General features: G+C 71.4%; 52 protein-coding genes (2 of these 52 running past the window's edge). 35 read left to right on the top strand and 17 right to left on the bottom strand.

Translation table 11 applies throughout. From position 1 onward, the window contains the following. Together pflB and pflA are read left to right on the top strand one after the other, a co-directional pair. Positions 1–1,206 carry the 3' portion of a formate C-acetyltransferase gene (gene pflB, locus ABD747_RS13565; RefSeq protein ID WP_344805337.1) on the top strand. 1,092 nt of this gene lie to the left of the window's left edge, so the window shows 1,206 of its 2,298 coding nt (coding positions 1,093–2,298); the start codon falls outside the window, past its left edge; the stop codon is at positions 1,204–1,206. Between the two features lie 14 nt (positions 1,207–1,220). Continuing rightward, positions 1,221–2,072, top strand: a complete 852-nt coding sequence (gene pflA, locus ABD747_RS13560; protein WP_344805335.1) for a pyruvate formate-lyase-activating protein — start codon at positions 1,221–1,223, stop codon at positions 2,070–2,072. Between the two features lie 359 nt (positions 2,073–2,431). Here pflA and ABD747_RS13555 read toward each other — a convergent pair whose 3' ends face one another. Both ABD747_RS13555 and ABD747_RS13550 read right to left on the bottom strand, forming a co-directional pair. Then, positions 2,432–3,406, bottom strand: a complete 975-nt coding sequence (locus ABD747_RS13555) for a PLL family lectin (protein WP_344805333.1) — start codon at positions 3,404–3,406, stop codon at positions 2,432–2,434. Positions 3,407–3,896: 490 nt separating this feature from the next. Next, positions 3,897–4,820 carry a hydroxymethylglutaryl-CoA lyase gene (locus ABD747_RS13550; protein WP_344805331.1) on the bottom strand — a complete coding sequence of 308 codons (924 nt, stop codon included), beginning with the start codon at positions 4,818–4,820 and terminating at the stop codon, positions 3,897–3,899. A 91-nt stretch (positions 4,821–4,911) separates the two neighbouring features. Here ABD747_RS13550 and ABD747_RS13545 point away from each other — a divergent pair, with 91 nt between their 5' ends. The 5 genes from ABD747_RS13545 (at position 4,912) to ABD747_RS13525 (ending at position 8,451) form a co-directional block, all read left to right on the top strand. Beyond that, positions 4,912–5,475 (top strand): dihydrofolate reductase family protein, encoded by a 564-nt coding sequence (locus ABD747_RS13545; protein WP_344805329.1) that lies wholly within the window; start codon positions 4,912–4,914, stop codon positions 5,473–5,475. A 183-nt stretch (positions 5,476–5,658) separates the two neighbouring features. Further along, positions 5,659–5,883 carry a CbtB domain-containing protein gene (locus tag ABD747_RS13540; protein WP_344805327.1) on the top strand — a complete coding sequence of 75 codons (225 nt, stop codon included), beginning with the start codon at positions 5,659–5,661 and terminating at the stop codon, positions 5,881–5,883. A gap of 10 nt (positions 5,884–5,893) precedes the next feature. Continuing rightward, on the top strand, positions 5,894–6,688 hold the full coding sequence (locus ABD747_RS13535) for a CbtA family protein (RefSeq protein WP_344805325.1): 795 nt from the start codon (positions 5,894–5,896) through the stop codon (positions 6,686–6,688). Further along, entirely contained in the window at positions 6,685–7,704 is a 1,020-nt protein-coding gene (gene cobT, locus ABD747_RS13530) for a nicotinate-nucleotide--dimethylbenzimidazole phosphoribosyltransferase (protein ID WP_344805323.1), read from the top strand. Before ABD747_RS13535 ends, cobT begins: the two co-directional genes overlap by 4 nt. A 9-nt stretch (positions 7,705–7,713) precedes the next feature. Continuing rightward, complete coding sequence (locus ABD747_RS13525; protein ID WP_344805321.1) at positions 7,714–8,451, top strand: adenosylcobinamide-GDP ribazoletransferase; 738 nt, start codon at positions 7,714–7,716, stop codon at positions 8,449–8,451. Positions 8,452–8,519: 68 nt separating this feature from the next. On the opposite strand, the gene cobU is transcribed toward ABD747_RS13525, so the two are convergent. Next, a complete protein-coding gene (cobU, locus tag ABD747_RS13520) occupies positions 8,520–9,059 on the bottom strand; it encodes a bifunctional adenosylcobinamide kinase/adenosylcobinamide-phosphate guanylyltransferase (RefSeq protein WP_344805319.1) in 540 nt (179 codons plus the stop codon). Here cobU and ABD747_RS13515 point away from each other — a divergent pair. Further along, complete coding sequence (locus tag ABD747_RS13515; RefSeq protein ID WP_344805317.1) at positions 9,050–10,051, top strand: cobalamin biosynthesis protein; 1,002 nt, start codon at positions 9,050–9,052, stop codon at positions 10,049–10,051. The genes cobU and ABD747_RS13515 overlap by 10 nt on opposite strands. Next, a complete protein-coding gene (locus ABD747_RS13510; RefSeq protein ID WP_344805315.1) occupies positions 10,048–10,764 on the top strand; it encodes a cobalt-precorrin-6A reductase in 717 nt (238 codons plus the stop codon). The genes ABD747_RS13515 and ABD747_RS13510 overlap by 4 nt, the downstream gene beginning before the upstream one ends. 249 nt (positions 10,765–11,013) lie before the next feature. Here the strand turns inward: ABD747_RS13510 and ABD747_RS13505 are convergent, their stop codons facing one another. From ABD747_RS13505 to ABD747_RS13495, 3 genes are all read right to left on the bottom strand, one after another. Next, positions 11,014–11,943 (bottom strand): type IV toxin-antitoxin system AbiEi family antitoxin domain-containing protein, encoded by a 930-nt coding sequence (locus ABD747_RS13505; protein WP_344805313.1) that lies wholly within the window; start codon positions 11,941–11,943, stop codon positions 11,014–11,016. Between the two features lie 416 nt (positions 11,944–12,359). Further along, positions 12,360–14,243, bottom strand: a complete 1,884-nt coding sequence (locus ABD747_RS13500) for an ABC transporter ATP-binding protein (protein ID WP_344805311.1) — start codon at positions 14,241–14,243, stop codon at positions 12,360–12,362. 93 nt (positions 14,244–14,336) lie between these two features. Next, positions 14,337–16,202, bottom strand: a complete 1,866-nt coding sequence (locus tag ABD747_RS13495) for an ABC transporter ATP-binding protein (RefSeq protein WP_344805308.1) — start codon at positions 16,200–16,202, stop codon at positions 14,337–14,339. A gap of 549 nt (positions 16,203–16,751) precedes the next feature. On the opposite strand from ABD747_RS13495, the gene ABD747_RS13490 reads away from it, so the two are divergent. The 6 genes from ABD747_RS13490 (at position 16,752) to ABD747_RS13465 (ending at position 21,007) form a co-directional block, all read left to right on the top strand. Next, positions 16,752–17,810: an MBL fold metallo-hydrolase gene (locus ABD747_RS13490; RefSeq protein WP_344805306.1), complete on the top strand. Its 1,059-nt coding sequence runs from the start codon at positions 16,752–16,754 to the stop codon at positions 17,808–17,810. A 91-nt stretch (positions 17,811–17,901) separates the two neighbouring features. Continuing rightward, positions 17,902–18,987 carry an S-(hydroxymethyl)mycothiol dehydrogenase gene (locus ABD747_RS13485; protein WP_344805304.1) on the top strand — a complete coding sequence of 362 codons (1,086 nt, stop codon included), beginning with the start codon at positions 17,902–17,904 and terminating at the stop codon, positions 18,985–18,987. Further along, positions 18,984–19,607: an MBL fold metallo-hydrolase gene (locus ABD747_RS13480; protein WP_344805302.1), complete on the top strand. Its 624-nt coding sequence runs from the start codon at positions 18,984–18,986 to the stop codon at positions 19,605–19,607. The genes ABD747_RS13485 and ABD747_RS13480 overlap by 4 nt, the downstream gene beginning before the upstream one ends. 69 nt (positions 19,608–19,676) lie before the next feature. Beyond that, a complete protein-coding gene (locus ABD747_RS13475; RefSeq protein WP_344805300.1) occupies positions 19,677–20,060 on the top strand; it encodes a phage holin family protein in 384 nt (127 codons plus the stop codon). 42 nt (positions 20,061–20,102) lie between these two features. Continuing rightward, positions 20,103–20,600 (top strand): low molecular weight protein-tyrosine-phosphatase, encoded by a 498-nt coding sequence (locus ABD747_RS13470; protein ID WP_344805298.1) that lies wholly within the window; start codon positions 20,103–20,105, stop codon positions 20,598–20,600. Next, positions 20,597–21,007: an META domain-containing protein gene (locus ABD747_RS13465; RefSeq protein WP_344805296.1), complete on the top strand. Its 411-nt coding sequence runs from the start codon at positions 20,597–20,599 to the stop codon at positions 21,005–21,007. The genes ABD747_RS13470 and ABD747_RS13465 overlap by 4 nt, the downstream gene beginning before the upstream one ends. A gap of 42 nt (positions 21,008–21,049) precedes the next feature. Here ABD747_RS13465 and ABD747_RS13460 read toward each other — a convergent pair whose 3' ends face one another. Genes ABD747_RS13460 through ABD747_RS13450 form a run of 3 tightly spaced genes read right to left on the bottom strand, consistent with a single transcriptional unit; the run spans position 21,050 to position 27,753 of the window. Next, the gene (locus ABD747_RS13460; RefSeq protein WP_344805294.1) at positions 21,050–22,531 is read right to left on the bottom strand and encodes a hypothetical protein; all 1,482 of its coding nucleotides are present in this window, start codon (positions 22,529–22,531) and stop codon (positions 21,050–21,052) included. Positions 22,532–22,589: 58 nt separating this feature from the next. Next, positions 22,590–24,869, bottom strand: a complete 2,280-nt coding sequence (locus tag ABD747_RS13455) for a YhgE/Pip domain-containing protein (RefSeq protein ID WP_344805292.1) — start codon at positions 24,867–24,869, stop codon at positions 22,590–22,592. A 28-nt stretch (positions 24,870–24,897) separates the two neighbouring features. Next, the gene (locus ABD747_RS13450) at positions 24,898–27,753 is read right to left on the bottom strand and encodes an MMPL family transporter (protein ID WP_344805290.1); all 2,856 of its coding nucleotides are present in this window, start codon (positions 27,751–27,753) and stop codon (positions 24,898–24,900) included. A gap of 105 nt (positions 27,754–27,858) precedes the next feature. Here ABD747_RS13450 and ABD747_RS13445 point away from each other — a divergent pair, with 105 nt between their 5' ends. Then, positions 27,859–28,491 (top strand): helix-turn-helix domain-containing protein, encoded by a 633-nt coding sequence (locus tag ABD747_RS13445; protein WP_344805288.1) that lies wholly within the window; start codon positions 27,859–27,861, stop codon positions 28,489–28,491. Positions 28,492–28,600: 109 nt separating this feature from the next. Next, complete coding sequence (locus ABD747_RS13440; protein WP_344805287.1) at positions 28,601–29,536, top strand: hypothetical protein; 936 nt, start codon at positions 28,601–28,603, stop codon at positions 29,534–29,536. A gap of 86 nt (positions 29,537–29,622) precedes the next feature. On the opposite strand, the gene ABD747_RS13435 is transcribed toward ABD747_RS13440, so the two are convergent. Beyond that, complete coding sequence (locus tag ABD747_RS13435) at positions 29,623–30,159, bottom strand: SRPBCC domain-containing protein (RefSeq protein WP_344805285.1); 537 nt, start codon at positions 30,157–30,159, stop codon at positions 29,623–29,625. Beyond that, complete coding sequence (locus ABD747_RS13430; RefSeq protein WP_344805283.1) at positions 30,156–30,485, bottom strand: ArsR/SmtB family transcription factor; 330 nt, start codon at positions 30,483–30,485, stop codon at positions 30,156–30,158. The genes ABD747_RS13435 and ABD747_RS13430 overlap by 4 nt, the downstream gene beginning before the upstream one ends. Positions 30,486–30,604: 119 nt before the next feature. Here ABD747_RS13430 and ABD747_RS13425 point away from each other — a divergent pair, with 119 nt between their 5' ends. Together ABD747_RS13425 and ABD747_RS13420 are read left to right on the top strand one after the other, a co-directional pair. Beyond that, positions 30,605–31,300: a response regulator transcription factor gene (locus tag ABD747_RS13425; RefSeq protein WP_344805281.1), complete on the top strand. Its 696-nt coding sequence runs from the start codon at positions 30,605–30,607 to the stop codon at positions 31,298–31,300. Between the two features lie 146 nt (positions 31,301–31,446). Next, positions 31,447–32,856: a HAMP domain-containing sensor histidine kinase gene (locus ABD747_RS13420; protein WP_344805395.1), complete on the top strand. Its 1,410-nt coding sequence runs from the start codon at positions 31,447–31,449 to the stop codon at positions 32,854–32,856. A gap of 125 nt (positions 32,857–32,981) precedes the next feature. Here ABD747_RS13420 and ABD747_RS13415 read toward each other — a convergent pair whose 3' ends face one another. The 3 genes from ABD747_RS13415 to ABD747_RS13405 are packed head-to-tail and all read right to left on the bottom strand — an operon-like array spanning position 32,982 to position 35,217. Next, on the bottom strand, positions 32,982–33,950 hold the full coding sequence (locus tag ABD747_RS13415) for a DNA-3-methyladenine glycosylase family protein (protein WP_344805279.1): 969 nt from the start codon (positions 33,948–33,950) through the stop codon (positions 32,982–32,984). Next, a complete protein-coding gene (locus ABD747_RS13410) occupies positions 33,947–34,468 on the bottom strand; it encodes a GNAT family N-acetyltransferase (protein WP_344805277.1) in 522 nt (173 codons plus the stop codon). Before ABD747_RS13410 ends, ABD747_RS13415 begins: the two co-directional genes overlap by 4 nt. Beyond that, positions 34,465–35,217 (bottom strand): DUF3152 domain-containing protein, encoded by a 753-nt coding sequence (locus ABD747_RS13405; RefSeq protein ID WP_344805275.1) that lies wholly within the window; start codon positions 35,215–35,217, stop codon positions 34,465–34,467. Before ABD747_RS13405 ends, ABD747_RS13410 begins: the two co-directional genes overlap by 4 nt. Before the next feature lie 214 nt (positions 35,218–35,431). Between ABD747_RS13405 and ABD747_RS13400 the strand changes: the two genes are divergently transcribed. The 6 genes from ABD747_RS13400 (at position 35,432) to ABD747_RS13375 (ending at position 42,849) form a co-directional block, all read left to right on the top strand. Next, positions 35,432–37,123 carry a YibE/F family protein gene (locus ABD747_RS13400; RefSeq protein ID WP_344805273.1) on the top strand — a complete coding sequence of 564 codons (1,692 nt, stop codon included), beginning with the start codon at positions 35,432–35,434 and terminating at the stop codon, positions 37,121–37,123. A 1-nt stretch (position 37,124) separates the two neighbouring features. Beyond that, positions 37,125–38,195, top strand: a complete 1,071-nt coding sequence (locus ABD747_RS13395) for a zinc-dependent alcohol dehydrogenase family protein (RefSeq protein WP_344805271.1) — start codon at positions 37,125–37,127, stop codon at positions 38,193–38,195. A gap of 120 nt (positions 38,196–38,315) precedes the next feature. After that, positions 38,316–40,334, top strand: coding sequence for an aldo/keto reductase (locus tag ABD747_RS13390; protein ID WP_344805269.1), 2,019 nt, complete (start codon positions 38,316–38,318; stop codon positions 40,332–40,334). Between the two features lie 83 nt (positions 40,335–40,417). Beyond that, entirely contained in the window at positions 40,418–41,137 is a 720-nt protein-coding gene (locus ABD747_RS13385; protein WP_344805267.1) for an SDR family oxidoreductase, read from the top strand. Beyond that, on the top strand, positions 41,134–42,198 hold the full coding sequence (locus ABD747_RS13380; RefSeq protein WP_344805265.1) for an S-adenosylmethionine:tRNA ribosyltransferase-isomerase: 1,065 nt from the start codon (positions 41,134–41,136) through the stop codon (positions 42,196–42,198). The genes ABD747_RS13385 and ABD747_RS13380 overlap by 4 nt, the downstream gene beginning before the upstream one ends. Before the next feature lie 87 nt (positions 42,199–42,285). After that, complete coding sequence (locus tag ABD747_RS13375) at positions 42,286–42,849, top strand: DUF4395 domain-containing protein (protein WP_344805263.1); 564 nt, start codon at positions 42,286–42,288, stop codon at positions 42,847–42,849. A 53-nt stretch (positions 42,850–42,902) separates the two neighbouring features. Here the strand turns inward: ABD747_RS13375 and lysS are convergent, their stop codons facing one another. Continuing rightward, complete coding sequence (gene lysS / locus ABD747_RS13370; protein WP_344805393.1) at positions 42,903–44,369, bottom strand: lysine--tRNA ligase; 1,467 nt, start codon at positions 44,367–44,369, stop codon at positions 42,903–42,905. Between the two features lie 152 nt (positions 44,370–44,521). On the opposite strand from lysS, the gene ABD747_RS13365 reads away from it, so the two are divergent. From ABD747_RS13365 to ABD747_RS13340, 6 genes are all read left to right on the top strand, one after another. After that, positions 44,522–45,148 (top strand): AAA family ATPase, encoded by a 627-nt coding sequence (locus ABD747_RS13365; protein WP_344805261.1) that lies wholly within the window; start codon positions 44,522–44,524, stop codon positions 45,146–45,148. A gap of 67 nt (positions 45,149–45,215) precedes the next feature. Next, positions 45,216–46,919: a circularly permuted type 2 ATP-grasp protein gene (locus tag ABD747_RS13360; protein ID WP_425562525.1), complete on the top strand. Its 1,704-nt coding sequence runs from the start codon at positions 45,216–45,218 to the stop codon at positions 46,917–46,919. After that, the gene (locus ABD747_RS13355) at positions 46,913–47,839 is read left to right on the top strand and encodes an alpha-E domain-containing protein (protein WP_344805259.1); all 927 of its coding nucleotides are present in this window, start codon (positions 46,913–46,915) and stop codon (positions 47,837–47,839) included. Before ABD747_RS13360 ends, ABD747_RS13355 begins: the two co-directional genes overlap by 7 nt. Position 47,840: 1 nt before the next feature. Beyond that, a complete protein-coding gene (locus ABD747_RS13350) occupies positions 47,841–48,692 on the top strand; it encodes a transglutaminase family protein (protein ID WP_344805257.1) in 852 nt (283 codons plus the stop codon). A gap of 36 nt (positions 48,693–48,728) precedes the next feature. Beyond that, the gene (locus ABD747_RS13345) at positions 48,729–49,664 is read left to right on the top strand and encodes a YbjQ family protein (RefSeq protein WP_344805255.1); all 936 of its coding nucleotides are present in this window, start codon (positions 48,729–48,731) and stop codon (positions 49,662–49,664) included. Between the two features lie 100 nt (positions 49,665–49,764). Beyond that, complete coding sequence (locus ABD747_RS13340) at positions 49,765–49,947, top strand: DUF5302 domain-containing protein (RefSeq protein ID WP_344805253.1); 183 nt, start codon at positions 49,765–49,767, stop codon at positions 49,945–49,947. A gap of 12 nt (positions 49,948–49,959) precedes the next feature. On the opposite strand, the gene ABD747_RS13335 is transcribed toward ABD747_RS13340, so the two are convergent. Further along, positions 49,960–50,949: a LacI family DNA-binding transcriptional regulator gene (locus ABD747_RS13335; RefSeq protein WP_344805251.1), complete on the bottom strand. Its 990-nt coding sequence runs from the start codon at positions 50,947–50,949 to the stop codon at positions 49,960–49,962. 151 nt (positions 50,950–51,100) lie between these two features. Here ABD747_RS13335 and ABD747_RS13330 point away from each other — a divergent pair, with 151 nt between their 5' ends. Continuing rightward, positions 51,101–53,038: a glycoside hydrolase family 127 protein gene (locus ABD747_RS13330; protein ID WP_344805248.1), complete on the top strand. Its 1,938-nt coding sequence runs from the start codon at positions 51,101–51,103 to the stop codon at positions 53,036–53,038. 80 nt (positions 53,039–53,118) lie between these two features. On the opposite strand, the gene ABD747_RS13325 is transcribed toward ABD747_RS13330, so the two are convergent. After that, complete coding sequence (locus ABD747_RS13325) at positions 53,119–53,784, bottom strand: HAD-IA family hydrolase (protein WP_344805246.1); 666 nt, start codon at positions 53,782–53,784, stop codon at positions 53,119–53,121. Between the two features lie 135 nt (positions 53,785–53,919). On the opposite strand from ABD747_RS13325, the gene ABD747_RS13320 reads away from it, so the two are divergent. The 3 genes in view from ABD747_RS13320 to ABD747_RS13310 are tightly spaced (each overlapping or abutting the next) and all read left to right on the top strand, a layout consistent with a single transcriptional unit that may run on beyond the window. Then, on the top strand, positions 53,920–54,600 hold the full coding sequence (locus ABD747_RS13320) for a TetR/AcrR family transcriptional regulator (protein ID WP_344805244.1): 681 nt from the start codon (positions 53,920–53,922) through the stop codon (positions 54,598–54,600). Next, complete coding sequence (locus ABD747_RS13315) at positions 54,600–56,339, top strand: ABC transporter ATP-binding protein (RefSeq protein ID WP_344805242.1); 1,740 nt, start codon at positions 54,600–54,602, stop codon at positions 56,337–56,339. The genes ABD747_RS13320 and ABD747_RS13315 overlap by 1 nt, the downstream gene beginning before the upstream one ends. Continuing rightward, a protein-coding gene (locus ABD747_RS13310) for an ABC transporter ATP-binding protein (protein WP_344805240.1) crosses the window boundary here: on the top strand, positions 56,336–57,671 show its 5' portion. Its footprint extends 704 nt past the window's final position; 1,336 of the gene's 2,040 nt are visible here — the first part of the coding sequence; it begins with the start codon at positions 56,336–56,338; its stop codon lies beyond the right edge, outside the window. Before ABD747_RS13315 ends, ABD747_RS13310 begins: the two co-directional genes overlap by 4 nt.

The following is a 57,671-nucleotide window of genomic DNA, read 5'->3' as shown; positions in this document are numbered from 1 at the left end:
TCGATGCGGATGCTGCAGACGCTCTACAACCTCGGCCCGGCGCCGGAACCGAACCTGACCGTGCTGTGGAGCGACCGGCTGCCCGAGGGCTTCAAGGAGTTCTGCGCCCGGGTCTCGATCGACACCAGCGCGATCCAGTACGAGTCCGACGACCTGATCCGCTCCCAGTGCGGTGACGACGCGGCGATCGCCTGCTGCGTCTCGGCCATGACGGTGGGCAAGCAGATGCAGTTCTTCGGCGCCCGGGTGAACCTCGCCAAGACGCTGCTGTATGCGATCAACGGCGGCCGCGACGAGATCACCGGTGTCCAGGTGGCACCGCCGAGCGCGCCGGTCACCGGCGACGTGTTGGCCTACGACGACGTCGACGAGAAGTTCGACGCGCTGATGGACTGGCTGGCCCAGACGTACGTGGACGCGTTGAACTGCGTGCACTACATGCACGACAAGTACGCGTACGAACGGCTCGAGATGGCCCTGCACGACAAGGAGATCCTGCGCACCATGGCCTGCGGGATCGCCGGCCTCAGCGTGGTGACGGATTCGCTGTCGGCGATCAAGTACGCGCACGTCGAGCCGATCCGCGACGAGACCGGGCTGGTGGTCGACTACGTCGTGGACGGCGAGTTCCCGACCTACGGCAACGACGACGACCGGGCCGACGAGATCGCCGCCGACATCGTGCACCGGTTCATGGAAAAGGTCCGCCGGCAACCGACGTACCGCAACTCCAAGGCCACCCAGTCGGTGCTGACGATCACCTCGAACGTGGTCTACGGCAAGGCCACCGGCAACACGCCCGACGGCCGCCGGCAGGGCGAGCCGTTCGCGCCGGGCGCGAATCCGATGAACGGCCGCGACCGGCACGGCATGCTCGCCAGCGCGCTGAGCGTGGCCAAGCTGCCGTACGACCAGGCCCAGGACGGCATCTCGCTGACCGCGACGGTGGTACCGAGCGGGCTGGGCCGGACCACCGACGAGCAGGTCGGCAACCTGGTCGGCCTGCTGGACGCGTACGTCGTGAGCGAGGGCTTCCACATCAATGTGAACGTGTTGAACCGGGAGACCCTGGTGGACGCGATGGAGCATCCGGAGAGGTACCCGCAGCTGACCATCCGGGTCTCCGGGTATGCCGTCAACTTCGTCCGGCTGACCCGCGAGCAACAGCTGGACGTGTTGTCGCGTACGTTCCACGGCGCCGTCTGAGACCGATGACCACCATGACGACATCGCTCGGGATGCCGTCCTTCACCCGGCCGTCTCCCCTGTCGGCGGAGGAGGCGGCCGAGCGGACGGAACGGCTCGCGGCCATTCGCGAGGGCCGGATCGGGACCGTCCACTCCTGGGAGCTGGTGACCGCGGTGGACGGCCCCGGCACCCGGCTGACGGTGTTCCTGTCGGGTTGCGCGCTGCGCTGCCTGTACTGCCAGAACCCGGACACCTGGAACATCCGGCACGGCACGGAACGCGCCGTCGAGTACGTGCTGAAGCGGATCAAGCGCTACAAGAAGGTGTTCCGCGCGACCGGCGGCGGGGTGACGGTGTCCGGCGGCGAGCCGCTGCTGCAGCCGCGGTTCGTGCAGCGGATCTTCGCCTACTGCGCCGAGCGCGGCATCCACACCGCGCTGGACACGTCCGGCTTCCTGGGCGCGCGCGCGTCCGACGATCTGCTCGATCACACCAGCCTGGTGCTGCTGGACGTGAAGTCCGGGCTGCCGGACGTTTATCGGGAGACCACCGGGCGCGAGCTCCGGCCGACCCTGGACTTCGGCCGCCGGCTGGCTTCGCGCGGCAACCGGATGTGGGTTCGGTTCGTCCTGGTTCCGGGTCTGACCGATGGGGTCGAAAACGTCGAGGCGGTCGCCGACTACGCCGCCTCGCTGCAGACGCTGGGCGCCGGTGGTGCGGTGGAGCGGGTCGAGATCCTTCCCTTCCACCAGCTCGGCCGGGACAAGTGGGCCGAGCTCGGCGAGGAATACACCCTGGCCGACACCCAGCCGCCCACCGAGCAGCTGGTCGAACGGGTCCGGGCCCAGTTCCTCGCCCGCGGCCTCCCGGTCCTCCGCGCCTGACCTCCCACCGCCCGGCGCCCGCCCAACGACGAACCCGGATCCCGCACAGCAACTCGGATCCCCTGCGACGGTTCGGATCCCCTACACCGGATCCGGCGGCGCACAGGGGATCCGAGGATCTGAAGTGCGGCCCGGGACAGCGAGGCGAACCCGGATCCCGCACAGCAACTCGGATCCCCTATGACAGTTCGGATCCCCTACACCGGATCCGGCGGCACACAGGGGATCCGAGGATCTGAAGTGCGGCCGGCACCCCGAGGCGAACCCGGATCCCGCACAGCAACTCGGATCCCCTGCGACGGTTCGGATCCCCTACACCGAATCCGGCGGCACACAGGGGATCCGACGATCCGGGCGGGTCAGCGCAGCTTTCCCCCGACCTTGAACCACGTGCCGTCGCCGGTGACGGCGAGGTTGCACCACAGCGAGTTGTCGATGCTCCGGGCGCAGACGGCGTCCGCGAAGGTCCCGGAGACGGTCCATTTGGTCGGCACCGACGTGATGCTGATGGTGGAGCGAACGAACTTCCAGGGCGCCTGGTAGGAGAGCTTTCCGTTCCCTCCGCGTCCCCAGTACACGTCCGTCCCACGGTCGTCCCCTGCGTACGTCGACCCGAACCCGCTGGCCGTCCGCTGCTGGTAGCCCTGGACTGCGACCGGAATCGCTGTCAGGTCGATCGGCGCAGCCCACCGCTGCGCCCCGCTGAACAAGCCCAGAGTGATATTGGTCCCGCCGTTCGCGCTGATGTCCGGGGTGGCCTGAATCGACAGTCCCACCTGGTTGCCGCCGACCGGTACCGTCCGCCACGGGGCCCTCCCCGCGCCGGTCAGCGTGGTCAGCACGACCTCGTTGTCCGGCGACCGTCCCGCGATCACGATCCCGCCGATCGACGGCAGATAGACCGCGCGCGGGGCACCCACGATCTCGCCGCCCAGGGACCGCCACCGGCTCCACGACCCGGGCACGATCTCCTTGGCATAGCCGACCGTGCCGTCGGGCCGGCGGGCGAACAGCACGATCAGACCGTCCCAATCGAGTACCGCGCTGGGTCCGCTGCTCAGCCGCGGCCCCGGCACGGTGGTCCACGTCGCTCCCGGCTCGGGCCGGGCATAGCGGATCCGATGGTCGGGCCCGCGGCCGAAGACGAGCACCCGATTGTGCCCGTAGCCGACGTCTTGGATCGCTGACACCGTCGCCGGCGTCGGATCGCTGAGCGGCTCGGCGGCTGCGACCCGAGCGGTCGGCAGCGCCAGGGCCACCGCGGTGAGCAGCACCCCGGCAACCCGTCCGGCGGTGATCTTCGTACGGCGTCGTGGCAGGACATAGTTCGTCACAAGAACCCCCCTGGTTCGGCGCAATCCCGTCATGGGAGCGCTCTCACAGTTATGGGACCTCATCCGGGCTTCGTGTGGACAACGCCGGCGTGAAGATCTCGCTACGACTTCCTCACCGCCTGCGGGCGGTCGCCCGCCAGCTCCGCGCGCTCAGCCGCGCGCCTGGCGCAAGGCGGGCTCAAGGCGCCTCGGTCAGCTCCAGCAGCAGGCTGTCCTCGTCTCCGCTGACCTCGAGCCGTACGTCGGCGTAGCTATCCGAGCCCGCCGTCCGCCGTCCCGCGCTCCACCTCGCCTGGGCGACAACCGGTCACGACCGCCGTGGCATCACTGCGAGCCGGCGCGGCTTAGCCGTCAGCGCAGACTCGGTCGGCGAGGTGCCCGGCTGACCAGACCATCTCTGCCGACTCGGATCCCCTGGATCGCCTCGGATCCCCTACACGGGATCCGGCGGCGCACAGGGGATCCGAGATCCGGCGGCTGGAGGCGCCGGTCAGCCCCGCGGCCGGTTGCGGCCGCCGGCGCGGAACAGATCGCTCTCCAACGGGTGGCCGACCAGGTCCCGGGCCAACGCGGCGGCATGCAGCACCGCCTCGAGATCCACGCCGGTCTCGACCCCGGCGTCGTCCAGCAGATAGACGAGCTCCTCGGTCGCGATGTTGCCGCTGGCGCCGGGCGCGAACGGGCAGCCGCCGAGACCGCCGACCGAGGCGTCCAGCTGGGTCACCCCGGCCTGCACGGCCGCCAGCGCGTTCGCGATGCCCATACCGCGGGTGTTGTGGAAGTGCGCGCCGAGCGGCCGGCCGTCGGCCACCGCGCCGACCGCATCCAGCAGGGCCACCACCCGGGCCGGGCTGGTGGTGCCGATGGTGTCGCCCAGGCAGAGTTGGTCCGCGCCGAGCTCGATCGCTCGACGGGCCACACCGACCGTCCGAGCGGGCTCCGTCGGGCCGTCGAACGGGCAGTCCCAAGCGGTGGCGATGATCACCTCGAGCCGGCCGCCGACGCCGTGCACCACCTCGGCGACCTCGGCCACCGCCTCGGTGGCCTGCTCGGTACCGCGTCGCGCGTTGGCCCGGCTGTGGCCCTCGGCCGCGGAGACGACGTACTCGATCGTGCGGAAGCCCGCCTCCGTCGCCCGGCGCGCGCCGTTCGGGCTGGCCACCAGCGCTGACCACTCCGGTCCACCCGGCCCGAGCCCGCCGATGTAGCCGGCGATCTCGGCCGCGTCGGCCATCGCCGGCACCGCGCGCGGCGAGACGAAGGCCGTCGCCTCGATCCGCCCGACTCCGGTGGCGATCAGCGCGTCCAGCAGCCGGCTCTTCGCCTCGGTACTGATCGGCGTCTCGATCTGCAGCCCGTCACGCGGACCGACCTCGCGGATGTCGACGGCTCGGGGCCAGCTCAGAGCGCTCATCGGCTACCGTTCCCCTCGTTGCGACACAACTCCCTGCCATTCTCGCCGAGCCGGCAACCGCACCGGGATGCACGACGGAAGGACCAGCACCATGCGCACCCTGATCGTCACCGCCTTCGTCTCGCTCGACGGCGTGATGGAGGCGCCGGGCGGTGAGGCCGGCTACCGCAACGCCGGCTGGACCTTCAAGGACGTGCCGTTCGACGAGGCCGCCTACGAGCTCAAGGGCCGCGAGCAGGAGGAGGCCGGCGCGCTGCTGGTGGGCCGGACCAGCTACGCGGCGTTCGCACCGGTGTGGGGACAGATGGCCGAGTTCGCTCGCTACAACACGCTGCCGCGCTACGTCGTGTCCACCACGCTGACCACCGACGACGAGCGCTGGCCGGCGACCATCCTCCGCTCGCTCGACGAGGTCGGCGAGCTCAAGCAGACCGACGGCGGGCCCCTGCTGGTTCACGGCAGCGCCACCCTCGGCGCGAGTCTGGCCGACGCCGGGCTGGTCGACCGCTATCACCTGCTGGTCTTCCCGCTGCTGCTCGGCGCGGGCAAGCGACTCTTCAGCGACTCCGACCACGACACCACCAAGCTCGCCCTGGTCGAGCACGAGGCGTACGCCAACGGCATCCAGAAGCAGGTCTTCGACGTCGTGCGCTGATCCGCGACCCCGGACCTTTCCGCGGGCCCGGCGGTGGGGATAGGGTTCGAAGCGTTCGTTCGAGGGGCCGGAAGTCGGTGGGAATCCGACGCGGTCGCGCCACTGTGTGAGTTCTGCTCGAGTCAGACCCGCCCTCGTCGAGCTCCGCAACGAGAGGGTCGCTGAAACCCGAAGGAGAACCCGATGTCCAACCCCAAGGTCCAGGCGGTCGCCGCCCCGGCTCCCGTAGCCGTCCCGACGATCTCGGTCGCGTCGCTGCTGCCCTGGCTGCTGTTCGCCGCGCTGCTGGCGCTGGTCGCCCTCTACTTCGTCTCCGCGGAACAGGGCGCGACGTCGGTGTTCTCCGGCACCGGCGTGCACGAGTGGGTGCACGACGCCCGCCACCTGCTCGGCTTCCCCTGCCACTGAGCGGGATCCCGTGCTGAACGCCCGTACGTTCCTGGTACGCGGCCTGCTCGCCGGACTCGTTGCTGGAATCGTCGCCTTCGGTGTGGCGTACGTCGTCGGTGAGCCGAGCGTGAACGCCGCCATTGCGATTGAGGGGTCCGGCAGCGACGCCGGGCACACCCACGCCGACGAGCCGGCCGCCGGCCACCAGGCCGAACACACCCACGGCGACGAGGCCGAGGTGCCGCGATCGCTGCAGTCGACCCTCGGCCTGCTGACCGGCACGGTGGTCGCCGGCACCGTGCTGGGCGGCCTGATGGGTGTGCTCGGCGCGCTCGCGCTGGGCCGCCTCGGCGGCCTGACCCCGCGGCAGAGCACCCTCGCGGTGACCGCCCTGGCGTTCGTCGGCATCTATCTGGTGCCCTCGCTGGCCTACCCGCCGAATCCGCCAGCGGTCGGGCACCCGGACACCATCGGCTACCGGACGGCGCTCTACTTCACCCTGATGGCGATCTCGCTGATCGCAATGGTCACCGCGGTCCTGGTCGGCCGCCGGCTCGCCTCCCGGATCGGCGGCTGGCACGCCTTCCTGGTCTGCGGGCTGGGGTACGTCGTCGTCTGCGCGGTGGCGATCGGGGTGATGCCGACGTACGACGAGGTCCCCGAGTCCTTCCCCGCGACCGTGCTGTTCGAGTTCCGCCGGGCCAGCCTGATCACCCAGATCGCGCTGTGGGGGACGCTGGGCGTCGTGCTGGCCGAGTTCGTCGGCCGGCTGACCCGGACCGCGATTCCCGGCCGCGACCGGATCCCGGCACCCGTCTCGTGATCGCCCCGCCCAGCCGCGCCGCCGAGCAGGCCGCGCGAACCAGACTCGCCGCCCTGGCCAAGCCGCTCGGCGCCCTCGGCCGGGTCGAGGACCTGGCCGCCTGGCTGGCCGGCTGCCAAGACAGCTGTCCGCCGCGACCGCCGGAGCGGGTCCGGTTGACGGTGCTCGCCGGCGACCACGGCATCGCGGCCAAGGGCGTCTCGGCCTATCCACCGCAGGTGACCGCGGCGATGGTGCACGCGTTCGCGTCGGGTACCGCCGCCGCGGGGGTGCTGGCCCGCCAGCACGGCGTCGCGCTACGGGTGCTGGACATTGCGGTGGACGCCGACCTCGACACTCCGGCCGGTGTCGGCGCGCACAAGATCCGCCGGTCGTCCGGCTCGATCGACGTCGAGGACGCGCTCACCGCGGCCGAGCTGGACGCCGCGCTGTTGGCCGGCCGCGCCATCGCCCGGGAAGAGATCGAGGCCGGCGCCGACCTGCTGATCCTCGGCGACATGGGGATCGGCAACACCACCCCAGAGGCCGCGCTGATCGCCGCCACGTTCGGGCTGACCGCCGACGAGGTGGTCGGGCGCGGGACCGGCGTCGACGACGCCGGGCTGGCCCGGAAGACCGCCGCCGTGGCGGCCGCGCTCGCCCGGGCCGGCGACCGCGCGAGCGATCCGCGTGCCCGGCTACAGGCGCTCGGCTCGGCCGACCTGGCCGCCGGGGTCGGGTTCCTGATCGCGGCCGCAACCGCGGGCGTACCCGTGCTGTTGGACGGCCTCGCCACCCTCGCCGAGTTGTCGGTCGCCGACGAGCTGGCGCCCGGCACCGCCGCCTGGTGCGCGGCCGGTCACCGGTCCACCGAGCCGGCCCAACGGCTGGCGCTGGAGAAGCTCGGCCTGCTCCCGGTGCTCGACCTGGACCTGCGCCTCGGCGAGGGCTCCGGTGCGCTGCTGGCGCTGCCGGTGCTCCGGTCCGCCGCCCTGCTGGCCGGGGAGATGGCCCTGCTCTCCGACCTCGCCGGCTAGTCCCCGCTCGTGCTCGACTCGGTGCGGCTGGCGGTCGGCACACTCACCATCGTGCCGACCGGTCCGGTGGACGTCACGCCGCCGGTGGCCCGCGGCGCCATGCTGATCGCTCCCCTGGCGGTGGTGCCGCTCGCCGCGGTAGCGGTCGGCGCGGGCTCGCTCGCCGGTCTGGCGGGCTGGCCGCCGCTGATCGCGGGCCTGCTGGTCGTCGCCGCGCTCGCGCTGGGCACCCGAGCGCTGCACCTGGACGGCCTCGCGGACACCGTCGACGGGCTCGGCATCGGACGGCCGCCGGATCGGGCGCTGGAGATCATGCGCCGCGGCGACGTCGGTCCGATGGGCGTGGTCGCGCTGGTGCTGGTGCTCGGGCTGCAGGCCGTCGCGGTCGGCACGCTGGTCGGCGGCGGAGAGTGGTTGGCGGCCGGGCTGCTGATCGCCGGCTCGCGGCTCGCGCTGGCCGTGTCGTGTGCGACCGGCATCCCGGCGGCTCGTCTGGACGGGCTCGGCGCGGCGGTCGCCGGCACGGTTCCCCGCTCGCTGGCCGTCTCGGCGTGGGTCTTGTTCGGGGCGGTGCTCGCGCTTGTCATCGCGCCGTGGTGGCGCGGCCCGATCGTCGCGGGTTTCGGCCTGCTGACAGCCGTCGTCCTCACCGCGTACGTCCGTCGCCGGCTCGGCGGGATCACTGGCGACACCCTGGGCGCTGCGGTCGAGCTGACCCTGACGGCCCTGCTGCTGGCGGCCCTGTGACGCCCCTGCTCCGCTCGCGGCGCCACCTCCCGCGCCGGGCCCTGCCCCACTCCGGCGGGCAGCGGTGTTCAGAGGTGCAGCGCTCGGCCCGAGACCAGCAGCACCACGTCGTCGGCAGCCGCGGCGACCGCCTGGTTGAGCCGGCCGAGCAGATCGGCGAACAGCCGGCCGGAGGCGTACGCCGGAACCACGCCCCAGCCGACCTCGTTGGTCACCGCGACGGTGAGCGGCTCACGATCGCGCCAGGCCGCGACCAGGTCGTCCGTCGCTGTCCGCCAGGCCGCCTCCCAGTCCGCCCGCGGCCGGTTCCAGCCGTCCAGCTCGTCGATGGTGCGGGTCAGCCAGGTGCCGAGGCAGTCGATCAGGACCGGTTGGGCGGCGGCCCGGAGCGCGGCCGCGACGTCGCCGGTCTCCACCGTGGTCCAGTGCGCCGGCCGGCGAACCCGATGCGCGTCGATCCGCGCGGCCCACTCCGGGTCGGCGGCCGAATCCGGCACCGGCCCCGGGGCCACGTACGTCACGGCCGGCTGGTCGGCGAACAGCCGTTCGGCGTACGCGGACTTCCCCGACCGTACGCCCCCGGTGACGAGGACCCGACGTGCTGACATCGCGCACGACCCTAATCGCGCCGGCCCTGCCGCGAGCGGCGGGCCTGCTGATCGGGTACGGCCTGGACCGGCTGCTCGGCGACCCGCGCCGGGGCCATCCGGTGGCCGCGTTCGGCCGGCTAGCCGGAGCGCTCGAGAGCCGACTGCATCGCGACCAGCGCACCCGCGGGGCGGCCTACGTCGCCGTGCTCGTCGGCGCGACCGCCGGCTCGGGCGTCCTGGTCGAGCGGGCGACCCGAAACCACCCGCTGGTCGCGACCGTCGCCACCGCGGCGGCAACCTGGGCGGTGCTCGGTGGCCGCTCGCTGGAGTGGGAGGCGTCGACGGTCGCGGCTCAGCTGCTCGGCGACGACCTGCCCGCCGCGCGGGATCAGATCACCCACCTGGTCGGGCGGGATCCCAGCGGCCTGGACGCCGCCGAGCTGGCCCGGGCCTGCGTTGAGTCCGTCGCCGAGAACACCTCCGACGCCGTCGTCGCGCCGCTGTTCTGGGGCGCCGTCGCCGGCGTGCCGGGCCTGTTGGGCTATCGCGCGGCGAACACCCTCGATGCGATGGTCGGGCACCGCTCGGCACGCTACCGCCGGTTCGGCTGGGCGGCCGCCCGGCTCGACGACGTGCTCAACTGGATACCGGCCCGGCTCGCCGGGCTGCTGGTCGCCGGGTTGGGCGCGGACCCCAAGGCTGCGGCGATCGCCGTCCGGCGCGACGCGGGGGCGCATCCGAGCCCCAACGCCGGGGTGGTGGAGGCGGCATTCGCCGGGGCGCTCGGGTTGCGGCTGGGCGGTGTGAACCGCTACGGCGACGTGGTCGAGGACCGCGCGCGGCTGGGGTCCGGCCGGCCGCCCGAACCGGCCGACATCGCCCGGACCACCGAGCTGGCCTCCCGAGTCGGGGTGGCCGCGGCGGTGCTCGCCGCCGCCGCGGCGCTCGCCACCGCCGCGGCGCTGGGGTGGAGCGCGTCGACGGTTGGTGGTACGAGGCGCGGGTCGTGATCCTGATCCTCGGCGGTACGTCGGAGGCGCGCGCGCTGGCCGCCGCCCTGGTCGATCGTGGGGACGACGTGCTGAGCTCGCTCGCCGGTCGGGTGGGCGATCCCGCGCTGCCGGCCGGCCGGGTCCGGGTCGGTGGCTTCGGCGGCATTGCCGGTCTGACGTCCTTCCTCATCGAGAACCGGGTCGAGGCCGTGATCGACGCGACCCATCCGTTCGCGGCCGAGATCTCCGCGAACGCGGCTGCGGCGACCGCCGCCACCGGTAGTCCCCTGATCCGGCTGGTCCGACCCAGCTGGCGCGGTCGTCCGGAGTCCGGCGCCTGGACGTGGGTGGACTCCGTGGGGGCGGTGCTCGACGTCGCGCCGGATGCTGCCCGGCCGTTCCTCACCACCGGGCGACAGTCGCTCGCAGTGTTTCTTCCCTGGGCCGATCGCGGCGTGGTCGCGCGGGTGGTCGACCCGCCCGAGCTCGACGTACCGCCGGCCTGGACGATCCTCCGCTCTCGCGGGCCGTACGCTCTCGCCGGCGAGCGTGACCTGATGCGCCGTCACGCCGTGGACCTGCTGGTCACGAAGGACTCGGGCGGCACCCTGACCGAGGCGAAGCTGGCCGCCGCAGCCGACCTCGGCATCCCGATCGTTGTCGTCGCCCGGCCGCCGTCCGCCGCCGGCCTCGCCACCGTCGCCGACGTTCTCGCCGCCCTGCACCCCTGACCCGGCCGCCCCAGCAACTCCGATCCCCTGGAACCCGCCGGATCCCCTGTGGCAAATCGGATCCCCTGGAACCCGCCGGATCCCCTGTGGCATCTCGGATCCCCTGGAACGCGCCGGATCCCGTACTACGGATCCGAACGGCTCTAAGGGATCCGAAATCCGCCGGACCGCGCCTGACCCGCCGGACCCCCTGTGGCAACTCGGATCCCCTAGCACCCGCCGGATCCCGTACAACGGATCCGAACAGGTCTACCGGATCCGAAGATGCGGGGCAGCGGTGCGGCCACGACGGAAGGCCGCCTCCAACCGGTCGACGAGTTCGGTGCCATGTGCGAGATCCGACCAGGTCCAGCGGACCACCTGCCAGCCGAGCTCGCGCATCCGTTCCTCGCGCCGCTTCTCCTCCAGCACCGCCATCTGAACCGTTTGTCCGGGCTTGAGCAGTACGCCGTACTTGGAGTCGCCGTCGAACTCGCCGATCGTTCCGAGTTCGGGCCAGCCGAAGTCACCGCGCGCCACGAAGCGGCCGGCCGCGTCGACCACGACGTATTGCGGCGTCGGCGTCGGCAGTCCCCACCTCCAGAACCGAACGCGGCTGAACGACTCGCCCGGACTCTCGCTGCGGCGATCCGCGATCTCGCCCACGCATCGCGCCCGGACGACACCGCGGCGGCCAACGGCAGCCTCGATCGTGTTCAGCAACTCCCCAGCAGGCAGCCCGGCCCGCAGCGCGGCATCGGCGGCAGCGACGGATCGCTCCAGGGACCACGCACAGGCCAGGTCGAGTACGGTCCGCGCGAGGTTCGTCACCCGGATGCCGTCTAGGGTCGTGACCTCGGACTCGGCGAGCGGCACGCCATGCACCTGGAGGTTGTGCAAGTGCTTGCCGCCACCGGACCGATCCCTAGTGACGTGCGCGCGGTCCAGCTGGTCGGTCCAGGTCGGCAGTCCGTGCAGCACCGCGGCAGACACGTGACTCGCGACCGCTTCATCGCAGAGCTGACGCATCGTCGCCGCCACCAGTCGGCGGTGTGCAGCGCCGTCGTCGGCGCCCGGCGGCGACAGTGCGTACGCGCCGCGGCGCGGCCGGGTCAGCTCTCCGGAGCGGACCAAACGGGCGAGCTCGGAGGGGGCGAAGCCCTGCGCGGCGAGCTCATGATGCAAGCGGATCTCATACATGCCGACACTCTGTGTCGCGCCGCCGGCGAGGTGGCGATCGTCAGGAAGATCTGTGGACAACTTTTTCCAGGGCCCATCCGACCCCTGTGGACAGAGCCTCCGAGACATCTTCGGATCCCTTCTGCCGGCTCGGATCCCGTGCACGGGATCCGAGGAGCAACAGAGGATCCGAGGAGCAGCAGAGGATCCGAGGAGCTCCAGGGGATCCGAGGAGCACCAGGAGATCCGAGAGCGCCGGTTCCTAGACTTCGGATCCCTCCGGTCGATTCGGATCCCCTGCACGGGATCCGGGGCGTTACAGGGGATCCGAGGATCGGCGCCGGGGCGAGTCCGGCGCCGGGGCGAGTCCGGTACGAGGCGAGTTCGGCGCGAGGCGAGTTCGGCGCCGAGGCGAGTTAGGCGGATGCCCGGGGAGGTCAGGCCAGGGAGTCGATCCAGGCACGGTGTAGTGCGGCGTAGTGACCACCGTCGGCGTCCGTCAGCTCGCCGGGCGAGCCGTCCTCGATCACCCGGCCGTGCTCCAGCACGAGCACCCGGTCGGCGATCTCGACGGTGCTCAGCCGGTGCGCGATGATCACCGCCGTCCGCTCGGCGAGGATGGTCTGCAGGGCTCGCTGGACCAGCCGCTCGCTCGGGATGTCGAGGCTGGAGGTCGCCTCGTCCAGGATCAGCACCGCCGGGTCGGCCAGGAACGCGCGGGCGAACGCCACCAGCTGGCGCTGGCCGGCGGAGAGCCGGGACCCACGCTTGCCGACGTCGGTGTCGAACCCGAGCGGGAGCGCGCGGATGAACGTGTCGGCCCCGACGGCGGCAGCTGCCGACTCGATCTCGGTTCGTCCCGCGTCCGGCCGGCCGAAGGCGATGTTCTCCGCGACGGTGCCGTCGAACATGAAGTTCTCCTGGGTCACCATCACCACCGACCGGCGCAGGTCGGCGTCGCTCAGCTCACGCAGATCGACCCCGTCGATCCGCACCGCCCCGGACGTCGGGTCGTAGAAGCGCGACAGCAGCTTCGCGATGGTCGTCTTGCCGGCGCCGGTGGTTCCCACCAGGGCGACCGTCTGACCGCGGGGGATCGTCAGATCGAGATCGTCGATCACCACCCGCTCGGCCACGTAGGAGAAGTCGACGTGGTCGAGCACCAGTCCCCCGCGAACCGCTGGGATCGTCGCCGGCTCGGGCGACGGACGGACGTCCGGCTCCTCCTCCAGCACCCCCGACAGCTTCTCCAGCGCCGCCGACGCCGACTGGAACGTGTTGTAGAACTGGCTGATCTCCTGCATCGGCTCGAAGAACATCCGCAGATAGAGCAGGAAGGCCGCCAGCGCGCCGACGGTCATACCGCCCTGGATGGCGCGGAACCCGCCGTACAGCAAGACGACGCCGATCGTCAGGTTCCCGATCAACCGCACCCCCGGCATGAAGATCGCCACCAGCCGGAACGAGTCCACGTTGGCGTCTTGGTAGCGCTCCGACAGCGAGGTGAAGATCTCCTGATTGCGGGGCTCGCGGCGATAGGCCTGGACGGCCTTGATCCCGGTCATGGTCTCCACGAAATGGACGATCACCAGGGCCGACGCCTCCCGCACCCGCCAGTACGTCCGCGCCGAGTTCCGCGAGAACCAGCGCACCAGCGCCATCACCACCGGGAAGCAGATCAGGCAGACCGCACCCAGCTTCAGGTCCAGCGTGAGCAGCAGGATGCCGACGCCGACCATGGTCAAGACCGCGGTGACAAGGCCGTCGAAGCCTCCGACCAGCAGCTCGGCGATCGCGTCGATGTCGCTGGTCAGCCGGGACACCACCCGGCCGGAGGTGTAGCGGTCGTGGAACGCCACGTCCAGCTTCTGGAAGTGGGTGAACACCCGCCGCCGCAGCTCCAGCAACACGTCCTGGCCGACCTTGCCGGACGTACGCAGGAACGCCCGCCGGCAGACCGCCTGGATGCAGATGGCGGCGATCATCAGACCGACGATCTCGTACAGCACCCGCGCGCTGCCGGAGTCCACCAGCGGTGGGATACCCAGGTCGATGCCCTGCTTGACCAGATACGGCACGCTCAGCCGAGCCGCGCTGCCGAGCACGATGATCACGCCGAGCAGCCAGACCGTCCGCAGGTACGGCCGGAGCAGGTCGGCGAGCAGCGCCCGGCTCCGCTTGCGGAGCAGGACGTTGGCCCGCTCCGACAGGTCGGTGTTGTGCTCGGCGGCGACCCCCCGCCACTCCTCGATCGCGTCGCGCTCTGCCGTTCGCTCGCGCCCGGCGCTTGGAAGCCGCTCGTCCGACGCCACCTCAGCCACGACCCGCTCCCCTCGCGAATCGGTGCAAACGCCGTGTTGCGTCGAGGCGACTTCGGCGACCTCGGAAGAGCGGCGCGCCTACCCGACGCTCGCTCACCGAGCCACCTCCTCGATGTCGGCCGAGAGCAGGTCGCGGTATTCCGGGACGGTGGCCAGCAGTTCGGCGTGGGTGCCGACGTGGGCGATGGTGCCGGCGACCAGCACCGCGACCCGGTCCGCGAGCAACACCGTCGACGCCCGGTGGGCCACCACGATTCCGGTCACCCCGACCAGCACCCGCCGCAGCGCGTCCTCCACCAGCGCCTCGGTATGGATGTCCAACGCCGAGAGAGTGTCGTCCAGCACCAGGATGGCCGGCCGCGCCAGCACCGCCCGGGCCAGCGCGAGCCGCTGCCGCTGACCGCCGGACAGGCTCATCCCCTGCTCACCGATCCGGGTCGCCAGCCCCCACGGCAGGTCGTACACGAACTGCGCCTGGGCCACCTCGATCGCCTCGGCGATCTCCTCGTCGCTCGCTCCGGGCCGGCCGAGGGTGATGTTCTCCCGGGCCGACATCGAGAACAGGGTCGGGTCCTCGAACGCGGCCGCGACGATCGTCCGCAGCCGAGACAGCCGCAGATCGCGCACGTCGACCCCGTCGATGCTGATCGATCCGGCCGTCACGTCGTAGAGCCGCGGCACCAGCGCGGTGAACACACTCTTGCCGGCACCCGTCGCGCCGACCAGCGCCACCGTCTCGCCCGGGGCGAGCTCCAGATCGATGTCGTGCAGCACGTCGGTATCGCCGTCGGGGAAGCGGAAGCCGACGCGACTGAACCGCAGCCGCCCGGATACCTCGGCCAGCTCGGCGTCACCGTCGGTGATCACGTTCTCCGCGTCGAAGATCTCCGCGATCCGGTCCGCGGCGGTCATCGCCTCCTGGGCCATCGCCAGCAGGAATCCGAGCGCGGCGACCGGCCAGACCAGCGACAGCATCAGCGTGATGAACGCGACCAGCGTGCCGAGAGTGACCCTTCCCTGACCGGCGGCGACCGCGCCGAAGCCGAGCACGATGATCAGGGTGACGCTGGGGATGATCTCCAGGAACGTCCAGAACCGGGCGCTCAGCCGGACCCGCGCCATCGACGTCTCGTACAGCCGGAGGCTGCGCGCGTCGAACTTGTCGAAGATCCAGCGGGCCCGGCCGAACGCCTTGATCACCCGGAGGCCGTGGGCGCCCTCCTCGACGGCCGAGGCGACGTCGCCGGTCTGGTCCTGGATCTGCCGGGAAAGCCGGGTGTACTCCTTCTCGTTGCGCAGGCAGGACCAGGTGATCGGCACGATCGAGGCGACCACCACCAGGCCCAGCGGCCAGTACATGTGCAGCAGCAGCGCGGTGACCAGCCCGATCTGGACGACGTTCATCACGATGAACAGCAGCCCGAAGCCGAGAAACCGGCGCGTCGTCGACAGGTCGCTCATCATCCGCGACAGCAGCTGACCGGACTGCCAGCGGGCATGGAAGGCCATCGGCAACCGCTGGAGCTTGGCATACATGTCCAGCCGGATGCCGGTCTCCGTGCCGACCGTGCCCACCGCCACGATCCACCGGCGCAGGAACGTGAGCAGGGCCTCCAACACGCCGAGCCCAGCGGCAAGTAGGCCCAGCGCCCAGAGCCCGACCTGGTCGGACTGGGCAACCGGGCCGTCGATCACCGCCCGGGTCACCAGCGGGATGACGACCGTCGCGCCGACCCCGAGGAAGGCGAAGAACACCATCAGCACGAACCGGCCGAGATAGGGCCGCATGTACGTCCGCAGTCGCCACATCGACGCGCTGTGCCGCGGCTTGCGCGGGTTTCCGGCGCGGTCGTAGCGCACCCTGGGCGGCGGCGCGATCGCGGCAGGGCGATCGAGCGCGCTGAGCGGGGCGGGCTCCCCGGGCAGCGTGCGCGGGCGGGCCGACACGTCGGCGGACATGCAGATAGATCCTCTGGTCGATGAGGTCGCATTGACGGGCTAAGCAGTGAAACGCATCAACCTCACTATGCAACTTCACGTGCGGTTCAGGTCAAATGACTTTAGAAGCGGGCACCGACAGTTCCGTCGCGCTCGGCCCGCTCGGCTCCGCGACCCGCCGCCCCCACCAGCCGACGCAGCCACGCGTACCGCGACGCCGCGGACCGTGCGGCCGCGTCTTCGCGCGTGTTCGACCTTGTTCGCGCGTCTAGCTTCACGCGCGAACTGGGTGGAAGGCGCGCGAAGTTGGGGCGGGACCGGCGCGCCGGGGCGGGCGCGCGAGGCGGGACGGACGCGCGGGGGCCGGGTCGGACACGCCAGGGCGGGACCGGCGGGCGGGAAGGGTGGCTTGGCGGGACCCGGGGTCATCGAAAGCATGCCGGCGATGTCGCGGATCGACCCCGCCCTGGCGGGGAAGCGTTATCCCGCGCCCGTTTCGACCGGGCGCGGTCGATCGGCGACGCCAGCGACCGGGAAGCGGGATCCCGTCCGCGGGCGTACCGTGGTGCTGTGTGTGATGACGGTCACATTCCGTCGGCTGTAGCGGTCGTTCCGGTCGACCCGGAAGCATTCCTCGGCGAGCAGGTGCCGCTGCGACCGGTACGCCGGGTGCAGATCACCACGCTGGTCGACAACTCGCTGGACGTCTTCGCCGCGGATGCCGGACCCGCCGGCCGACACCCGGTCGACCGCTGGCCGCGTCTCCCGGCCGCGGCGCATCAGGACGACGCGGTCTTCGACGGCCCGGTCGCCGAGCACGGCTTCTCCGCTCTGGTCGAGGTGCAGACCGGCGAGGGCCGGGTGCACCGCCTCCTGTTCGACACCGGCGTCAGCCCGGACGGGATGGTGAGCAACATGCGCCGGCTCGGTCTGGCGCCGGACTCGGTGGCGGCGGTGGTGTGCTCTCACGGCCACTTCGACCACACCACCGGCCTGGACGGGCTCGCCCGAGCGCTCGGCGGGCCGGCGAAGCTGCCGGTGGTGCTCCACCCGGAGTTCTGGTCGCGGCGGCGGCTGATGCTGCCCGGTCGCGATCCGTGGGAGCTACCCTCGACCAGCCGCGCCGGTCTGGAGGGGCTCGGCTTCGAGATCATCGAACGGCCGGAACCGTCGTTCCTGTTCGACGGCAGCGTGCTGATCACCGGCGAGGTGCCACGGACGACCGACTTCGAGCGCGGCTTCGCGATCCATCAGGCCCTGCGCAACGGAGTCTGGGAGCCGGATCCGTGGATCCTCGACGAGCAGGCGCTGATCGTGCACGTCGAGGGCCGCGGGCTGCTCGTGCTCACCGGCTGCGGGCACGCCGGGGTGGTGAACATCGTGCGCTACGCCCGCGCGCTGACCGGCGTCGAGCACGTCCACGCCGTGGTCGGCGGCTTCCACCTCACCGGCGCCCTGTTCGAGCCGGTGATCGCGCCCACCGTCGAGGCGCTCGGCGCGCTCGCACCCGACCTGGTCGTACCCGCCCATTGCACCGGTTGGGGCGCGATGCACCAGCTGGCCAACCGGTTGCCCTCGGCGTTCGTGCCGAACACCGTCGGCACCCGCCTGGACCTGGTGGCGGCCTGATCCCGCGCCGCCCACTCTGCTCCGCTCGCGCCCGCGAGCTCCCACCCCGCTGGTTACGATGCGATTCCCACCATCGGAGCAGGGAGTACGGATGCCACAGCAGGTGCAGGGAGTCATCTCGCGGAGCAAGGACGCCCCCGTCGAGCTGGTCACGGTGACCGTACCCGATCCGGGTCCCGGCGAGGCGGTGGTCACGATCCAGGCCTGCGGCGTGTGCCACACCGATCTGCACTACAAGCAGGGCGGGATCGGCGATGACTACCCCTACCTGCTCGGTCACGAGGCCGCCGGCATCGTCGAGTCCGTCGGCGAGGGCGTCCGCGACCTCGAGCCGGGCGATTATGTGATCTTGAACTGGCGCGCCGTCTGCGGCACCTGCCGCGCGTGCAAGCGCGGCCGCCCCTGGTACTGCTTCGCCACCTTCAACGCGACGCAGAAGATGACCCTCGAGGACGGCACCGAGCTCTCCCCGGCGCTGGGCATCGGTGCCTTCATCGAGAAGACCCTCGTCGCCGCCGGCCAGTGCACCAAGGTCGATCCGGCGGCGCCGCCGGAGGTCGCCGGCCTGCTCGGCTGCGGCGTGATGGCCGGCATCGGCGCGGCGATCAACACCGGCGAGGTGGGCCGCGGCGACAGTGTCGCCGTGATCGGCTGCGGCGGAGTCGGTACGGCGGCGGTCACCGCGTCCTTCCTGGCCGGTGCGGCGAAGATCATCGCGGTCGACGTCGACGAGCGCAAGCTCGCCACCGCCACGTCTCTCGGCGCGACCCACACGATCAACTCCAAGCAGGTCGACCCGGTCGAGCGGATCCGCGAGCTGACCGACGGCAACGGCGCGGACGTGGTGATCGACGCCGTCGGCCGGCCGGAGACGTACGAGCAGGCGTTCTACGCGCGGGACCTGGCCGGCACCGTCGTCCTGGTCGGCGTACCGACGCCGGAGATGACGCTCGAGCTGCCGCTGCTGGATGTGTTCGGCCGCGGCGGCCGGCTCAAGTCCAGCTGGTACGGCGACTGCCTGCCCAGCCGCGACTTCCCGATGCTGATCGACCTGTTCCTGCAGGGCCGGCTGCCGCTGGACGCGTTCGTCTCCGAGACCATCGGCATCGGCGACATCGAGGCGGCCTTCGAGAAGATGCACCGGGGCGAGGTCCTGCGCTCCGTGGTGGTGCTGTGAGCTCCCAGCCGGAGCGGAGGACTCGGATCGACCACGCGGTCACCTCCGGCACGTTCTCCCTCGACGGCGAGACCTTCGAGGTGGACAACAACGTCTGGGTGGTCGGCGACGACGCCGAGTGCATCGTGATGGATGCGCCGCACGACGTGGCGGCGATCCTCGAGGTGGTCGGCGATCGCCGGGTGCTGGCGGTGGTCTGTACGCACGCCCACGACGATCACGTCCGCGTAGCGCCCGCGTTGGCCGAGGCCGTCGAGGCCCCGATCTTGCTGCACCCCGACGACCGGCCGGTCTGGGACCTGACCCACGACGTCGCGCCCGACGGCCCGCTCACCGACGGCCAGCGGATCGTCGTCGGCGACGTCGCGTGGGAGGTGATCCACACCCCGGGCCACTCCCCCGGAGCGGTCTGCCTCTATTCCCCCGACTTCGGCGTCGTCTTCACCGGCGACACCTTGTTCAACGGCGGACCCGGCGCGACCGGTCGCAGCTTCAGCGATCACGACCTGATCGTGGCGAGCATCACCGAGCGGCTGCTCGTGCTGCCGGACGACACGGTGGTCAAGACGGGGCACGGCGAGGACACCACCATCGGAGCGGAGCGCGGCCGCATCGCCTGATCCGGACTCAGGGTCGAGCCAGGGGAGCGCCTCATGGGGTCGCCGTGGTCACCGTGGAAGCATCGACCCATGCGCTTTCTGCTTCGCGTGCTCGTCAACGCCGCGGCCCTCGGCATCGCCACCTGGCTCTTCAGCGGCATCTCGCTCACCGGGGGCAGCGATCAGGAGAAGGTGATCACAGTTCTCCTGGTGGCACTGATCTTCGGCATCGTCAACGCCATCGTCAAGCCGCTGTTCCGGATCGTCACCATCCCGATCATCCTGCTCACTCTCGGCATCTTCCTGCTGATCATCAACGCCCTGCTGCTGATGTTCACCTCGTGGTTGGCCGGTGTGTTCGGGCTGGGCTGGCACGTGGACGGGTTCTGGACGGCACTATGGGGATCGATCGTGATCTCCATCGTCAGCTTCATCCTCAACGCATTCCTGCCGGACAAGGACGAGCGCCGCTGACCGGGCCCGGGACGCCGACACCGCCCCGATAGGTTTGCGGGCATGGCTGGATCGGACCCGCTGCGGGTCGTATTCGTCTGCTGGGGCAACATCTGCCGCTCCCCGATGGCCGAGCGGGTGGCCGAGAAACTGGCCGCCGACCGAGGACTGACCGAGGTCGAGTTCAGCAGCGCGGCGACCAGCACGGAGGAGCTCGGGCAGCCGATGGACTCGCGGGCCGAGGCCGTGCTGCGTTCGCACGGCTATCGGGTCGGTAGGCACCGGGCGCACCAGATCACCCGCGACGAGATCGAGCGGGCCGACCTGGTGCTGGCGATGGAGGACATCCACGTCCGGCGGATGCTGAGCATCGATCCCGGCGCCGACAACATCGCGTTGCTGACCGACTACGATCCGGGCGCCGAACCGGGGAGCGGGATCGACGACCCGTGGTACGGCCCGAGCGCCGGCTTCGAGCGGACCCTCGCCTCGATCGAGGCCGCCATGCCGGGCCTGCTGGACGCGATCGCCGAGCCGGCACCGCAGCGGGCCGAGGCATGATCCGGCGTCTCGGCCTCGCGCTGGCGAGCGTCCTGCTGGTGCTGACCGCGGGCTGTACGACCGGAGAGCAGCCGGCGTTGGCCAACACCTCCTGGAAACTGACCGGCTGGGCCGAGTCCACACCGCCGCCGGCGAACCTGACCATGACCACCCGGTTCGAGGCCGGCGAGCTGAACGGATCGGCCGGGATCAACACGTACGCCGGAACCTTCGTCAGCGAGGTCGACGGCAGCCTGACCATCAGGCTCGGACCGATGACCCTGATGGCCGGGCCGGAGGCGGACATGAAGGCGGAGTCGATCTTCATCGACCGGCTCGGCGCGGCCCGCGGCTACCGGATCAACGGAAGCACACTGGTGCTGACCGACGCCGATCGGCACGACTCGCTGACCTACGCCCGCGGCTGACCGCCCGCCGCGCCGGACACCTCGCCGGCACCGGACACCTCGTCAGCGCCGGGCGGCCGGCGCGCCGAGCAGAGCGGCCAGTCCGAGCAGGCTCCGAGGCGCGTACGCGGTCCGCCACAGGCCGCCGTGCACGGCGGCATAGGCCTCGTCCTGCCACGGTTGCGGATGGGCCGGACCCCCGCCGGTGTTCAGGTCGTGCACCAGCAGCGCCGCCATCAACACGTTCGACGTCGCCGGCTCGAACACCTCCACCCCGAACCGGTGCGCACCGGCGTAGGCCGCGGCCAGCGCCCGGTTCTTCACGACCGAGCGGGTCCGGGTGGGTGGGGCGACGTTCATCGACACCAGCCGCCCGTCGCGTCGGGCCGCGGTCGCACGCCAGCGCTGGAGCCGCTTGGCCAGGGCGTAGTTCGGACCCTGCTGCGGCACCAGGCTGTCGTTGATGCCCGGGTCTGAACCGGGGACGTACGCCCGGCGCAACAGACGTCCGCCACTCAGCGTGCGCAACGGCCGGCCGAGGAGCTTCGCCGATCGCGGCCTCGCCTCGTACGCCTCAACCGACGCACGGACGGTCTCCGCCGGCACTGCGAACACGTCGGTCGGGGTGGCCAGGAAGGCGAGGGCGGTGTCGGGCCGGTCCGCGATCAGGCGGCTGGTGAGCACGTCGACCGCTACAGACACCCGTACGTTGGTGGCGCCGTCGGCATAGACGTAGTCACCGATCACGATCTGGTCGTCGCCGGCCACGTCGGCCAGCCACGCCGCGATCCGTGGAGCGTCGGACAGCAGATCGACGCCCGACGTCGCCGGATCCGGTGTCGTTGCGAGTCCCGGCACGAGCACCCGGCCAGCGGCGCCCCGGGCTGTGTCCAGCACCCGGCTCCAGATGGCGTGCCGGGGCAGATCCACGGCTGCCACCCGGGCTCCCCAGGCGAGCAACGGGCCCAGCGGACCCATCTCGGCGGCGGCACCCAGCACCGCGACGACCCGGCCGTCCAGCCGGAGCCACTCGGGATGATCCAGCACCCGGCCGACCGCGTCGGGAACCGTCGGCTCGACAACACCGGCCTGGACCCAGGTGTCCAGCTGGCGTCGCAGATCGTCGCCGCGGAGCCGCTTGCCGCGATAGGGCAACGCGAGCTCGGTCTCCGGCTCCGCCGAGCCACCTAGCTCGGCCGTGCCCGGCAGCGGGCCGCCGGACCACCGCGACAGCGCCACGTCCTCGCCCGCCGCCCGTACCACCATCCGGCTCAGCAGCGCGTCGGCGCCGGCCCGGGCGATCGCGACCGCGTCGTCGCCGCGGTGCAGTCCCGACTCGACCAGTCTGCGGAAGTGGACCAGGTAGCCACTGCGCCAGTTGGTCTCCTGCTCCGCCGCCCGTGATCCGGTCGGGTCGACGGCGCGCAGGGCGTCGGCGACCACGGCTCGGCCGACCGCCGTCGTGCTGCGCCGCCCGTCACTGCCCCGCGGGAACACGACGCCGTGCTGCTCGCTGGGATGACGACCACCGCCGGCCTTGGTCATCGGCACATCATGCCCGACGGGACCGGCCGGCGGAACGGCGAAGCCGGGCGGCCGCGGGTCAGTGGCCGCCGGCCCACGCCGGGGCCGGTGCCGGCGCGAGCCGGCGCCGCGAGACGGCCAGCACGCCGGCCGACGCGCCTGCCACCAGCCAGATGAACAACAGCCCGCCCGCGCCCAACGCGCCGGTGCCGCCGCTGGCGATCGCGCGCGCACCCTCCAGCGCCGGGGTCGGCGGCAGGAACGGGACCAGCGCCGACAGCGCGGCCGGCACCGCGTCGGTGATCGCGGCGGCGGCGAACAGCACGCCGAGCGCCACCGAGACGAACCGGCCAACGCCGCCGAGCCAGGCCACCAGCGCATGGTTGATCACCACGAACGCGAGCGACGCGAGCACCAGCAGCGGCAGCATCTCCAGCGTCTGCCGCACGGTGAGGTCCAGCAGGATCTGCAGCGAGACGGTCAGCGCCACCGCCTGGACGACGCCGATGCCGGCGGCGGGCAGCACCGCGTCCGCGGCCAGCCGCCAGGACGGCTTGGACGAGGTCAGCACCCGGGACGGCACCGCCCGCAAGATCAGGAAGCTGGCGAGTCCGCCCAACCAGAGGGCGAGCACCGACAGGAAGGTCGTGTTGGCGATGTCGGCGAACAGGGCGGAGGGGCGTTCCTGGTCGACCGGGGTCGCGACCGTGGTCGACAGTGCGGTCCGCTTCGCCTGGTCGTACGTCGGGATCTGCTTCGCGCCCTTGGCCAGGCCGTCGGCCAGCTTGGTGGATCCGTCGGCCAGCTGGCTGCCGCCGTCGGACAGCTTCACCACGCCGTCGGCGAGTTGCTGCGCGCCGTCGGCGGACTGGGCCGCGCCGCTCGCCAGCTGGCTGGTGCCGGACGCGAGCTGGGGGCCGCCGGCCGCGAGCTTCGCGGCGCCGCTTGCGGCCGAGGCGATGCCGTCGGCGAGCGGCTTCATCCCGTCGGCGAGCTTGTCCGTCCCGTCGGCCAGCTTGCCGAGCCCGGTCGCCAACGAGCCGACGCCGTCGGTGTACGTGTCAAGGCCGTCGGCGAACTTCTGCACACCAGCTGGGAAGTCTTCCAGACCAGCCTGGTCCTCGGTGCCCTCGATCGCCGCGTCCAGCACGCCGTTGGTGGTACCGGCCGCCACCGCCAGCTCGCCGGCCTGCTGGGCCGGGCCGGCCAACTGCTGGGCCGCCGAGCCGGCCGTCGCCCGGACCGCCGCGGTCCAGGCCACGCACTGGTCGGCCGAGTAGTCCTGCGGGCAGTCGAGGCCCACCTGCGCCGGCGGCAACTGGCCGGCCGCCACGGCACCCATCGTGCCTGCGACAGTACCCACGCCCTTGGCGACGTCGACCGAGTGAGCCGCAACCTGCTTCGTGCCGGCCACGTCGACCGGACCGGCCTTGCCGCCGTCGCGGATCAGCGTCACCGCGGACACCACCCCGTGAGCGCCGCTGACCAGCTTGTCGGCGCCCGCATCGAGCTGCCGGCCGCCCGCGCCCAGCTTGCCGGCGCCGTCGGCCGCCTGCTGGGCACCGTTCGCCAGCTGGCGGACCTGCGACGGCAGGTCCTTGGTGCCGTCGGCGAGCTTGCCAAGCCCGGTGGAGAGCTGGGACACCCCGCCGGTGTACTGACCGACTCCGGACGAGAGCTGTGACGCCCCGGTGGACAGCTGGCCCAGACCGTCGGCGAGCTTGCCGGTGCCGTCGGAGGTCTGTTCGAGCCCGTCGCTCAGCTTGGTCGCCCCGTCCGCGAGCTTGCCGGCGGCGTCGGCGACAGTGGTGAACTGCTTCCCGGTGTCGTTGAACCCGATGTAGACGTTGTCCAAGTACTGCTTGGTCAGCTCGGTGTTCAGCGCGCTCGTCGCGGCGGCGGTGATGAACTGGGCCACCACGCCGTCGGCGATGCCACGAATCTGGGAGACCTGGACGTCGATCGTAGCGGGCTCGATCTGGCTCGTCTCGTCCTTGGAGAACGAGGTGGCCTGCTTGGAGAAGTCCTTCGGAATCGTGACGACGGCCGCGTACTCCCCCGACTCCATCCCGGCCTTGGCGTCGGCGTCGTCGGTCAGGATCCAGTCGAAGTTCTCCACCCCTTCTTCGCCCTTGACCAGACCGCCGGCCAGCTGGCGACCCAGCGGCACGAACTGCTTGTTCAGCGTCACCCCCTCGTCGTTGTTGACGATGGCGGCCTGCACCCGGTCGAGCCGGTCGCTGGAGTTCCAGGTCGCCCAGAGGAAGCCACCGGCCACCAGCAGCGGGATCAGCACGAGACCGATCAGCGACAAGGCGCCGATCCGGCCGCCGGCCTGGGCGCGTTCGAGCCTGAACATATCGAGCTTCCCCTTGTGGTGTGTTCGTCTACAGCCGGGCGTCGGCGAGGTCGGGTACCGGGCCCAGGGTGAGATAGCGGTACGGACGGTTGATGCGGTCCTCGATCAGTGCACGGTCGCGGGCGGCGAGCACGACACAACGCCCGTCGGCCACCGTCCGGTCGATCAGCTCGGCCAGCGCTGCGGTGTCCTCCCCGCGCTGCAGTACGTCCGCGTGGTCGACGAAGATCACCGACGGCTTCCGCCTCTGGATCGCGGGCAGCTCGGTCCGCAGCCCGTCGATCCGGGCGCAGTCGATCATGGCCGTGCTGCGCCGGACCGCCGAGGACTGCTGCGGCAGCACCAGGCCGGCGATCTTGATCCGGGCTCGATCTCCATGGGCGCCGCGGAGCTTCATCCGGCCCGCGAGAGTGAGCAGCAGGGCGCTCTTGCCAGAGTTGACCTGCCCGTCGACCACCAGCACCTCGCCGGGGCGAACCGCCAGCGCCAGATCGCGATCGGTGCCGGCCAGCCGCAGCCCGTCGGAGAGCACGAGATGGTCGTCGTCCGGGCTCGGCCAGTCGCGCAGCGCGAGCTGGTGGGCCAACCCTTCGCCCTCGACGTCGAAGGTCGGCAGGATCTTGTCCAGCCAGCGCGGCAGCCACCAGGCCGAGCGGCCGAGCAGCGCCAGCACGGCGGGCACGAAGGTCATCCGGACGATGAACGCGTCGACGAAGACGCCGATCGCGAGCCCGAACGCGATGGTCTTGATCGGCCCCTCGCCCTCCGGCACGAACGCCGCGAACACCGAGAACATGATGATCGCTGCCGCGACGACGACCCGGGCCGACGCCGCGAACCCGTCGGAGATCGCGCTCCGCGCGTCGTCCCCGTGCACGTACTCCTCCCGGATCCGCGACACAAGGAACAGCTCGTAGTCCATGGCCAGGCCGAACAGGATGCCCATCAGCAGGATCGGCAGGAAGCTGATCACCGGACCGGTTTGAGCGACGTTGAAGAACGACGAGCCCCAGCCGTACTCGAACACCATCGCGGTCGCGCCGAAGGCGGCGCCGACGCTCAGCAGGTAGCCGATGGTGGCCTTGATCGGTACCGCGATCGAGCGGAACACCATGGTCAGCAGCAGCAGCGAGATGCCGACCACCAAGATGCCAAACGGAATCAGCGCGGCGCCGAGCCGGTCGGAGATGTCGATCGCCACCGCGGTGAAGCCGGTGACCGCGGTCGGCACGCCGTACTCCTGCTGCCAGTGCGGCTCCAGCGCCCGGATCCGCTTCACCAGGTCCTTGGTCGCCGGGTCGTCGGGCCCGGTGGTCGGCACCACCTGGACGATGCCCATGGTGGCGTCCTCGTTCGGGGTCGCCAGCGGCACGCTCGCCACACCGGGCAGCTTCTTGATGTCGTCGGCGATCCCGTCCATCACCCCGAGCGGATCGTTGCTGGTGACGATCCGGGCGGACACCACCAGCGGTCCGTTGTAGCCGACGCCGAAGTGCTCGTCGATCAGGTCGTACGTCACCCGGCCGTGACTGCCCGGATCGGCCGTCCGGTTCGAGGGCAGGGCCAGCTGCAGGTCCTTGGCCGGGATGGCCATTGCGCCGAGCCCGAGCACCACGACCGCGATAGTCAGTGCCGGCACCTTGGTCACGATCGCGACCCAGCGCCGCTGCCAGCCGAGCCTCCTCGGCTTCGTCGGCGGAGCATCTTCGCCCTTCGACAAGCTCAGCGCCCGTTCCTCCGAACTCGTGGCACGTTCCCCAGCTGTGCCCTGAGCCTGTCGAAGGGGACGCTCATCCTCGGCAGCTTCGTGGACGAGTCCGAGCACCGAGTCCTCGGTGTCGGCAGGCGCCTTCTTGCGTGCCTTCTTGGGGGTGAGCTTGGCCCCGGCGAAGCCGAGCAGGGCGGGCAGCAAGGTGATCGCGATCAGCACTGCGACGGCGACGCCGACGGCGGCGGCCACGCCCATCGTGGTCAGGAACGGGATCCCTGCCACGGCGAGCCCGGCCAGCGCGACCATGACGGTGAGCCCGGCGAAGATCACCGCCGACCCGGCCGTGGCGACGGCCCGGGCGGCGGACTCCTCCGGTTCGAGCCCGGCGGCGAGCTGGTCGCGGTGCCGGGAGACGATGAACAGGGCGTAGTCGATGCCGACCGCCAGGCCGAGCATCAAGGCCAGCAGCGGGGTGGTCGAGGAGACCGTGGTGAAGCCGGTCGCCGCGAAGATCAGGGCCATCGTGATGCCGACCCCGAGCAGCGCGGTGAGCAACGGCATCCCGGCGGCCCGCAACGACCCCAACGTGATCAGCAGCACGACCAGCGCGATCACCACGCCGAGGCCCTCGACGATGCTCAGCCCGGGCCGGTTGTCGTTGTAGGCATCGCCGCCGATCGAGGTGGTCGAGCCTGGGATGGCCTGCTGGAGGGCGGCGGTCTCGGCCTCCATCGCCGTATACGTCGCGTCCTCGATCTGGCCCTGGCCCGCGTCCAGCCGGACCATCATGATCGCGGCGCTGCCGTCGTCGGAGATCAGGTTCTTGACGTGCTCGTCGTAGGGCAGGGTCACCCCGTCGACCTGGTCGATCTGCTCGAACCGCTTCCCGCTCTCGGTGATCGCCTGCTCGATCGCGGCGTCGCGGACCGTCTTGCCGTCCGGCGCGACGACGACGACCTGGGCCGAGGTGCCGACCGACTGCGGGAACGTCCGCTTCAGCGTGTCCAGCGCGGTCTGCGACTCGGTCCCGGGCAGGCTGAAGTTCTCCTCGAACTTGTCCGACGCGACGCCGGCGAAGCCGCCGATCAGGACGGCGGCCGCGATCCAGACGAGCAGGAAGACCCCGCGCCGTCGGAACGCCGACCGGGCGAGGCCGTACAAGAAGGAAGACACGCGTGCTTCGCCCTTCGGACTCAAGCGGATACAAAGTTGTATCGGATACAGTACTGTATCCGGCAGCACGCACACTCCATCGCCGGAACAGTCACGAAGGACCCCGTGAGCCAGACCACCGAGGCTGACCCGCCGATCACGGCCCGCCGGGCGCAGACCCGCGACCGGCTGATGATCGCGGCGCGAGCCGTCTTCGCCGAGCGCGGCATCCCCGGCGCCAGCGTGGAGGAGATCTGCGAGGCGGCGGGCTTCACCCGGGGGGCGTTCTATTCCAACTTCGCCGACAAGTCCGCGCTCGCCCTCGCGATGATCGAGCACCGGGCCGCCACGCAGTATGCCGCCGCACAGCGCGCGGTGGACACGATGAAGGCGGCCGGTGACCGCACTCCGGAGCAGCTGCTCGCGATCGCGCTGTCCGCGTTCGAGCTCTCCGGCAGCGAGGAACCGCGCGACACCCTGCTGGCGGACCGCGAGCTCTTGCTCTACGCCGCCCGCGACCCGGAGCTACGCGCGCCCTATCTGGCGTTCGTCAACGAGTGCATGGATCAGGTCGCCGAGCTGATCGTCGACGCCGTCGCCCACGCGGGCCTGCGACTCACCGTCCCGATCGACCATGCCGTCCAGCTGCTGGCGGCCGCTCACGACCATCTCCAGGTGCTCGACCTGCTCGAGGACACCGGCACCGATCGCACCGCAGTCTTCAGCTCCCTCGTCTCGGCCATCACCCGTTCGGTGTGAACCCAGCCGCGCAGGGTGTTCCCGGCCGGCGTCGCGCGGTTTGATGTGACCGGCCCGGACAGCGCTCGACCGACCTGCAGCGAGCGCTCGCCGGTCGAGCGAGGTGAACATGGACGAGACGGATCCGGCCGAACCGGTCGCGGCGGCCGATCGGGGGCGGACCTCCCGGATCGACGCGGTCAATGCGCGGCTGACCGCGCTGGCCCAGCGCCGGCGGGTGTCCTTCTGGGTCGCCGTCGTGCAGCGCTTCAACGAGGTCGACGGCGGCAACCAGTCGGTCGTGCTGTCGGTGACGTTGTTCACCACCGTGCTGCCGCTGATCATCCTCAGCTTCGGTCACGCCAGCGGCTTCGCCGCCAACGTCGACGTCGGCACGCTGTTCGATCGGGAGGCCGGGCTGAGCGGGGCGACCTCCGACGCGGTCCGCAACGCGTTCGGCTCGGCCAGCGGCCTGCAGTCCTCGTGGTCGGTGATCGGCTTGGCGGGCTTCCTGGTCTGGGGGATCCCGATGGCGGTCAGCGTTGCCGCGATCTTCGCCAAGGCGTGGCGGCGCGAGATGCTGGGCTTTTGGCACCGGCTCTGGCGCGGAACACTGTGGTTCCTGCTGTATCTGCTCACCCTGACCTCCCGCGATCGGATCGCCTTCGGCGGTGACCACACGATCGGCACCCAGATCGGCCTGCTCGCCGTGTCGCTGGTGCCGATCTGGGTGTTCTGGTCGGCAACCCCGGCCCTGTTGGTCCGCGAAGGCTGGCGCGGCGGCCGCTTCCTGCTGAAGGCGGGGCTGGCCGGCATGGTGATTCAGGGCATCGTGCTGCCGCTGAGCGTGCGGCTGGTCTTCCCACCGATGCTGGCCGGCTGGACGGGCTTCGGGCCGATCGGCGTCGCCATGGCCATCATCACCTGGTGCGGCGTGATCGGGGTCAGCTGGGTGGTGACCGCCTGCCTCGGTGCTGTGCTGTGGGAGCGTTCGGCGCCGGCGACGACGGTGGTCGAGGTCGAGGCCGATTCGGCGTCCGAAGCGCCGCGGGACGACATCGAATGAGCGCCGACCGTTGACGCGTTTGCGCCACTCGAATGCGAAATCGGGGTGATTTCGGCTCGAATCGCCGATCGAGCGGCAGATTCGCGTCAGTGCCCAGGTGTGCCGACGGCGTAGGTCGCCTCGAGCTGCGTGACCAGGTCGTCGGAGTCGGTGATGGAGATCGGCTTCCCGGCGAGCAGCGCATCCAGGGCGGTCAGGCAGACGTGGTAGCCGGCGGCGGTGTTGGCGGCTCCCTCGGCGCCCGTCTCGATCAGCCAGGTGGTGAACGTCAGCGTGGTCCGCGAGACCGCGTCCGGCTCGAGCTCGAAGCGCAGGATGTCGCCGCCCCAGGTCCACTGGAAGATCCGCGGCGGCTCCCAGACCTGGATCTCGCCGGTCAGCACCGGATCGGGGATGGAGTACTTGGCCACATGGGCGGGCCAGAACTCGCAGGCGATCTCGGCGCCCTGGGCCCGCTCGCCGACGATGTCGCACGGCAACCAGGCCCGCAGCTGCGTCGAGTCCGTGATCGCCCGCCAGACCCGGGCGATCGGGTGCGGATAGTGCCGGACGAACCGCAGCCCGGTCCGCCCGCCGTCGCGGATCACCCGGCCGAGATCGCCGGGATCGTGCTCGGTGCTCATCGAGTTCCCTCCTCGGATTCGTGCTCGGCGTCCAGGTGTCGGCCGAGGGCATCCAGCCGCTCGGCCCAGGCGCGTCGATAGGGTTCGAGCCAGGCGTCCAGCTCCCGCAGCGGTTCGGGTCGCAGCCGGTAATAGCGGCGCTGTGCCTGCGGCCGGACGGTCACCAGCCCGGCCTCCCGTAGTGCCTTCAGGTGCTTGGACACGGTCGGCTGGGCCAGGCCGAGCAGCCCGACCAGGTCGCCGACCGAGCGGTCCCGCTCGCGCAATGCGTCCAGGATGATCCGCCGGTGCGGCTCGACCACGACCTCGAAGACACCTGCTGACACGATGTCGAGTATAGCTGTTTGGCAATATTGCCGTCTAGCTATCTATGGGTCTGCTGAAAGCAGCCTGACGCGTTCCGCGGGGAGCCGAGCGAGCGCACGGGTCTGGCAGGCTTGGGGCCATGCACATCCTTGTCGTCGACGATGATCAAGCCGTACGCGACTCGTTGAAACGCTCGCTGGAATACAACGGCTACGAGGTCAGCACCGCCGAAGACGGGATGTACGCGCTCGCCCGGCTCGCCGCCGTCCGGCCCGACGCGGTGGTGATGGATGTGATGATGCCCCGACTGGACGGGCTGGAGACCACCCGGATGCTGCGGGCGGCGGGCAACGACGTACCGATCCTGGTGCTGACCGCCCGGGACGCGGTCGGCGACCGGGTGGACGGCCTGGACGCCGGCGGCGACGACTACATGGCCAAGCCGTTCGCGCTGGACGAGTTGCTGGCCCGGCTCCGGGCGCTGGTCCGGCGGGCCGGAACGGTGGCGGACTCGGCCGACCCGTCGACGTACAGCCTGACGTTCTCCGACCTGGTGCTGAACACCCACACCCGGGAGGTGCTCCGCGGCAGCCGGCAGATCAACCTGACCCGGACCGAGTTCGCGCTGCTGGAGGCGTTCATGGAGCACCCGCGGCGGGTGCTGGACCGTAGCTGGCTGCTGAACGAGGTCTGGGGCTTCGACTTCCCCACCACCGCCAACTCGCTCGAGGTCTACATCGGCTATCTGCGCCGCAAGACCGAGGCCGACGGTGAGCCGCGGCTGATCCACACCGTGCGCGGCGTCGGGTACGTGCTGCGCGAGACCCCGCCGTAACCATGGTCGAGGACGGGGCCGGGCGGGCGCGGGCCGCCGCGCCCGGCGGCGAGACGCTCGGCGAGGAGCGTCGGAGCGGGCTCACCGCCCGCGTCCGGGCCTGGGGTGCCGAACTGGTCGCCCGGCTACAGCGCACCCAGCGCTCGCTGCCGCTGCAGCGACGGGTGGCGTACCTGACCATGATCGCGGTTGCCCTGGCGGTGGCCGGGACCAGCGTCGCCGGCTACGTCACGCTGCGCTACTCGCTGTATCGGGCGCTGGACCAGGAGATGGTGGAGACCGCGTCTTCGCTCGCGGTGCCCACCGCACAGGACATCCGGACGGTGAGCGGCCTGACCGAACGGGCGCTGCGGGCGGGCAACATCAGTGCCGCGGCCGTGCGCTCCGACGGGACCATCTTCTACGTGCCCGACGAGCGGGCACACCTGGTGCTCGGCCAGGACGAGGTGGCCATCGCCAAGACCCAGCAGGGCTACTCGGCGCGCAACGGCTACACCACCGACGGGGCGCCGTACCGGATCGTCGCCGTGCCGATCACCGAGCTCGGCAACTATGCGATGGTGCTCGGCCGCCCGCTGGAGGCGACCAACCGGATCCTGAGCTCGCTCTGGCTGGTGCTGATCGTGTTCGGCGGCGCCGGTGTCGGGCTGGCCGCGGTGGCCGGAGCGGCGGTCGCCCGGTCCAGCCTGCGGCCGGTGCGCGAGCTCTCCGCGGCGGTGGAGCACATCGCCGTCACCGACGACCTCACCCCTATCCCGGTCACCGGCAACGACGAGCTGAGCCGGCTGGCCGAGGAGTTCAACCGGATGCTGACCTCGCTGGCGTCCTCGCGGGATCGGCAAAAGCAGCTGATCGCCGACGCCGGGCACGAGCTGCGGACGCCGCTGACCAGCCTGCGGACCAACATCGAGCTGCTCCAGGCCGACGCGCGGACCGGGATGCTCCGGCCGGAGGACCGGACCGAGATCCTCAGCGACGTGTCCGCCCAGCTGGCGGAGTTCACCACCCTGATCGGCGACCTGGTCCAGCTGGCCCGGGACGAGGAGGTCGCCGCCGCGCCGGAGCCGATCGACTTCCGCGACGTCGTGAACGCCGCGCTGGACCGGGTCCGGCTGCGGGGGCCCGGGCTCACCTTCGACGTCGAACTCAACCCGCTGTACGTCGTCGGCGAGTCCGACACCCTCGAGCGAGCCGTGACCAACCTGCTCGACAACGCCGTCAAGTGGAGCCCGCCCGGCGGCGTGGTTCGGGTGCAGCTCGAGGGCGACCGGCTCCGGGTGGCCGATCAGGGCCCGGGCATCAACGAGGCGGACCTGCCCTACATCTTCGACCGGTTCTATCGCGCCGACACCGCCCGCAACACTCCCGGCACCGGTCTCGGCCTGTCCATCGTGGCGCGCACCGTCGAGCGGCACGGCGGCTGGGTCAAGGCCGGCCGGTCCGCCCAGGGCGGCGCCGAGTTCACCCTCTGCCTGCCCGGCTCCACCACGCTGGAGGGCCTGGAGCAGAAGTCGGACCAGAACAGCACCCGGCTCACCGCCTCCTCCACCAACTGACCCGCCTGCACCCCGCTCCCGTCCCCGGAAACTGTGCCGCTGTTGCAGCGACACGCCGGCGGAGCCTGCGAGAGCTGCACAGTTTCCGGAGAGCGGCCGGGGGGATCCGGGCCGGACAACGGGCGTCAGGAGCGGCCGCGGGTGGCGTACGGGGTGTGCGTCGGCAGCGTCATCCGGGGACCGCGGCGCGGTGGCGCGGGCGCGGTCAGCGAAAGCAGCGTCTGGACCCGGAACCGGTGCCCGCGGTACGGCTCCAGCAGCTCCAGGCAGGCGTCGTCGTCGAGCGCCTCCCCGAGTAGGGCGTACGTGATCTGCTTGCCGACGTGGTAGTCGCCGATGCTCCACGCGTCGGCGTCGCCGTGCGCCCGCTGGCGCACCTCGGCCGACGTCCACGGGCCCACGCCCGGCAGGCTGCGCAGCGCCCGGTCCACCTCCGCGCTCGGCCGCCCGAGGGTCCGCTCGACCGCCGCCGCGCGCCGGGCCGCGCGAACCAGGCTGCGGCTGCGACGCTCCTCCACCCCGGCGGCCAGGAACGTCCAGCTCGGGATCCGGGCCCAGACCTCCGGCTCGGGCGGGATCCGCATCCCGTACGCCGGCGAGCCCGGGTCGCGTGCCGGCCCGGGCGCCGGCTCGCCGTACTCGGTGACCAGCAGCCGCCAGGCGCGGAAGGCCTCCTTGCCGGTCACGACCTGCTCGATGCAGGCCGGCGCGAGCGCCTCGAACGCGGCGTCGGTCGCGCCCACCCGATAGTGCGGCCAGCGCCGGTGCGCCGCGACCAAGGGTGCGTGTTCCGGCCGCGGGACGAACTCGGCCGCGGCCTCGTCGCCGGCGCCGGCCAGCCGCGGCAGCTGGTCCAGCGCCCAGTCCGCTCCCGCGCCCCAGGCCCGGGCGCTGACCGTGTCGCCGGCCAGCAGCAGCTTGACCAGCGCCGGTCCCTCCGGGGTCCTCGTCGCCCGGAACCACAGCGGCCCGTCCCGCCGGTGGGTGGGGTCACCCGGGCCGCGGCGCTGCAGCTTCAGCGTGATCTCCAGGCTGGCCGGGCGGCCCAGCCGCAGCACCCGGCTGGGCGCGTCCTCGGCCCTGCCGACGCTCATGGCCGGACCTCGAACACCCCGTCGGCGCGCGGCCGGAATCCGGCCTTCGCCAGCACCCGGCGGGACGCGACGTTGTCGGGATCGGCCTCGGCCACGACGGCGGCGGCACCGTCCCGGCGGGCCAGGGCCAGCAGCCGGCACAGCGCGGCGGTCGCGATCCCGCGGCCGTGCACCTCGTCCACCAGCGCATAGCCGATCTCGACCACCGCCGCCGCCGGCGCGTCCGGCGCCGGCGGCCCGTGGAACCCGATGTCGCCGACGACCGTCCCGTCGGCGACGATCTGGTGGATCCACCAGCGCGGGATCGACGAGCCGGACCAGCCGGACAGCCGGTGGGCCTCGGTCAGCAGCCGCACCCCCACCACGGTGTCCGGCAGCGGATAGTCCGGGTGCCACGGCGGCGCAGCGGCGCCGACCCGTTCCCCCCGCAGCAACGCCGCCGCGGTCTCCAGCGGCATCGGCCGCAGCCAGACGTCGGGTCCGGCGGGCGGTTCGGCCGGCCGATCCAGATTCGTCATCGCCGGGCGACCGCGGGCCACGGGTTCGGCCGGCAACCGTGCAGGCCCTTCGTCTGCTGCATCATCACCGGTGCCCGGCGGCCCTTGCCGTGGCACCGGACGTGGTTGTAGCCCAGCGCGTGCCCGAACTCGTGATTGACCAGGTATTCCCGGTAGCTCGTCACGTCCTTGCCGTACGCCTTCGCGCCGAACACCCAGCGTCGCGCGTTCAGCACCACCCGGTTGCCGTTCTGGCACGACACCTGTCCGCGGGTCATCCACGGATAGCAGAGCCGGTCGGTGGTCCTCGGCGTGACGACGTACGCGTGCAGCCGGGCGCGCGACGGGTCGGAGACGAGCTGGAAGCGGACGTGGTCGGTCGCCCGCCACGACCGCTTGTCGGCCAGCGTCGCGTGAATCTGGCGAGCGACCGTCTTCGGGTCCAGCGCGAGCCCCTTCTCGACCCGGACGTCGAACCGGATCACCCGGCCGGATCCGCGCGGAGCGGCGAGACCGAGCCTCGCGTGCCGGTACGTGCCCGGGCCGCGGGCCGGCACGGTGATCGGCTCGGCCACCGGCCGGCGCGTCGCGGGCGGCTGCTCGGCCGGCGGCGCGACCACGGCCGGCGGCGTGGAGATCGACGTCGCTGCGGTGCTCGCCGATACCGGAAGCGGCGCGGCCGCCGCGGGCGGCGCGGACCCGTCCCGGTCGACCGACCGGAGGCCGAGGCCGGCGACCCCCACCACGCCCACCAGCACGCCCGCGATCACCGCGACCAGGCCGACTCGACGTCCGTCCGGGGTGGGTCGACGCGCGTTCGGGGTAGATTGTGTGCCGCTCGAAACTCGGGAGCGCGTCTCGCGGTGGCGTCCACGCGGGGCCGGCGTCTGGGCCCCGTCGCCGTCGGTCGGGTTCAATGGGGTCCGACCGTGGCCTCCGGCCCAGCTCGATCGGCTCACGAGGCACAAGACTAGGCGGAGGACGTTGACCCACACGCACATCGACGACACCGAGTTGTCGGCGGCCGACCTCGCCCGGCACCGGCGGGCGCTTCGGATCATGGTCATCGCCTTGATCCCGCTGGCCATCTGGACCGCCGTCGGGTTGATCGCGCTGTGGCCGCACGACGTGCGGAGCCACATCAACTCCGATGTGAGCGGCTACAACGTGGCGGGGGTGACGTATCCGACGGGGCGGGTCACCGCCATCCAGCCGATCGCTTGCGACGGCCTCGCCGGCTCCACCCCGGACAAGTCGAGCGCGGGCTGCGCCAACATCGCCGTCGAGGTGCTCCAGGGCGAGGATCAGGGCAAGAAGGTCGAGGGCATCCCGCTGACCGCGCCGATCGTCTCCTCCGGTCTGGAGATCGGCCAGAAGGTCGTACTGATCAGGATCCCGCCCGCCGACGGACAACCGGCGCAGTACCAGTTCTCCGACTTCGAGCGCCGGTCGCCGCTGGCGGTGATCGCGATCTTGTTCGCCATCGCGGTGATCTCGGTGGCCCGCTGGCGCGGGTTCGCAGCACTGCTCGGCCTCGCCTTCGCCGGCTTCATCATGATCAAGTTCATGTTCCCGGCCCTGGTGATCGGGACCAATCCGATCGCGGTCGGTCTGATCGGCTCGTCGGCGATCATGTTCGTCGCCCTGTACGCCGCCCACGGCTTCTCCGCCCGCACCACGACCGCGTTGCTGGGCACGCTGTTCGGGCTGGTGATGGTCGCCGCGCTGGGCTGGCTGGCCACCCGCTGGGCACATCTGACCGGGGTGTCCTCGGAGGACGACTACGTCTTGTCCGCCGCCGCACCCGACCTCCAGCTGACCTCGGTCGTGGTCTGCGGCATCATCGTCGCCGGCCTCGGTGTGCTGAACGACGTGACGATCACCCAGGCGTCCGCCGTCTGGGAGCTGGCCGACACCGATCCAGACCAACGCCGGCTGTTCTCCCGGGCGATGCGGATCGGCCGCGATCACATCGCCTCGACCGTCTATACGATCGCGTTCGCCACGGCCGGCGCGGTGCTGCCGGTGCTGCTGCTGATCGCGATCTATGACCGGCCGCTGCTGCAGGTGATCCAGACCGAGCAGTTCGCCGCCGAGGTGATCCGGACGCTGGTCGGCTCGATCGGGCTCGTGCTGGCCGTGCCGCTGACCACCGCGATCGGAGTGGCCGTGGTCCGGGTCAGCGGCGCCCACCGGAACCGTGCCTCCGCGTCCGCGTCGACCCGACGGCGAACGGCTGCGGCCACCCGCCCGACCGCCGCCCGGCCCGCGGAGGCGGAGCCCTCGGCGACGACGACCGAGGAGGAATCCGCAGCGGACATCGGGGACGATCTGGAGCCCGTCGAGACCGGTGACGCCGACGGCGCGGCGAGCGCGGCCGGCGATGATCGGGGCGCCGCAGCGGCGGAGGTCGAGACAGGCACCGACGCCGGTGTCGCCGACGAGCCGGCCGGAGTGGTGGACGATGTCGACCGCCGCCCCAGCGACGAGGCTGCGGACGACGAGGCTGCGGACGACGACGGGTCCGCTGCCGATGCGGTAGCGGCTGAGGAGGCGCCGGCTCGGCGCCGCGGGCGGTTCCGGTTCGGCCGGCGCTCCGGCGACGACGACGACTTCGGGGACTTCTCCGACCTGCGCGATCCGGTGGACGGCGCCGGGCCGCCGGAACGGCGCTGACATGCCCACCATGCGCGCGGTGGTCTACAAGGCCGCCGGACGGACGCCCAAGGTGCGGGAGGTCGACCGGCCGGAGCCGCCGCCGGGCGGTGTGGTGATCAAGGTCGCCGCGACCGGCGTCTGCCGGTCGGACTGGCACGCCTGGCAGGGCCACGAGCCGGTCCCGCTGCCGCACATCCCCGGCCACGAGTTCGCCGGAACCGTGGCGGCCGTCGGGCCCAAGGTGAAGCTGGCGAAGGTCGGCGACCGGGTGACCGCACCGTTCGTCTGCGGCTGCGGGCGCTGCGACCTGTGCCGGCGCGGCGACGCCCAGGTCTGCCCCCAGCAGACTCAGCCCGGCTTCACCCACGCCGGCTCCTTCGCCGAGTACGTCGTCGTGCACGCCGCCGATACCAATCTCGTTCCGTTGCCCAAGGGCGTCCCGATGACCGCGGCGGCCGCCCTCGGTTGCCGGTTCGCCACCGCCTATCGCGCCTTGGTCGGGCACGGCCGGATCGAGGCCGGCCAAACGGTGGCGGTCTTCGGCTGCGGCGGGGTCGGGCTGTCGGCGGTGATGATCGCCACCGCGTTGAAGGCCCGGGTGATCGCGGTCGACGTGTCGGCCCGGGCGCTGGACGCAGCCGCCGACCTCGGGGCCGCCGAGACCGTCCGGGCGGACGCCTCGGATCCGGCGGCGGTGATCCACGACCTGACCGACAGCGGCGCCCACCTCAGCATCGATGCCATCGGCTCGCCGGCAATCGTGGCGGCGGCCGTCCGCAGCCTGCGCCGCCGCGGTCGCCATGTCCAGGTCGGGCTGCTGCTCGGCGACGACGCGCTGACCGCCGTGCCGATGGACCGGGTGATCTCGCACGAGCTGGAGATCTTCGGTTCGCACGGGATGCCGGCGATCGACTACCCGCCGATGCTGGAGCTGATCGCCCGCCGCAAGCTGCAGCCGGACCGGCTGATCGGCCGGACCATCACCCTGGACGAGGCTCCGGCCGCGCTGGCCGAGATGAGCCGGCCGAAGCCGCCGGCGGGGCTGACCGTGATCGACTTCGCCCGCGACGGCTCCGACCCGGCTCGCTGATTCCCTGATTTCGTCCCTCCAGGCGCGGCACGACGGGCGATTCCGGGCCCCGCGGGACCACTGGAGGGACAGAATCAGGGTGGCCGCCGGCGATCCAGGCGGCTGACCGATAGTGGTGGGATGGCTGAGAACGATGGGATCCCTCGTCTGCGCTGGGCGGTACTCGGCCCGGGGGCGATCGCCCGCCGGTTCGTCAGCCAGCTGCCGTCCTGTCCCGGGGCGCGGCTGGTGGCCATCGGCAGCTCCGATCCGGCCCGGGCCGCCCGGTTCGCGGCGGAACACGCCGCAGAGATCGGCGCTGACCCGTCCGACCTCCGCACCGGGACGTACGAGGACGTGCTCGGGGACCCCGGGGTGGACGCCGTCTACGTCGCCACGGTGCACACGACTCACCCGCAGCTGACCATCGCCGCCCTGGAGGCCGGCAAGCACGTGTTGTGCGAGAAGCCGCTGGCCGCCAATCACGCCGCCGCGATGGCCATGGCCGAGGTAGCGCGGACGACGGGCCGGACGCTGGTGGAGGCGTACATGTACCGCTTCCACCCCCAGACCCGCCGCGTCCTCGAGCTGGTCGCGGCCGGCGCGGTCGGCGACATGCTGCACATCGATGCCTCCTTCGCGTTCCGGGTCGAGCAGCGGACCGGGCGGCTGTTCGACCCGGGCATCGCGGGCGGCGGCATCCTCGACGTCGGTGGGTACCCGGTGTCGTATGCCCGCGCGGTCGCCGGCGCGGCCACCGGCCGCCCGTTCGCGGAGCCGACGGATGTCCGGGCCCGCGGCACCCTCGGGCCCACCGGCGTGGACGAGTGGGCGGTGGCCGCGCTCACCTTCCCCGGCGGGATCGGCGCGACCGTGCGCACCGGCGTCCGGCTGGACGAGCCCCAGGTGCTCCGGGTATACGGGGCGCGCGGCGTCCTGCACCTCGACGACCCGTGGACCATGGGCACCAGCCAGCGGATCACGATCACGACCACCGAGGGCGGTCCCGAGGTGATCGAGTTCGGCGGCGACCTGCCGTACGGGCTGGAGGCCGAGGGGCTCGCGCGGGCCACCCAGACCGGCGATACGCCACAGATGAGCCTGGACGACTCGCTCGGCAACGCGCGGGCGCTCGACGCCTGGCGGGAGCAACTCGGTCTGCGCTACCCGTTCGAGGCCGACGATGCCGACCTGCCCACCGTGTCCGGCCGACCGCTCCGGGTCAGCGCCGAGGCCGCGATGCCGACCGGCCGGATTCCCGGTGTCGAGCTGGCCGTCTCGCGACTGGTGATGGGCTGCGACAACCAGCAGACCCTGCCGCACGCGTCGGCCGTGTTCGACCACTTCTTCGCGGCCGGTGGCAACACCTTCGACACCGGCTACATCTACGGCGACGGCCGGCAGGAGCGGCTGCTGGGCCGCTGGATCGCCAACCGTGGAGTCCGCGACCGGGTGGCGATCATCGTCAAGGGCGCCCACACCCCGCACTGCGACCCGGAGTCGATCTCGAGCCAGCTCGGCGAGTCGCTCGAGCGGCTCGGCACCGATCATGCCGACCTGTACCTGATGCACCGGGACAACCTCGCCGTCGGTGTCGACGAGTTCGTCGACGTGCTCGATGCCGAGCTGCGGGCCGGGCGGATCCGCGCCTTCGGCGGCTCGAACTGGTCACCGGCACGGATCGACGCCGCCAACGCGTACGCCGAGCGCGCCGGCAGGCACTCGTTCTCGCTGCTCAGCAATCACTTCGGGCTGGCGGAGGCGTACGACGTCCCGTGGGCGGGCTGCGAACACGTCACGGACCCCGCGTCGAAGCGCTGGCTGGTCGAGCGCCAGCTCCCGCTGTTCCCGTGGTCGTCGCAGGCCCGCGGGTTCTTCGCCGGGCGGGCGCACCCCGACGACCGTCGCGACCCGGAACTGGTTCGTTGCTACTACAGCGACGCCAACTTCGAGCGGCTCCGCCGGGCCGAGCACCTCGCCGCCGAGTTCGGCGTCGCCCCGACCGCGATCGCACTGGCGTACGTCCTGCACCAGCCGTTCCCGACCTACCCCCTGTTCGGGCCGCGGACCATCGCCGAGAGCGCCTCGTCGATGGCGGCCCTTCGGGTCCGGCTGACCCCCGACCAGGTCGCCTGGCTGGACCTCCGCGACCCGGCCTGACCCGCTCCCCGGCCGGCTCCCGATCCGATCGATCCGGCGCAAGGCCTTGATCTAAAGTTCACTTCAAGTTCAATACTGGCTGCATGATGTACGCACACGACAACGACGCCCGCACCGCCATCCTGACCGGCGCCTCGGCGGGCCTCGGCCGGGCGCTGGCCCGGCGGCTGGCCGCCGACGGCTGGCGATTGGTCATCGACGGCCGCCGACCCGCACCGCTGGCCGCGGTCCGCGACGAGCTGGCCGAGCACACCACCGTCATCGCGATCGCCGGCGACGTGGCCGACGCCGCGCACCGGGCGAGCCTGGTCGCGGCCGCCGGTGATCGGGTCGATCTGTTGATCAACAACGCCAGCGAGCTGGGAGCCAGCCCGCTACCCCCGCTTCGCGAGATCGCTGCGGCTGTCCTGGATCGCTTGTGGAGCGTGAATGTGATCGCGCCGGTCGCGCTGATCCAGGCCGTGCTGCCGCGACTCGGCTCGGGCGCGGCGGTGATCAACATCTCGTCGGACGCCGCCGTCGAGCACTACCCGACCTGGGGCGGCTACGGCGCATCCAAGGCCGCGCTCGACCACGTGACACTGACGCTGGCGGTCGAGCAGCCGACATATCGCTTCTACGCAGTCGATCCCGGCGACATGCGCACCGCGATGCACCAGGCCGCGTTCCCCGGCGAGGACATCAGCGACCGGCCCGATCCGGCCGACGTCGCGCCCCGGCTCGCCGGGCTGGCGGGGTCCGACCTGCCGAGCGGACGCTACCGCGCCGCCGATCTCCCCGTCCTGGAAGGCAGCCATCGATGACGGTCCTGCACGAGCAGCCCAGCACGCGATTCTCCCCGCCCGCCGACCTGACCGCGGACGCGCCGCCGGAGGCACGTGGCGAGAGGCGCGACAGCGTCCGGATGCTGGTGGGGACACCCGGCGAGCTTCGCCACACCACCTTCACCCATCTCGACCAGTACCTCGAGCCCGGCGACCTGCTGGTGGTCAACACCTCCGCCACGGTTCCCGGGCAGCTCGACGCACGACGCGGCCGGACACCCGTGGTCGTCCACGTCGCGAACCGGCTCGCCGACGGCAGCCGGGTGGTCGAGCTCAGGACGTCGCCGGATGCGGCCCGCCCCGTGCTGGACGGGCGGGCCGGCGAGCGGATCGACCTGCCGGGCGATGCGCTGCTGACCCTGCTGTCGGCCTACCCGCACGAAGGATCCTCCCCGACCGGCGCCGGCAACCGGCTCTGGCGGGCCCGGCTCGACGCAGGCGGGCCGGTCGGCGACTACCTGGCACGTCACGGCAGGCCGATCAGCTACGGCTATCTGCGAGAGCGCTTCCCGATCGAGGACTATCAGACCGTGTTCGCCCTCCATCCCGGCAGCGCCGAGATGCCGTCGGCCGCCCGCCCGTTCACCGCCGAGCTGGTGACCAGGCTGGTCACCCGCGGGATCGCCTTCGCGCCGATCACGCTGCATACGTCGGTCTCCTCCCAAGAGGCCGGCGAGGGTCCGCCGGCCGAGTGGTTCCGGGTGCCGGCCGCCAGCGCCGAGCTGATCAACGCCACCCGCCGGGCGGGACACCGCGTCGTGGCGGTCGGCACCACCGCCACCCGAGCGGTCGAATCGGCCGCGGACATCGACGGACTTGTGCGGGCCGAGTCCGGCTGGACCGAAATCGTGATCTCATCGTTACGGCCCATTCGTACGATCAACGGATTGATCACCGGGTGGCACGACCCGGAGGCCTCACATCTCTTGCTGGTAGAGGCTGTCGCCGGATCGGAGCTCACTCAACGGGCGTACGACGCCGCTGCAGACCACCGCTATCGCTGGCATGAATTCGGGGACTCGGCGCTGCTTCTTCCGTGATCTGGGTCACGAAACTTGATCACAGGAAGCTCACAGGTGGTCGCCGTCCCTTGGCTCAGCCCGCCGGGCGGCTCTAGCCTGTCGATCGTGAGCACTACGGGGGTGCTGGGTTTTCCCAACCCGGTCAACGAGAAGGCGGCGCGCGCCGTGGCAGGCGGCGTCGCGCTGCTCTGCATCCTCACCCTGCTCACCGGCTGGGAGTGGTTGCTCGTCGTGATCGCCGCCGGCTTCCTGGCTCGGGTGCTCACCGGGCCGAGGCTGAGCGTGCTCGGCCAGCTCGCGACCCGGGTGATCGCGCCTCGGCTCGGCGCGCCGATCTGGGTGCCGGGACCGCCGAAGCGGTTCGCCCAGGCGATCGGGCTGACGCTCACCGGACTGGCGGCGATCGCCGGCCTGGGCTTCGGCGCGACGATGCTGGCGTCCGCACTGATCACCGTCGTGCTGGTCTTCGCGCTGATGGAGTCGGTGATCGGCTTCTGCGCCGGCTGCTGGCTGTTCGCCCAGCTGATGCGCGTGGGCGTCATCCCGGCGTCCACCTGCGAGGCGTGCAACGACGTCCAGCGACGCTACGGCCGGCAGCCGGTCGAGGTCGGACCGCTGCAGACGCCGACCACGGCATGGAAGGCCGAGTCCACCTCCCAGGCCGAATAGCAGCGCCGGCCGGATAGCAACGCCGTCGAGTAGAACGCCAGCAGGCGGGCGGGTCAGTCCTCCGGGCGGAGCAGCGGGAACAAGATCGTTTCCCGGATCCCCGCATTGGTGAACAGCATCACCAGCCGGTCGATCCCCAGGCCGAGACCGCCCATCGGGGGCGCGCCGAACTCCAGCGCGGCCAGGAAGTCCTCGTCCAGCTGCATCGCCTCCGGATCGCCCGCGGCGGCAGCGAGCGACTGTGCCGTCAGCCGCTCCCGCTGGATCACCGGGTCGATCAGCTCGGAGAACCCGGTGCCGCGCTCGAGACCACCGATCATCAGGTCCCACGCCTCGATCAGGTCCGGGTCGCTGCGGTGCGGCCGGGCGAGCGGCTGGGCCGCCGGCGGATAGTCGCAGACGAATGTCGGCTGGATCAGCGTCGGTTCGACCAGCTCACCGAACAGTTCCATCACGATCTTCTGCTCGTCCCAGGCCGGATCGAGCGGGATGTCGTGTCGCTCGGCGATCTTGCGCAACTGTTCCGCGGCGATCTGCGGGGTGATCTCCTCGCCCACCACCTCGGACAGCCCCGGATAGACGCCGAGCCAGCGCCAGTCACCGTCGAGATCGATCTCGCCGGCCGGCGTGCTGATCACCCGGGATCCGAGCAGGTCGGCCACGTCCAGGATGATCTTCTTGATGACCTGGGCGATGCTGGTTTGATCACCCCAGGCCTGATAGACCTCGAGCATCGTGAATTCCGCGCTATGGGTGGAGTCGATGCCCTCGTTGCGGAAGATCCGGCCCAGCTCGTACACCTGCTCGACCCCGCCGACCACCGCCCGCTTGAGGAACAGCTCGAGCGCGATCCGCAGCGTCATGTCGGTGTCGAACGCGTTCAGGTGGGTGTTGAACGGACGGGCGTGGGCGCCGCCGTGGACGAGCTGGAGGACCGGCGTTTCGATCTCCACGAATCCCATGGCGTGCAGCGACTCCCGCACGCTCCGGGTGATCGCCGCCCGGGTCCGGACCATGTCGCGGGCCGCCTCCCGGACCACCAGGTCGGCGTAGCGCTGCCGGACCCGCGTCTCGTCGGACAGCTCCTTGTGCAGCGTCGGCATCGGCCGGAGCGCCTTGCTGGCCAGCTGCCACGAGGTCGCCAGCACCGACAGCTCGCCGCGCTTGGACGAGATCACCCGGCCGGTGACGGAGACGAAGTCACCGAGATCGACATCGGCCTTCCAGCGCGCCAGCGATTCCTCGCCGACCTCGGCCAGCGACAGCATCACCTGCAGCCGTTCGCCCGACGAGTCCAGCGACAGGCCCTCCTGCAGGGTGGCGAAGCAGAGCTTGCCGGTATTGCGCACGAACACCACCCGGCCGGTCACCGAGACGACGTCCTCGGTCTCCTCGCCGGTGGCCAGCCCGGCCCACCGGGCCCTCACCTCGGCCAGCGTGGACGTCCGGGGCACGTCGACCGGGAACGGCTCGCCGCCCTCGGCGATCAGCCGGTCCCGCTTCTCCCGCCGAACCCTGATCTGTTCGGGCACGCTCTCGTCCGCTGGCACCGGCCCAGCCTATTCGGACTGGCGTGTTCGGACCGGGCCCGCTCCGCCGGACCGGGCAGCGTCGCGCAGGTCACGGCTCACCCACAGGCGGCGCTTGGGTGGCTCCCGCATCCTTGAACGTCATGAGCGCCGGATCCGCCCCGACCCGAGACGACGCCGCTGCCGCTGTCGCGAGCTCCGGCGCGGCCCGCCGGTCCACGACCCCGGACCTGATCTGTGTCGGCGGCATTCCCGGTGCCGGGAAGACCACCGCCATCCGGGCCGCGCGCCGTCAGCTCCCCGAGCTGATCGCCATCGACCCCGAGGACGTCTACCGCCCGCTGCGCGCCGCCATCGGCGCCGCCGTGCCCTACCGCGCCTGGCGGTGGCTGGTGCACGGGCTCCACACCGCCCGCCTGCTCGGCCACCTCGTCATGGGCCCGAGCAGCGGCCGGGTGCTCGTCGTGCACGAGCCGAGCACCCGGTCACGGCGGCGGCTCCGGTTCGTCCAGGCCGCGCGCCGGCTGGGCTGGCAACCGGCCCTGCTGTACGTCGACACCGGCCCCGAGCTGTCCCGGACCGGCCAGGTCGAGCGCGGCCGCGTGCTGCCGGCCGCGTCGTTCGACCGGCACTGCGCCCGCTGGGCCCGGCTGGCGGCCGATCTCGACGATCACCCGGCAGATCTCGACCGGGGCAGCTGGTCGCAGGTGCTGCTGACCGACCGGGCCGGAGCCGCGGCGGCGATCCGCCGGCTCTGCCGCGGAGTCTGATCGGGCTCGCCGACACCGGTCGAGGTGTTACGTCGCGGTAATACTCGGCTGAGTAAGGTTCTGCGCCATGAAGGACGTCTTGGCGAGCTACCGTGCGGGGGTCGCGTTCGACGAGATGATCGACGAGTCCGGCGAGGTCCGGCCGTCGTACCAGGCAGTCTTCCGATCGCTGGAGCGCGCCACCAAGGACGAGCTCAAGGTGATCGCGGAATTCCTGGCCAACAACTACTTCCAGGCCGGCGTGACCTTCGACGTGGGCGGGGTGGAGAGGCCGTTCCCGCTCGACCTCGTGCCGCGGGTGATCGCGTCGGCGGAGTGGGAGACGATCGAGTCCGGCGTGGCCCAGCGGGTGAAGGCGCTGGAGGCGTTCCTCGCCGACGTCTACTCCGATGCCCGGGTGATCAGCGACGGTGTCATCCCGCGCCAGCTGGTCACCTCCTCGACCCACTACCACCGGGCGGTCTGGGGGATCGAGCCGCCGAACGGCGTCCGGGTCCACGTCGCCGGGGTCGACCTGGTCCGCACCCCGGCCGGGGACGTACGCGTGCTGGAGGACAACGTCCGGGTGCCGAGCGGCGTGTCGTACGTGATGACGAACCGCACCGCCATGCTCACCGCCATGCCGGCCGCGTTCAGCAACCAGCGGATCCGCCCGGTCGGCAGCTACCCGCAGCGACTGCTGACCGCCCTGCGCAACGCGGCGCCGCACGGCGTGGATGACCCGAACGTCGTCGTCCTCACCCCTGGCGTCTACAACTCCGCTTACTTCGAACACACCCTGCTCGCCCGCACGATGGGCGTCGAGCTGGTCGAGGGCCGCGATCTGGAGTGCCGGCGCGGCAAGGTGTACATGCGCACCACCGAGGGCCTGCAACGGGTCGACGTGATCTATCGCCGGCTCGACGACGACTTCATGGACCCGGTGCACTTCCGCAGTGACTCGATGCTCGGCATCCCGGGCATCGTGAACGCGGTGCGGACCGGCGGCGTCGCGCTGGCCAACGCGATCGGCAACGGTGTCGCCGACGACAAGCTGATCTATACCTACGTCCCCGACCTGATCCGCTACTACCTGCACGAAGAGCCGATCATCCGCAACATCGACACCTGGCGGCTGGAGGAGGACGACGCCCGCGCCGAGGTGCTGGACCGGCTGGACGAGCTGGTGGTGAAGCCGGTGGACGGCTCCGGCGGCAAGGGCATCGTGATCGGCCCGCACGCCAGCCGCGAGGAGCTGGACGCGCTGCGCCGGCGGGTGGTGGCCGATCCGCGCGGCTGGATCGCGCAGCCGCTGGTGCAGCTGTCCACCGTGCCGACGTTCATCAACGACACGCTCGCACCCCGGCACGTCGATCTGCGGCCGTTCGCGGTCAACACCGGCGACGACGTGTACGTCCTGCCCGGCGGGCTCACCCGGGTCGCGTTGCCCGAGGGCGAGCTGGTGGTGAACAGCAGCCAGGGCGGCGGCAGCAAGGACACCTGGGTGCTCAGCGCCCCGCTGCACCACCCGCCGCGCGACGCCGAGGACGAGGACGAGGAGGAGGAGTCCACTGAGGACGACCTGGAGGTCGACGAGGTGGCGGACGCGGAGACCGAGCCCAAGCCGGTTCCGCCGCGGCAGCCGGTCGTGCCGATGGTGATCAGCAGACCGCCGGGTCTGGCGCCCGACCTGGTCCGCCGGGGGGAGCCGCAGCAGGAGCAGCAGCAGCAGAGCCCGGCCACCCGCGCCGAGCCGGTCGAGGTGCGGCGCGAGGGAGATCACCCGTGCTGAGCCGGATCGCCGAGGCATTGTTCTGGATCGGCCGCTACGTCGAGCGCGCCGACGACACGGCCCGGCTGCTGCAGACCCATCTGCGCGTGATGCTGGAGACGAATCCGGCCTCGGAGAGCGAGTCGTGCGCGAACCTGCTCGCGCTGATGGGCATCGACGACATCGAGCACCCCGGCAAGGACGACCTGCTCCGGGTGCTCGGCTACGACGCGCGGGAATCGAGCTCGATCTTCGCCTGCTGGGCCGCCGCCCGGGACAACGCCCGCCGAGCCCGCGAGGTGATCCCGGCGGAGCTGTGGCAGTGCATCAACACCACCTGGCACAACCTGCCCTCCGGCCGGTTGCAGCTCAGCCAGGCGCACGGGTTCTGCGACTGGGCCCGTGAACGGAGCGCCCTGTTCTCCGGGCTGGCGCGGACCACGATGGTCCGCGACGACGGCTGGCAGTATCTGCTGCTCGGCCGCAGCCTCGAGCAGGCCGACATGACCTCCCGGATGGTGGCCTCCGCCGCCCCGGCCACCGGCACCACCCAGTGGCCCCAGGTGCTGCGCGGCGCGGGCGGCCATGACGCATTCCTGCGGACCTATCGCGGCGTGCACTCCGATGCCGGCGCGGCCGAGTTCTTGATCGTCGACGCGCGCTTCCCGCGTTCGGTGATGCACGGCTTGGTGGCCGCTTCGGACTGCCTGGACAAGGTCTCCACGACGAAGCCCGCGCACGCCGCGACCGAGCAGGCCCAGCGCCGGCTCGGCCGGCTCCGGGCTCACCTGGAGTACGCGTCGATCGACGAGGTCGTGGCCGACCTGGAGGCGGAGATGACTCGAGTCCAAGACGTCTGCGCCGAGGTCTCCGACATCGCCGCGTCCGCGTTCTTCGCCGCCGCCGACCCACGGGCCTGGATCAGGGAAGGGACCCGCTGAGATGCGGATCAGCATCGACCACAAGACCGGCTTCCGCTACGCGACGTCGGTGGCGTCGTCCTACAACGAGGCCCGGATGACGCCCGCGACGACCAGCCACCAGACGGTCTGGACCAGCCGCGTCGGCATCGAGCCCACCGCGTGGAGCTTCACCTTCACCGACTACTGGGGAACCCAGGTCACCACGTTCGAGCTGCACGAGCCGCACAAGCGGCTGACCGTGCATGCCCAGTCCGTGGTCGAGACCCGCGGCGACGAGCAGCCGTGGGACTCCACCCGTCAGGTGCCCAGCAACGATCTGGGCTGGGCCGCTCTCAACGACCGCGGTGTGATCGACTCGATGGCGGAGTTCCTCACCGTGAACGAACGCACCACGCCACCCGAGGAGCTGGCCGCGCTCGCCGCGGAGCGGGCCGACCAGCCGCCCCGACTGGCTGCGCTCGACGTGTGCCGGCTGATCGCCGAGCGGCTGAGCTATGAGACCGGGTCGACCACCGTCACCAGCAGCGCGGCCGAGGTCTGGTCCCAGGGTCGCGGGGTCTGCCAGGACTACACCCATCTGGCGTTGGGCGCGCTGCGCTCGATCGGTCTGCCGGCGCGCTACGTCTCCGGCTACCTCCATCCGGGCAGTGCACAGCCCAACACCACCGTCAGCGGCGAGAGCCACTCCTGGATCGAGTGGTGGTGCGGCAGCTGGGTCGCCTATGACCCGACCCTGGCCGGCCGGATCACCGACGCGTACGTCCGGGTCGGGCACGGCCGGGACTACGGCGACGTCGCCCCGCTGCGCGGGACGTACTCCGGCGGCAGGTCCGAGATGTTCGTGACGGTGGAGATGACCCAGCTGGGTTGACGCCGGCCGGCGCCCGGCCGTGGATAGGTTGTCGCCATGAGCAACTACGGCCAGCAGCCCAACCCGTACGGGCAGAACCAGCCCGGCCAGAACCAGCCCGGGAATCCGTACGGCCAGGGCCAGCAACCGTACGGCCAGCCGCAGCAGCCGTACGGCCAGCCGTCGGGCCAGCAGCCGTGGGGACCTCCGCAGCAGCCGGGTCAGGGCCCGGGTCAGCAGCCGTGGGGCCAGCCCGGACCCCAGCAACCCGGACCCCAGCAACCCGGACCACAGCAGCCGTACGGCCAGCCCGGTCAGAACCCCTACGGCCAGCAGGGTCCCCGGCCCGGCCCGCAGCAGGGTCCCGGGCCGCAACAGGGCCCTGGTCAGCCGCCCGGCTGGACACCACAGCCCGCCAGCGTGGCCCGCCCGGTCCTGCCGGCCCGGGCGATCCCGGTGGTGTCGGTGGCCGCCGTGCCCGGTCGCGAGATCGCGGCGGTGCTCGGCGACGTGGTCGGCGTGGTGGTCCGGCCGCGCGAGCTGCCACCGGAGCTGCGGGCCGGCAACCCGTTGGACGGCTACGCGACCATGCTGACCCGGTCCCGGCAGGACGCGGTCACCAAGATGATCGACATGGCGGTCGGCGCGGGTGCCGACGCGGTGGTCGGCTTCGGCTACGACTGCAGCGAGATCACCCAGTCGCTGAGCGAGGTCGCGGCCTTCGGCACCGCGGTCAAGCTCGCGCCGGAGGCGGAGGTGCTGGCGACCGCGACCGCCGAGTCGGGCGCCGCTGCCGCCTCGGAGCCCGGGTCGAACGCTGCCCCCGGCGAGACCGGCGCCGGCGAGGAGGATCCGTTGCGTGACGAGGCCGGCTCGGCCACCACGCTCAGCCGGCCCGCCTCGTCCGCGACACCGAGCAGCTCGCCGCGATCGGGCGGCACGCAGGGTGGCGACCGGTCGTGGCCGCCGAGCAGCTGGCCGTCGCAGAGTTAGTGCCAGCGGCTCGCACACCTTCGAGTCGTCAGCGACAACTCCGGGGTGGCGACGTGGGGGTGGCCGCGGCCGGCCGCGGCCGGTCGGGTGAGAATGGACCATGAGCGCTGACCAGAACGAGAAGGCGGTCGACCCGGCCGAGGAGACCAAGCGCAAGTTCCGCGAAGCACTGGAGGCGAAGAAGGGCCGGCGGGGCGAGGACCACATCGACGACGGTCCGCAGCACGTGCACGGACACGGCCCGGTCGACGCGAAGCGGACGTTCCGGCGCAAGACCGGCTAGCCGGCCCGGCCGTCAGGCACCCACGCTCGACTCCCGGATCACCAGCCGCGGCGCGATCTGGTGCCGGCCGGGCCTGACCTCGCCGGCGATCGCATCGAGCAGCAGGGCGGCGGCCTGCCGGCCCAGCTGCTGCAGCTCCAGATCGACTGTGGTCAGCGGCGGTCGGCACGCCAGCGCCATCACATCCCAGTTGTCGAAGCCGACCACGGCCACGTCGTCGGGCACCCGGAGATCGGCCTCGCGCAGTCCGTCGCACGCCCCGCGGGCGATCTGATCGCTGCCGCAGAGGATCGCGTCGACCTCCTCGCCGCGGCGGATCAGGCTCGTGGCGGCAAGCCGCCCCCACCGCTCGCTCCACTCGCCGAACTGCACCGGTCCGGCCGGCGCCAAGCCCTGCCCGGACAGCGTGGCGACAACGGCGTCGGCCCTGGTGCGGGCGGCGAGATGCGACGGCGGGCCGGTGATCACCGCCACCCGACGGCGGCCCAGACCGAGCACGTGCTCGGCCGCCAGCCGGGCCCCGCCGGCGTCGTCGACCACGATCGAGGTCGCGGCCGGGTCGGCGCACGGCCGGAAGACGTACACCACCGGAAGTGAGTTCGGCACCTCGACCGGCACCCGCGGCTCGGTCCGGCGTCCGGTCAGGATCAGGCCGTCGACCTGACGTGCCACCAGGGTCCGGAGATAGTGCCGCTCGCGGAGCGGGTCGTCCCGCGTGTCGCAGAGCAGCACCGCCATCTCCCCGGCGCCCATCGCATCCTCCACGCCGAGCATCACCGGCAGGCTGAACCGGCCGAAGCTGTCCGTGGTCAGCAGCCCGACCGTGAAGCTGCGGCCGAGGGACAGCGCTCGGGCCAGCCCGTGCGGGCGGAAGCCGAGCTCGGCGGCGGCCCGGTGCACCCGGTCGCGGGTCTCCGCTCGCAGCTGACCGGTCCCGTTCAGCGCCTTCGACGCGGTGCCCGGACTCACGCCGGCGCGGATCGCGACATCGCTGATCCGCACCGGTCTCGTTTCGGAACGCATTTCCGGGCGCCCTTTCCGCCAGTGGCTCCTGCGCGAGTGATCCTAGCGGCTTGACGAGCGCCGACGCAGCTCTCTACAGTCGACGGAAACCGCTTTCCTTCATTCCGTGAATCGACCGAGAGATCGCCCCGTGACTGCTTCGCCGACCGCCGGACCGATCCGGCCGCGGACCGCTGCCCACCTCGCCTTCACCGCCGGATCCGGCGGAACGGTGGGTGCCGGGCTCTGGGCCGATCGCCGCCGGATCAACCGGGAGGTGAGCGTCCCCGGCGCGTGGGACCGGCTGCACGAGGCGGGCAACTTCCACAACCTCGAGCTGGCGGCCGGCCTGGCCGAGGGGACGTACGTCAACGACCTGCCGTTCCTGGACAGCGACGTCTACAAGTGGCTGGAGGCGATCGGCTGGGTGTTCGCCGACCCCGACCTCGACCTGGAGCTGGCCCACCGATTGAGCGAGCAGCTGCGTGAGACGGCAGACCTGCTCGCCGCCGCCCAGCAGCCCGACGGCTACCTGGACTCGCACTTCCAGGTCCGCTTCCCCGGCGAGCGCTTCGTCCAGCTGCCCTGGGGGCACGAGCTGTACTGCGCCGGGCACCTGATCCAGGCAGCGGTCGCGCTGCACCGGACGACCGGGAACGAGCAGGTGCTCGGCGTCGCCCGGCGGTTCGCCGACCTGGTGGTGACCAGCTTCGGCACCGGGCCTACCCAGGTCGACGGCGTCTGCGGGCATCCCGAGATCGAGACCGCTCTGGTCGAGCTCCACCGGGAGACCGGCGACGAGCGCTATCTCGCCACCGCGAGCTACTTCGTCGACCGGCGCGGCCACGGGCTGCTCGGCGAAGGCCGGTTCGGCCGGCACTACTGGCAGGACCATCTGCCGATCCGGGAGGCGCCTGGGGTGGCCGGGCACGCCGTCCGCCAGCTGTACCTGCTGGCCGGCGCCGCCGACGTCTACGCCGAGCAGGGCGACCCGGCCCTGCTCGCGGCGGTCGAGCGGCTGTGGACCGAGATGGCGGCGACCAAGACCTACCTGACCGGCGGCGTCGGCGCCCATCACACCGACGAGGCGTTCGGCGACCCGTACGAGCTGCCGAGCGAGCGCAGCTACTGCGAGACCTGCGCGGCGATCGCGTCGATCCAGTTCTGCTGGCGGATGCTGATGATCACCGCCGAGGCGAAGTACGCCGACCTGCTGGAACGCACCCTCTACAACGGCTTCCTGGCCGGTACGTCGCTGGACGGCCAGTCCTACATCTACGCCAACCCGCTCCAGGTGCGCGACGACCATCTTGCCGCCGGGGACGACCAGGACTATCGCCGGGTGCCGTGGTTCCATTGCGCCTGCTGCCCGCCGAACGTGATGCGGCTGATCGGTTCGCTGCAGCACTACGTGCTGCTCGGGGGCGAACGGCGGGTCGCTGTGCACCAGTACGTCTCGGGCCGCTTCACCGCGCCCGTCGCCGGCGGTGAGGCGACCGTGCAGGTGACCACCGGCTATCCGTGGGACGGCCGGGTCGCGATCCGGATCGTGGATGCGCCGGGAACGGACTGGGAGCTCGCTCTCCGCATTCCGGCCTGGGCCGCCGGCGCCCGGCTCAGCGTCGGCGGGGAACCGGTGGCGACGGCGCCGAGCAACGGCTGGTGGCTGGTGTCGATGAGCGGCGCGGCCGATCGGGAGATCGTGCTGGAGCTGCCGCTGACCGCGCGGTTCACCACCGCCGACCCGAGGGTCGACGCGATCCGCGGCACGGTCGCGATCGAGCGCGGACCGCTCGTCTACTGCCTCGAGTCGGCCGACCATCCCGGTCAGCGGCTGGACGACGTCGTGATCGACCCGGGTGTCCGACCCGAACCGGTCGCCGGTGACGGCATGCTGGCCGGGATCACGACGCTGCGGGTGTCCGGCCGGGCCCGGAGCCGGCCGGCGGACGCCGGGCCCTGGCCGTACCGCGAGCTCGGCGACCACGGCCTCGAACTCAGCGAGCCCATCGCGCTGACCGCCGTGCCCTACTACGCCTGGGGCAACCGGACCCCCGGCGCCATGCGAGTCTTCCTCCCGCTCGCCTGACCCTGGCCACGGCCCCAAACCCGCGAGTTGTCAGGTTCTCAGCGCGCTATAGCGCGCTGAGAACCTGACAACTCGGCTGGCTAGGAGGCGGACTCGATTCTGATCCGGCCGTCCGTCGGGACCAGCCGGACGGCCGACAGGTCCGAGATCACCAGGTCGGCCGCGGCGAGGTCGTCCGCGTCGACGGTGGTGGCCACGGCGAGCGCCGCGCAGCCCGCCGAGCGCGCCGCCTGCACCCCGGCCGGGGCGTCCTCGATCACCAGGCAGTCCGCCGGGTCGATGCCGAGCCCCCGGGCCGCGGCCAGGAACGGGTCCGGGTTCGGCTTGCCCCGCTCGACGTCGTCGGCGGTGACCAGCACGTCGGGCGCGACGATGCCCGACAGCCGGAGCCGGGCCGCCGCCAGCGGCCGAGTGCAGGAGGTGGCGATCGCGTGCGGAGCGGCCACCACGGCGTCGAGCGCCTCGCGCGCGCCGGGCATCAGCGCGATCTCCTCGAGGTCGGCGAGCTCCAGCTCGTTGATCCTGGCCAGCGCGCTGTCGTACTGGTGGTCCGGCAGCACCGCCGCCACCACCCCGGCGGCGGGCACGCCGTGATGGAAGAGCAGGTCCTCCGGGGTGATGCCGTGCTCGACCGCCCAGGTCCGCCACGACCGCATCACGGCCGGCGTCGAATCGATCAGGGTGCCGTCCATGTCGAAGATCACGGCGGCGAAGGTGCGGTCGGCCAGCGGCCCCAAGTCGGTCACGGCACTTTTCTACCAACCTGGGTCGACGTGCGGAGAGCGTACGCCCGCACCGCCCGTCGTCCGGGGCCGATCGTCGCCTCGCCATGACAAAACTCACTTGTCTGAGTGAGCACTCACTCATTACTCTGGCTGATCGTGGCACGAGCAACTCCCCTGCCGCCCGACGAGCGACGGGCGGCAATCATCGCGGCAACGACGCCGCTGCTGCGCGAGCGCGGCCGGGAGGTCAGCACTCGCGAGATCGCCGAGGCGGCCGGGATCGCGGAGGGCACCATCTTCCGCGTCTTCGCCTCCAAGGAGGAGCTGATCGACGCGGTGCTCGACGACGCGTTCGATCCGTCCGCCAGCTATCAGGCGCTGCTGGACATCGACCCCGCTCTGCCGTTGCAGACCAGGGTCGCCAACGCGGTCGCGATCCTGCAGCAGCGAATGAACCGGGTCTTCGGCCTGGTCTACGCCCTCGGCTTCCGGCAGCCGCCGGACGCCGAGCAGCGGCGGCGACCGCCCCGGCCCGACCGGGCGCTGGAGACCGGCATGCTGGCCGCCGTGCTGGCCCCGGACGCCGCCCGGCTCAAGCTCGACCCGGAGCGCGCGGCGTCGATGCTCGGCGCGTTCGTGCTCGCGCTCAGCCATCCGATGCTGCGCGGCGCCTGCCTGGACGAGGCCGGCCCGGACCCGCTGGAGATCGCCGAGTTGTTCCTGCACGGCGTCGCCGCGCCCGCCGCGGGCGCGCCGCGCGCCGACACCCTGCCCACCGATCTGTTGTCGTCCCCGTCGCTTCGCGACCCGTCGTTCCCGCACGCGGAAGGATGCTGATGCTCTTCCTCACCCTCAGGACGTTCCTGCGGCCATACAAGGGTCTACTGACCGCCGTGCTGATCTTGTCGTTGATCGGCACGATGGCGGCCCTCTATCTGCCCAGCCTGAACGCGCGGATCATCGACGACGGCGTCACCAAGGGCGACACGGATCTGATCTGGCACGTCGGCGGGATCATGCTCGCGGTCAGCGCGGTGCAGGCGATCGGCTCGATGAGCGCGGTGTACTTCGGAGCGAAGGCGGCGATGGCATTCGGCCGCGACGTCCGCGGCTCGATCTTCCACCACGTGATGTCGTTCTCGTCGCGCGAGCTCAACCGGTTCGGCGCGCCGTCCTTGATCACCCGCAACACCAACGATGTCCAGCAGGTCCAGATGCTGGTGATGATGGCCTGCACCATGCTGCTGTCGGCCCCGATCACGATGGTCGGTGGCATCGTGATGGCGATCCGCGAGGACGCCGGGCTGTCCTGGTTGGTCGCCGTCGCCGTTCCGTTGCTGGCTGCCGCGGTGGCATTGATCATCAGCCGGATGCGTCCACTGTTCAAGATCATGCAGGGCCGGATCGACACGGTGAACCGCGTGCTCCGCGAGCAGATCACCGGCATCCGCGTCGTCCGGGCATTCGTCCGGGAGCCCTATGAGACCGCACGCTTCGCGATGGCGAACGCCGAGGTCACCGAAACCGCTACGTCGGTCGGGCGGCTGATGGCGTCGATGTTCCCGGTCGTGATGTTCATCCTGAACCTGTCCAGCGTCGCCGTGCTCTGGTTCGGCGCCCACCGGATCGAAAGCGGGCAGATGCAGATCGGCTCGCTCACCGCGTTCCTGACCTACATGATCCAGATCCTGATGTCGGTCATGATGGCGACGTTCCTGTTGGTGCTCGCCCCGCGGGCGATGGTCTGTGCGGAACGGATCCAGGAGGTGCTCCAGACCGAGTCGAGCGTCAGCGCGTCGGGCTCGCCGATCACGACGACCGCCGAGCACGGGACCGTCGAGTTCGGCAGTGCGACCTTCACCTATCCAGGCGCCGACCACCCCGTCCTGCGGAACGTGTCGTTCACCGCCCAACCCGGCCAGACGACCGCCATCATCGGCTCCACCGGATCCGGGAAGACGACCCTGGTCTCGCTGATCCCGCGACTGTTCGACGCCACCAGCGGTTCGGTCCGGGTGGACGGCGTGGAGGTCCGCGACCTCGATCAAGAGGCACTGTGGAGCAGGATTGGCCTGGTTCCGCAAAAGCCGTACCTCTTCTCCGGCACCGTCGCGAGCAATCTGCGGCACGGCAACCCGGAGGCCACCGACGAGGAGTTGTGGGACGCGCTGCGGATCGCCCAGGCCGCCGACTTCGTGGAGGCGATGTCGGGCGGGCTCGATGCGCCGATCAGCCAGGGTGGCACGAACGTGTCGGGCGGGCAGCGGCAACGACTGTCCATCGCCCGAGCGCTGGTCCGCAAACCCGAGATCTACATCTTCGACGACTCGTTCTCCGCGCTCGACGTGGCGACCGATGCGCGACTCCGGGCGGCGCTGAAAGCGGAGATCACCGACGCGGCCGTGATCATCGTCGGCCAGCGGGTGGCAACCATCGCCGACGCGGACACCATCCTCGTCCTCGAAGACGGCGCGATCGTCGGACAAGGCACGCACGACGAACTGCTGTCGACCTGTCTCACCTACGCCGAGATCGTCGATTCCCAACTGAGTGCAGAAGAGGCGGCGGCCGCATGAGCGCGCGTCCAGTGAGCGAGCCGGTCCGCAAGTCGGCCGAGCGGCCGAAGTACGCCCCCCAACAGCGCGGTCACGGACCGTTCGGCGGTCCCGGTGCGGTGGAGAAGTCGATCAACTTCGGTCCGTCGATGCGCCGGCTGATCGGCCACCTGCACCCGGAACGGGCGCTGCTGATCCTGGTCATCCTGCTCGCCGTCGTCGGCATCGCGATGAACGTTGTGGGTCCGAAGATCCTCGGCCGGGCCACCGACGTGATCTTCACCGGCGCGGTCGGCAAGCAGCTCCCGCCGGGAGCGACCAAGGAACAGGTCGTCGACGGCCTGCGGGCCCAGGGGCAGGACACCTTCGCCGACATGGTGCAGCGGCTCGACGTCGTACCGGGCGTGGGGATCGATTTCACCCTGCTCGGCGAGATCTTGCTGCTCGCCCTTGTCCTGTACGCGCTGTCCAGCCTCTTCCTGTGGTTCCAGGGGTATCTGCTCAACGGCATCGTGCAGCGGTCCATCTACCGGATGCGCGAAGAGGTTGAGGCGAAGCTCAACCGGCTGCCGCTGTCCTACTTCGACCGGCAGCCGCGCGGCGAGGTGCTCAGCCGGGTGACCAACGACATCGACAACATCTCCCAGACTCTGCAACAGACGCTGAGCCAGTTGCTCACCGCGCTGCTCAGCATCGTCGGCGTGACGCTGATGATGTTCCTGATCTCGCCGACCCTCGCGCTGATCGCGCTGATCACGATCCCGGTGGCGGTCGGGATCACCACGGTGATCGGCAAACGCGCCCAGGGGCACTTCGTGATGCAGTGGAAGACCACCGGCGAGCTGAACGGCCAGATCGAGGAAGCGTTCACCGGACACGCGCTGGTGAAGGTCTTCGGCCAGCAGCGCTCGGTCGAGCAGCGGATGGCGGAGAAGAACGAGGGGATGTTCAAGGCGAGCTTCGCCGCCCAGTTCATCTCCGGGTTGATCATGCCGTCGATGATGCTGATCGGGAACCTGAACTACGTGATCATCGCGGTGCTCGGGGGACTGCGGGTGGCGAGCGGGACCATGAACATCGGCGACGTGCAGGCGTTCATCCAATACACCCGGCAGTTCACCCAGCCGCTGACCCAGGTCGCGTCGATGGCGAACCTACTCCAGTCCGGAGTGGCATCGGCCGAGCGCGTCTTCGAGATCCTCGATACCGACGAGCAGACCGCGGAGGAGGCCGGCGTGCTCGCGCCGACCGAGGGCCGGATCGAGTTCGAGCACGTCTCGTTCAGCTACGACCCGGACAAGCCGCTGATCTCCGACCTGTCCCTGGTCGCCGAGCCGGGCAGCACGGTTGCCA

Source organism: Microlunatus ginsengisoli (genome assembly GCF_039537205.1).
In the GTDB taxonomy this organism is placed as follows: Bacteria; Actinomycetota; Actinomycetes; order Propionibacteriales; family Propionibacteriaceae; genus Microlunatus; species Microlunatus ginsengisoli.
Note: the sequence above shows the minus strand (reverse complement) of the source record. Positions and strands in the feature narration are given on the sequence as shown.

Coding starts and splice junctions, on each gene's coding strand:
- ABD747_RS13475 (WP_344805300.1), top strand. CDS start 19,677: ATGCGCTTTCTGCTTCGCGTGCTCGTCAACGCCGCGGCCCTCGGCATC.
- ABD747_RS13315 (WP_344805242.1), top strand. CDS start 54,600: ATGCTCTTCCTCACCCTCAGGACGTTCCTGCGGCCATACAAGGGTCTA.
- ABD747_RS13540 (WP_344805327.1), top strand. CDS start 5,659: ATGTCCAACCCCAAGGTCCAGGCGGTCGCCGCCCCGGCTCCCGTAGCC.
- ABD747_RS13435 (WP_344805285.1), bottom strand. CDS start 30,159: ATGAGCACCGAGCACGATCCCGGCGATCTCGGCCGGGTGATCCGCGAC.
- ABD747_RS13360 (WP_425562525.1), top strand. CDS start 45,216: ATGAAGGACGTCTTGGCGAGCTACCGTGCGGGGGTCGCGTTCGACGAG.
- ABD747_RS13470 (WP_344805298.1), top strand. CDS start 20,103: ATGGCTGGATCGGACCCGCTGCGGGTCGTATTCGTCTGCTGGGGCAAC.
- ABD747_RS13505 (WP_344805313.1), bottom strand. CDS start 11,943: ATGTATGAGATCCGCTTGCATCATGAGCTCGCCGCGCAGGGCTTCGCC.
- ABD747_RS13465 (WP_344805296.1), top strand. CDS start 20,597: ATGATCCGGCGTCTCGGCCTCGCGCTGGCGAGCGTCCTGCTGGTGCTG.
- ABD747_RS13425 (WP_344805281.1), top strand. CDS start 30,605: ATGCACATCCTTGTCGTCGACGATGATCAAGCCGTACGCGACTCGTTG.
- ABD747_RS13485 (WP_344805304.1), top strand. CDS start 17,902: ATGCCACAGCAGGTGCAGGGAGTCATCTCGCGGAGCAAGGACGCCCCC.
- ABD747_RS13350 (WP_344805257.1), top strand. CDS start 47,841: ATGCGGATCAGCATCGACCACAAGACCGGCTTCCGCTACGCGACGTCG.
- ABD747_RS13365 (WP_344805261.1), top strand. CDS start 44,522: ATGAGCGCCGGATCCGCCCCGACCCGAGACGACGCCGCTGCCGCTGTC.
- ABD747_RS13460 (WP_344805294.1), bottom strand. CDS start 22,531: ATGACCAAGGCCGGCGGTGGTCGTCATCCCAGCGAGCAGCACGGCGTC.
- ABD747_RS13415 (WP_344805279.1), bottom strand. CDS start 33,950: ATGAGCGTCGGCAGGGCCGAGGACGCGCCCAGCCGGGTGCTGCGGCTG.
- ABD747_RS13340 (WP_344805253.1), top strand. CDS start 49,765: ATGAGCGCTGACCAGAACGAGAAGGCGGTCGACCCGGCCGAGGAGACC.
- ABD747_RS13410 (WP_344805277.1), bottom strand. CDS start 34,468: ATGACGAATCTGGATCGGCCGGCCGAACCGCCCGCCGGACCCGACGTC.
- ABD747_RS13455 (WP_344805292.1), bottom strand. CDS start 24,869: ATGTTCAGGCTCGAACGCGCCCAGGCCGGCGGCCGGATCGGCGCCTTG.
- ABD747_RS13395 (WP_344805271.1), top strand. CDS start 37,125: ATGCCCACCATGCGCGCGGTGGTCTACAAGGCCGCCGGACGGACGCCC.
- ABD747_RS13385 (WP_344805267.1), top strand. CDS start 40,418: ATGATGTACGCACACGACAACGACGCCCGCACCGCCATCCTGACCGGC.
- ABD747_RS13345 (WP_344805255.1), top strand. CDS start 48,729: ATGAGCAACTACGGCCAGCAGCCCAACCCGTACGGGCAGAACCAGCCC.
- ABD747_RS13440 (WP_344805287.1), top strand. CDS start 28,601: ATGGACGAGACGGATCCGGCCGAACCGGTCGCGGCGGCCGATCGGGGG.
- ABD747_RS13550 (WP_344805331.1), bottom strand. CDS start 4,820: ATGAGCGCTCTGAGCTGGCCCCGAGCCGTCGACATCCGCGAGGTCGGT.
- ABD747_RS13380 (WP_344805265.1), top strand. CDS start 41,134: ATGACGGTCCTGCACGAGCAGCCCAGCACGCGATTCTCCCCGCCCGCC.
- ABD747_RS13545 (WP_344805329.1), top strand. CDS start 4,912: ATGCGCACCCTGATCGTCACCGCCTTCGTCTCGCTCGACGGCGTGATG.
- ABD747_RS13390 (WP_344805269.1), top strand. CDS start 38,316: ATGGCTGAGAACGATGGGATCCCTCGTCTGCGCTGGGCGGTACTCGGC.
- pflA (WP_344805335.1), top strand. CDS start 1,221: ATGACGACATCGCTCGGGATGCCGTCCTTCACCCGGCCGTCTCCCCTG.
- ABD747_RS13495 (WP_344805308.1), bottom strand. CDS start 16,202: ATGTCCGCCGACGTGTCGGCCCGCCCGCGCACGCTGCCCGGGGAGCCC.
- cobU (WP_344805319.1), bottom strand. CDS start 9,059: ATGTCAGCACGTCGGGTCCTCGTCACCGGGGGCGTACGGTCGGGGAAG.